54 protein-coding genes and 1 tRNA gene (2 of these 55 only partly in view) are annotated in these 56,881 nt (G+C 59.4%); 23 read left to right on the forward strand and 32 right to left on the reverse strand.

The window, feature by feature from the left end; all coding sequences use genetic code 11:
* Positions 1-22, reverse strand: partial view of a hypothetical protein gene (locus K2Q04_RS10370; RefSeq protein ID WP_291162939.1) — the 5' portion only. It extends 704 nt beyond the left edge of the window; only the first 22 of its 726 coding nucleotides appear in the window; the start codon lies at positions 20-22; the stop codon falls past the left edge of the window.
* Positions 23-358: 336 nt separating this feature from the next.
* Here K2Q04_RS10370 and K2Q04_RS10375 point away from each other — a divergent pair, with 336 nt between their 5' ends.
* Genes K2Q04_RS10375 through K2Q04_RS10390 form a run of 4 tightly spaced genes read left to right on the forward strand, consistent with a single transcriptional unit; the run spans position 359 to position 4,031 of the window.
* Entirely contained in the window at positions 359-979 is a 621-nt protein-coding gene (locus K2Q04_RS10375; protein WP_291162941.1) for a LemA family protein, read from the forward strand.
* Positions 980-1,015: 36 nt separating this feature from the next.
* On the forward strand, positions 1,016-1,858 hold the full coding sequence (locus K2Q04_RS10380) for a TPM domain-containing protein (RefSeq protein WP_291162943.1): 843 nt from the start codon (positions 1,016-1,018) through the stop codon (positions 1,856-1,858).
* A 37-nt stretch (positions 1,859-1,895) separates the two neighbouring features.
* Entirely contained in the window at positions 1,896-2,516 is a 621-nt protein-coding gene (locus K2Q04_RS10385; protein WP_291162945.1) for a TPM domain-containing protein, read from the forward strand.
* Between the two features lie 57 nt (positions 2,517-2,573).
* A complete protein-coding gene (locus K2Q04_RS10390; RefSeq protein ID WP_291162947.1) occupies positions 2,574-4,031 on the forward strand; it encodes an MFS transporter in 1,458 nt (485 codons plus the stop codon).
* Between the two features lie 5 nt (positions 4,032-4,036).
* Here K2Q04_RS10390 and purH read toward each other — a convergent pair whose 3' ends face one another.
* From purH to htpX, 4 genes are all read right to left on the reverse strand, one after another.
* Positions 4,037-5,620, reverse strand: a complete 1,584-nt coding sequence (gene purH, locus K2Q04_RS10395; protein WP_291162949.1) for a bifunctional phosphoribosylaminoimidazolecarboxamide formyltransferase/IMP cyclohydrolase — start codon at positions 5,618-5,620, stop codon at positions 4,037-4,039.
* 139 nt (positions 5,621-5,759) lie between these two features.
* Positions 5,760-7,478, reverse strand: coding sequence for a heparinase II/III family protein (locus K2Q04_RS10400; RefSeq protein WP_291162951.1), 1,719 nt, complete (start codon positions 7,476-7,478; stop codon positions 5,760-5,762).
* Positions 7,479-7,596: 118 nt separating this feature from the next.
* Positions 7,597-9,024 carry an RsmB/NOP family class I SAM-dependent RNA methyltransferase gene (locus K2Q04_RS10405; protein WP_291162953.1) on the reverse strand — a complete coding sequence of 476 codons (1,428 nt, stop codon included), beginning with the start codon at positions 9,022-9,024 and terminating at the stop codon, positions 7,597-7,599.
* A 1-nt stretch (position 9,025) separates the two neighbouring features.
* On the reverse strand, positions 9,026-9,979 hold the full coding sequence (gene htpX / locus K2Q04_RS10410) for a zinc metalloprotease HtpX (protein ID WP_291163271.1): 954 nt from the start codon (positions 9,977-9,979) through the stop codon (positions 9,026-9,028).
* Positions 9,980-10,170: 191 nt separating this feature from the next.
* On the opposite strand from htpX, the gene K2Q04_RS10415 reads away from it, so the two are divergent.
* Positions 10,171-10,374, forward strand: coding sequence for a DUF1674 domain-containing protein (locus K2Q04_RS10415; RefSeq protein WP_291163274.1), 204 nt, complete (start codon positions 10,171-10,173; stop codon positions 10,372-10,374).
* Between the two features lie 34 nt (positions 10,375-10,408).
* Here K2Q04_RS10415 and acs read toward each other — a convergent pair whose 3' ends face one another.
* The 5 genes from acs to tsaD all read right to left on the reverse strand — a co-directional run bounded on the left by acs (position 10,409) and on the right by tsaD (position 16,109).
* Positions 10,409-12,355 carry an acetate--CoA ligase gene (acs, locus tag K2Q04_RS10420; protein WP_291162954.1) on the reverse strand — a complete coding sequence of 649 codons (1,947 nt, stop codon included), beginning with the start codon at positions 12,353-12,355 and terminating at the stop codon, positions 10,409-10,411.
* Positions 12,356-12,502: 147 nt separating this feature from the next.
* Positions 12,503-13,171, reverse strand: coding sequence for a methyltransferase (locus K2Q04_RS10425; RefSeq protein WP_291162955.1), 669 nt, complete (start codon positions 13,169-13,171; stop codon positions 12,503-12,505).
* Positions 13,168-13,608 (reverse strand): EVE domain-containing protein, encoded by a 441-nt coding sequence (locus tag K2Q04_RS10430; protein ID WP_291162956.1) that lies wholly within the window; start codon positions 13,606-13,608, stop codon positions 13,168-13,170. The genes K2Q04_RS10425 and K2Q04_RS10430 overlap by 4 nt, the downstream gene beginning before the upstream one ends.
* 375 nt (positions 13,609-13,983) lie before the next feature.
* On the reverse strand, positions 13,984-14,979 hold the full coding sequence (locus K2Q04_RS10435; protein WP_291162957.1) for an NAD(P)H-dependent glycerol-3-phosphate dehydrogenase: 996 nt from the start codon (positions 14,977-14,979) through the stop codon (positions 13,984-13,986).
* 59 nt (positions 14,980-15,038) lie between these two features.
* Positions 15,039-16,109, reverse strand: a complete 1,071-nt coding sequence (gene tsaD, locus K2Q04_RS10440; protein ID WP_291163277.1) for a tRNA (adenosine(37)-N6)-threonylcarbamoyltransferase complex transferase subunit TsaD — start codon at positions 16,107-16,109, stop codon at positions 15,039-15,041.
* Between the two features lie 160 nt (positions 16,110-16,269).
* On the opposite strand from tsaD, the gene hemC reads away from it, so the two are divergent.
* The 4 genes from hemC to K2Q04_RS10460 all read left to right on the forward strand — a co-directional run bounded on the left by hemC (position 16,270) and on the right by K2Q04_RS10460 (position 21,520).
* The gene (gene hemC, locus K2Q04_RS10445) at positions 16,270-17,202 is read left to right on the forward strand and encodes a hydroxymethylbilane synthase (RefSeq protein WP_291162959.1); all 933 of its coding nucleotides are present in this window, start codon (positions 16,270-16,272) and stop codon (positions 17,200-17,202) included.
* Entirely contained in the window at positions 17,202-17,927 is a 726-nt protein-coding gene (locus tag K2Q04_RS10450) for a uroporphyrinogen-III synthase (RefSeq protein WP_291162961.1), read from the forward strand. Before hemC ends, K2Q04_RS10450 begins: the two co-directional genes overlap by 1 nt.
* Positions 17,928-18,059: 132 nt before the next feature.
* Positions 18,060-19,778, forward strand: a complete 1,719-nt coding sequence (locus tag K2Q04_RS10455) for a hypothetical protein (RefSeq protein ID WP_291162963.1) — start codon at positions 18,060-18,062, stop codon at positions 19,776-19,778.
* A 20-nt stretch (positions 19,779-19,798) separates the two neighbouring features.
* Positions 19,799-21,520, forward strand: a complete 1,722-nt coding sequence (locus K2Q04_RS10460) for a heme biosynthesis HemY N-terminal domain-containing protein (protein ID WP_291162965.1) — start codon at positions 19,799-19,801, stop codon at positions 21,518-21,520.
* A 101-nt stretch (positions 21,521-21,621) separates the two neighbouring features.
* On the opposite strand, the gene K2Q04_RS10465 is transcribed toward K2Q04_RS10460, so the two are convergent.
* The gene (locus K2Q04_RS10465) at positions 21,622-22,356 is read right to left on the reverse strand and encodes an outer membrane beta-barrel protein (RefSeq protein WP_291162967.1); all 735 of its coding nucleotides are present in this window, start codon (positions 22,354-22,356) and stop codon (positions 21,622-21,624) included.
* Positions 22,357-22,981: 625 nt separating this feature from the next.
* Between K2Q04_RS10465 and K2Q04_RS10470 the strand changes: the two genes are divergently transcribed.
* The 3 genes from K2Q04_RS10470 to K2Q04_RS10480 all read left to right on the forward strand — a co-directional run bounded on the left by K2Q04_RS10470 (position 22,982) and on the right by K2Q04_RS10480 (position 24,010).
* A tRNA-Thr gene (locus tag K2Q04_RS10470) sits at positions 22,982-23,057 on the forward strand.
* A 286-nt stretch (positions 23,058-23,343) separates the two neighbouring features.
* The gene (locus tag K2Q04_RS10475; RefSeq protein ID WP_291162969.1) at positions 23,344-23,670 is read left to right on the forward strand and encodes a hypothetical protein; all 327 of its coding nucleotides are present in this window, start codon (positions 23,344-23,346) and stop codon (positions 23,668-23,670) included.
* Positions 23,621-24,010, forward strand: a complete 390-nt coding sequence (locus tag K2Q04_RS10480; RefSeq protein WP_291162971.1) for a DUF3800 domain-containing protein — start codon at positions 23,621-23,623, stop codon at positions 24,008-24,010. Before K2Q04_RS10475 ends, K2Q04_RS10480 begins: the two co-directional genes overlap by 50 nt.
* Positions 24,011-24,220: 210 nt before the next feature.
* Here the strand turns inward: K2Q04_RS10480 and K2Q04_RS22220 are convergent, their stop codons facing one another.
* The 10 genes from K2Q04_RS22220 to K2Q04_RS10525 all read right to left on the reverse strand — a co-directional run bounded on the left by K2Q04_RS22220 (position 24,221) and on the right by K2Q04_RS10525 (position 32,974).
* Positions 24,221-24,454, reverse strand: a complete 234-nt coding sequence (locus K2Q04_RS22220; RefSeq protein WP_366935750.1) for an AlpA family phage regulatory protein — start codon at positions 24,452-24,454, stop codon at positions 24,221-24,223.
* A 260-nt stretch (positions 24,455-24,714) separates the two neighbouring features.
* Positions 24,715-25,239, reverse strand: a complete 525-nt coding sequence (locus tag K2Q04_RS10485; RefSeq protein ID WP_291162973.1) for a copper chaperone PCu(A)C — start codon at positions 25,237-25,239, stop codon at positions 24,715-24,717.
* 21 nt (positions 25,240-25,260) lie between these two features.
* Positions 25,261-26,184 (reverse strand): copper homeostasis membrane protein CopD, encoded by a 924-nt coding sequence (gene copD / locus K2Q04_RS10490; RefSeq protein WP_291162975.1) that lies wholly within the window; start codon positions 26,182-26,184, stop codon positions 25,261-25,263.
* A gap of 12 nt (positions 26,185-26,196) precedes the next feature.
* Positions 26,197-26,622: a copper resistance protein CopC gene (locus K2Q04_RS10495; RefSeq protein WP_366935749.1), complete on the reverse strand. Its 426-nt coding sequence runs from the start codon at positions 26,620-26,622 to the stop codon at positions 26,197-26,199.
* A complete protein-coding gene (locus tag K2Q04_RS10500; RefSeq protein ID WP_291162979.1) occupies positions 26,567-27,505 on the reverse strand; it encodes a hypothetical protein in 939 nt (312 codons plus the stop codon). The genes K2Q04_RS10495 and K2Q04_RS10500 overlap by 56 nt, the downstream gene beginning before the upstream one ends.
* A gap of 47 nt (positions 27,506-27,552) precedes the next feature.
* Complete coding sequence (locus K2Q04_RS10505) at positions 27,553-27,909, reverse strand: DUF2946 family protein (protein WP_291162981.1); 357 nt, start codon at positions 27,907-27,909, stop codon at positions 27,553-27,555.
* Between the two features lie 153 nt (positions 27,910-28,062).
* Positions 28,063-28,458, reverse strand: a complete 396-nt coding sequence (locus K2Q04_RS10510; RefSeq protein ID WP_291162983.1) for a hypothetical protein — start codon at positions 28,456-28,458, stop codon at positions 28,063-28,065.
* Positions 28,459-28,888: 430 nt separating this feature from the next.
* Complete coding sequence (locus tag K2Q04_RS10515; protein WP_291162985.1) at positions 28,889-31,231, reverse strand: TonB-dependent receptor plug domain-containing protein; 2,343 nt, start codon at positions 31,229-31,231, stop codon at positions 28,889-28,891.
* A 118-nt stretch (positions 31,232-31,349) separates the two neighbouring features.
* Positions 31,350-31,733 carry a DUF2946 domain-containing protein gene (locus tag K2Q04_RS10520; protein ID WP_291162986.1) on the reverse strand — a complete coding sequence of 128 codons (384 nt, stop codon included), beginning with the start codon at positions 31,731-31,733 and terminating at the stop codon, positions 31,350-31,352.
* Between the two features lie 242 nt (positions 31,734-31,975).
* Entirely contained in the window at positions 31,976-32,974 is a 999-nt protein-coding gene (locus tag K2Q04_RS10525; protein WP_291162988.1) for a site-specific integrase, read from the reverse strand.
* A 630-nt stretch (positions 32,975-33,604) separates the two neighbouring features.
* Here K2Q04_RS10525 and K2Q04_RS10530 point away from each other — a divergent pair.
* The 4 genes from K2Q04_RS10530 to K2Q04_RS10545 all read left to right on the forward strand — a co-directional run bounded on the left by K2Q04_RS10530 (position 33,605) and on the right by K2Q04_RS10545 (position 36,659).
* Positions 33,605-34,894 (forward strand): SDR family oxidoreductase, encoded by a 1,290-nt coding sequence (locus K2Q04_RS10530; protein WP_291162990.1) that lies wholly within the window; start codon positions 33,605-33,607, stop codon positions 34,892-34,894.
* The gene (locus K2Q04_RS10535; RefSeq protein WP_291162992.1) at positions 34,891-35,361 is read left to right on the forward strand and encodes a DUF2269 domain-containing protein; all 471 of its coding nucleotides are present in this window, start codon (positions 34,891-34,893) and stop codon (positions 35,359-35,361) included. Before K2Q04_RS10530 ends, K2Q04_RS10535 begins: the two co-directional genes overlap by 4 nt.
* 174 nt (positions 35,362-35,535) lie before the next feature.
* On the forward strand, positions 35,536-36,390 hold the full coding sequence (locus tag K2Q04_RS10540) for an SPFH domain-containing protein (protein WP_291162994.1): 855 nt from the start codon (positions 35,536-35,538) through the stop codon (positions 36,388-36,390).
* Between the two features lie 2 nt (positions 36,391-36,392).
* A complete protein-coding gene (locus K2Q04_RS10545) occupies positions 36,393-36,659 on the forward strand; it encodes a hypothetical protein (protein WP_291162996.1) in 267 nt (88 codons plus the stop codon).
* A gap of 116 nt (positions 36,660-36,775) precedes the next feature.
* On the opposite strand, the gene K2Q04_RS10550 is transcribed toward K2Q04_RS10545, so the two are convergent.
* Entirely contained in the window at positions 36,776-37,015 is a 240-nt protein-coding gene (locus K2Q04_RS10550; RefSeq protein ID WP_291162998.1) for a hypothetical protein, read from the reverse strand.
* Between the two features lie 438 nt (positions 37,016-37,453).
* Positions 37,454-37,639: a hypothetical protein gene (locus K2Q04_RS10555; protein WP_291163000.1), complete on the reverse strand. Its 186-nt coding sequence runs from the start codon at positions 37,637-37,639 to the stop codon at positions 37,454-37,456.
* Between the two features lie 358 nt (positions 37,640-37,997).
* Here K2Q04_RS10555 and K2Q04_RS10560 point away from each other — a divergent pair, with 358 nt between their 5' ends.
* On the forward strand, positions 37,998-38,498 hold the full coding sequence (locus K2Q04_RS10560; RefSeq protein WP_291163002.1) for a hypothetical protein: 501 nt from the start codon (positions 37,998-38,000) through the stop codon (positions 38,496-38,498).
* 148 nt (positions 38,499-38,646) lie between these two features.
* Positions 38,647-38,976, forward strand: a complete 330-nt coding sequence (locus tag K2Q04_RS10565; protein WP_291163004.1) for a hypothetical protein — start codon at positions 38,647-38,649, stop codon at positions 38,974-38,976.
* A 51-nt stretch (positions 38,977-39,027) separates the two neighbouring features.
* On the opposite strand, the gene K2Q04_RS10570 is transcribed toward K2Q04_RS10565, so the two are convergent.
* The 4 genes from K2Q04_RS10570 to K2Q04_RS10585 form a co-directional block, all read right to left on the reverse strand.
* A complete protein-coding gene (locus K2Q04_RS10570; RefSeq protein WP_291163006.1) occupies positions 39,028-39,306 on the reverse strand; it encodes a hypothetical protein in 279 nt (92 codons plus the stop codon).
* 147 nt (positions 39,307-39,453) lie between these two features.
* Entirely contained in the window at positions 39,454-39,777 is a 324-nt protein-coding gene (locus tag K2Q04_RS10575) for a hypothetical protein (protein ID WP_291163008.1), read from the reverse strand.
* An 86-nt stretch (positions 39,778-39,863) separates the two neighbouring features.
* Positions 39,864-41,126, reverse strand: coding sequence for an efflux RND transporter periplasmic adaptor subunit (locus K2Q04_RS10580; RefSeq protein WP_291163010.1), 1,263 nt, complete (start codon positions 41,124-41,126; stop codon positions 39,864-39,866).
* A complete protein-coding gene (locus K2Q04_RS10585; RefSeq protein WP_291163012.1) occupies positions 41,116-44,304 on the reverse strand; it encodes an efflux RND transporter permease subunit in 3,189 nt (1,062 codons plus the stop codon). The genes K2Q04_RS10580 and K2Q04_RS10585 overlap by 11 nt, the downstream gene beginning before the upstream one ends.
* A gap of 274 nt (positions 44,305-44,578) precedes the next feature.
* On the opposite strand from K2Q04_RS10585, the gene K2Q04_RS10590 reads away from it, so the two are divergent.
* Positions 44,579-45,502 (forward strand): LysR family transcriptional regulator, encoded by a 924-nt coding sequence (locus K2Q04_RS10590; RefSeq protein WP_291163014.1) that lies wholly within the window; start codon positions 44,579-44,581, stop codon positions 45,500-45,502.
* 21 nt (positions 45,503-45,523) lie between these two features.
* On the opposite strand, the gene K2Q04_RS10595 is transcribed toward K2Q04_RS10590, so the two are convergent.
* On the reverse strand, positions 45,524-47,803 hold the full coding sequence (locus K2Q04_RS10595; RefSeq protein ID WP_291163016.1) for an ABC transporter substrate-binding protein: 2,280 nt from the start codon (positions 47,801-47,803) through the stop codon (positions 45,524-45,526).
* Positions 47,804-48,140: 337 nt separating this feature from the next.
* Here K2Q04_RS10595 and K2Q04_RS10600 point away from each other — a divergent pair, with 337 nt between their 5' ends.
* Positions 48,141-49,025, forward strand: a complete 885-nt coding sequence (locus tag K2Q04_RS10600) for an SDR family oxidoreductase (RefSeq protein WP_291163018.1) — start codon at positions 48,141-48,143, stop codon at positions 49,023-49,025.
* A gap of 249 nt (positions 49,026-49,274) precedes the next feature.
* Here the strand turns inward: K2Q04_RS10600 and K2Q04_RS10605 are convergent, their stop codons facing one another.
* Positions 49,275-50,174 (reverse strand): alpha/beta fold hydrolase, encoded by a 900-nt coding sequence (locus tag K2Q04_RS10605; RefSeq protein ID WP_291163021.1) that lies wholly within the window; start codon positions 50,172-50,174, stop codon positions 49,275-49,277.
* Between the two features lie 356 nt (positions 50,175-50,530).
* On the opposite strand from K2Q04_RS10605, the gene K2Q04_RS10610 reads away from it, so the two are divergent.
* Positions 50,531-51,646: a beta-ketoacyl-ACP synthase III gene (locus K2Q04_RS10610; protein WP_291163024.1), complete on the forward strand. Its 1,116-nt coding sequence runs from the start codon at positions 50,531-50,533 to the stop codon at positions 51,644-51,646.
* 32 nt (positions 51,647-51,678) lie between these two features.
* Here K2Q04_RS10610 and K2Q04_RS10615 read toward each other — a convergent pair whose 3' ends face one another.
* Entirely contained in the window at positions 51,679-52,395 is a 717-nt protein-coding gene (locus K2Q04_RS10615) for a DUF1345 domain-containing protein (RefSeq protein WP_291163027.1), read from the reverse strand.
* Positions 52,396-52,642: 247 nt separating this feature from the next.
* Here K2Q04_RS10615 and K2Q04_RS10620 point away from each other — a divergent pair, with 247 nt between their 5' ends.
* On the forward strand, positions 52,643-53,074 hold the full coding sequence (locus K2Q04_RS10620; RefSeq protein WP_291163028.1) for a response regulator: 432 nt from the start codon (positions 52,643-52,645) through the stop codon (positions 53,072-53,074).
* Positions 53,075-53,092: 18 nt separating this feature from the next.
* Here K2Q04_RS10620 and K2Q04_RS10625 read toward each other — a convergent pair whose 3' ends face one another.
* Both K2Q04_RS10625 and K2Q04_RS10630 read right to left on the reverse strand, forming a co-directional pair.
* Positions 53,093-53,797: a response regulator transcription factor gene (locus K2Q04_RS10625; RefSeq protein ID WP_291163030.1), complete on the reverse strand. Its 705-nt coding sequence runs from the start codon at positions 53,795-53,797 to the stop codon at positions 53,093-53,095.
* Complete coding sequence (locus K2Q04_RS10630) at positions 53,787-56,150, reverse strand: ATP-binding protein (RefSeq protein ID WP_291163033.1); 2,364 nt, start codon at positions 56,148-56,150, stop codon at positions 53,787-53,789. The genes K2Q04_RS10625 and K2Q04_RS10630 overlap by 11 nt, the downstream gene beginning before the upstream one ends.
* A gap of 512 nt (positions 56,151-56,662) precedes the next feature.
* On the opposite strand from K2Q04_RS10630, the gene K2Q04_RS10635 reads away from it, so the two are divergent.
* Positions 56,663-56,881, forward strand: the 5' end (the start) of a protein-coding gene (locus K2Q04_RS10635; RefSeq protein ID WP_291163036.1) for a nucleoside deaminase. It continues 306 nt past the right edge of the window; the window shows 219 of its 525 coding nt (coding positions 1-219); the start codon lies at positions 56,663-56,665; its stop codon lies off the right edge, out of view.

Below are 56,881 nucleotides of genomic sequence, written 5' to 3' on the forward strand. Positions count from 1 at the left end.
CCGATACTGCAAACTTCCGCATTCCTGGCCTCACGAAGCCCATAAAACTGCCCACTCCGCAGCCGCGAATCGCCGAAAATCTCAATAGATGTCTGGTGATAAGCCGAGGCGTCAGGCTTTCGGCGGTCATTTCAAGTATTCGGGCGCGGGTTCAGATTACCGCAAAGGCTACCTGCTTCGCAGGTTTGGCCCACAACTTGGTAAAGCCGTTAGTGATCACCTGGGATGAAGTATTCGCGGTGTCGCTTGAATGCCATCGGGAAAGCCCATACCAACATGCGAGTTACAAACACCGTATCGGTGCATCCACTAGCGGCTGTCGAATGGGATTCTGTTCAATGATGGGGAACGTCAAATCATGATCGCAATGACAAGAACTTTCATTGCCCGTCCGATCGCGTTCCTCGCGATCATCGTGGCGGGCCTCTCGATGGCGGGATGCGGTATCAACACCATTCCGACTTACGAGCAGCAAGCCAAGGCTGCTTGGAGCGAAGTGCAGAACCAGTACAAACGCCGCTCCGATCTCATTCCGAATCTCGTTTCTTCCGTGAAAGGGTTCGCGGATCAGGAGAAGAGCGTTTTGACCGAGGTCACGAAAGCCCGCGAGCAGACGACGAATATCCAGTTGCCTCCCGACATTTTGACGAACCCGGAAGCGATGAAGAAATTCCAGGACGCGCAGGCGACGCTCAGCGGCGCTCTCGGACGCCTCATGGCTGTCGTCGAACGTTATCCAGACATCAAGTCGGGGCAGAATTTCCTCGCGCTGCAAAGCGAGCTTGCCGGCACGGAAAACCGCATCGCGATCGCGCGGCGCGATTACATCGATGCAGTGAGAAAATATAACACTGAGATCTCGACCTTCCCCGGCCGTTTGTGGAAGGTGGCGCTTTATCCGCAGGCGAAGGAAATGGCGACGTTCGATATCTCGCCTGAAGAACAGAAGGTTCCGAAGGTCGATTTCAGCAAGCCATAGCGCTCAAAGCCTGCAACTTTGCTAGGAACTCGTCCGATGGCTGGCGCTTTCACCGCCGCTCGGTCTTTCACGCTGCACGATGGGCGTCGCGCGTTGCTGCGCGCGATGCTGGTCTTGCTATTTGCGGCGTTGCCCGTGCTCTTCGCGCCGGCTTTTGCCGAGCCCGTCTATCCGAACCTAGCCGGCCGCGTGACCGATGAGGCTGGCCTGCTGACGCCCGAAGACAAGGCCGAGATCGAAAAGGCTCTTGCAGCTCTCGAAGATACCTCGACCGATCAGCTTGCCGTCGTCACCGTCAAATCCCTCCAGGGCTATCCGATCGAGGAATACGGCGTTGGCTTGGGGCGGAAATGGGGGATCGGTCAGAAGGGCAAAGACAACGGCGTTCTCCTCATCGTTGCGCCGAATGATCGCAAGGTTCGGATCGAGGTTGGCCGCCGGCTCGAGCCGTTCATGACGGACACGATGTCGACGCTGATTATCCAGAATGCCATTCTGCCGAAGTTCCGGCGTGGGGACTTTGCGGGCGGCATCAAGGACGGCATCCGCGATATCAAGTCGGTTCTTCTCGGCGATAGCGAGGAAGTGAAGCGTCGCGCCCAGGGCGGGCGAGCGCTGGAAGACGATCCGTGGGCGATCGTCCATCTCGCCATTTTTCTGATGATTGTCGCCTTCGTTCTCTGGGTCAATTACCGGCAGGCGCAAGCGGTGCAAGCGGGAATGCCCGGCTCGCGGCGGCGACGGGGCGGAATTGTCGTCATTCCGGGCGGCTCGGGAAGTTGGGGGGGCGGCGGCGACTGGTCCAGTGGCGGCGGTGGCGGCGGCTGGTCTGGAGGCGGCGGCGGCTTCGGTGGCGGCGGCGCTTCGGGAAGCTGGTAGGGGCAACGAATTCGATGCAAAAAGGCGGTCGCGCGCGATGAGCTTAATCAGTGCCAACGACGAAGAGCGCATTTCTGCAGCCATCACGGCGGCGGAGCGCACTACGTCGGGAGAGATCGTTGCCGTCGTTGCGGATCAGAGCAGCCGCTATCAGCATATTCCGTTCATGTGGGCGGCGCTCCTGGCCCTCATCATTCCCTGGCCGTTCATCAACTTCACGTGGATGCCGGTGCAGATAATCTTTCTCATTCAGCTTCTCGTCTTTCTCGGCCTGCTGGCTCTCGCATGGCATCCGCGCGTGCGTATGTCGCTCGTGCCGAAGTCGATTTTGAATGCGAATACGCGCCGGCGTGCGAGCGAGCAGTTTCTCGCGCAGAACCTGCACACGACCGAGGGCCGGACCGGTGTCCTTCTTTTCGTGTCGCTCGCGGAAAAGCGTGTCGAAATTATCGCCGATAGCGGCATCGATGCGCTGGTTCCGAAAGGCACCTGGCAGAAAATCGTCGATCAGCTTACGGCCGAAATCGGCGCGGGGCGGGCCGTCGATGGTTTCGAGCGAGCGATAAAGCAGATCGGCGATCAGCTTGCTGCGCACTTCCCGCCGGGCAATGCCGATCCCAACGAGCTTCCCGATCACCTTATCGTCTTACGGAGCTGACACACTTCCGGGCTAAGTGATGGGAGGCGCCGCCGGGGGAATCGAAGAGGGGGAGACATGGCGACGATCGATATCGGCGGTTCTGACGAGCAAACGTCGCCTGTCGCGGCGGGCGACGTGGTTCGCGCTCCCCTCCGGGCTCGCGTTTCGTGGATGCTTTATGATTGGGCCACGCAGCCGCATTACACGCTGGTGCAGACCTTTCTGTTCGGTCCCTACTTCGCGAATGCGGTCGTGCAGAATTCCACTTGCGGCTCGCTGATCGCTGAAGGCAGCGAAAAGGCCGCTTGCGGTCAAGCGCTGTGGGGATATGCGGCGGCTGTTGCCGGACTGCTGATCGCGATACTCAGCCCGGTATTGGGCGCCGCCGCCGATGGGCGCGGCTCGCGAAAGCCATGGATGGCCGGCCTGTCGCTCGTATTCCTCGCAGGCCTCAGCGTTCTTTGGCTCGGCGTGGCAGATGCCAATCTGACGACCATTCTCATCGTGCTCGCGGGCTTTGTCATGGCGACGCTCGCCGCTGAGCTGATGAGTGTTTTCTCGAATGCCATCATGACGGGCCTTGTGCCGCGCGACGAGCTTGGCCGATTGTCCGGCACGGGCTGGGCGGTTGGCTACTTCGGCGGCCTCGTCAGTTTGGCGCTTGTTGCAGGCCTGTTGGTGCCGATACCTGGCGAAGCGACGACGCTTCTTGGGCTCGATCCGCTGTTGAAGCTAGACGGCGGTGCGCATCAGGGCGACCGCATCACCGGGCCGTTCGCCGCGATATGGTTCGCCGTCTTCATCATTCCATTTTTTCTCTTCGTGCCGGACCGGCGGCGGGCCGTTGGCGCGCATCCGGAGCGTTCCGCGACGGCTGAGCTTTGGGACACGATCAAGTCGCTTCCCGCGATGCCGAGCGTTTTGATTTTTCTGATCGCGCGGATGCTCTACACGGACGGGCTGACGGCCATCTTCGCTTTCGGCGGAATTTACGGTGCGTCCGTCTTCGGCTGGGGACCGCTCGAGCTTGGAATTTTCGGGATCATCCTGACGTTGGTCGGGGCATTCGGCGCGCTCTTCGGCGGATGGCTTGACGATCGTCTCGGACCGAAGACCGTCATCGTCGTCGCGCTGTTGGCGTTGATCGCGGGGGCGGTCGGCATTCTGTCGGTCGATAAAAATCATATTCTTTTCACGACGGAAGTTGCCGAGAAGGTTCTCGGCTCGACGCCATTTTCGTCGCCCGGCGAGCAGGTGTTTCTCGCCTTCGCCATCCTCGTCGGCGTCGTTGCCGCGCCCGTTCAAGCTGCCAGCCGGTCGCTGCTTGCCCGCATCGCGCCGCCCGAGAAGATCACGCAGTTCTTCGGGCTCTTCGCGTTTTCAGGCAAAGTGACGGCGTTCCTGGCGCCATTCGCTGTTGCGTTCGTTACGCTTGAGACCGGCAGTCAGCGCATTGGCATGGCGGCCGTGCTGGCCTTTCTCGCCATCGGCGCCTTCATGATGCTGTTCGTGCGGACACGTCCAGCCCGGTGAGGCGCCTAGTGCCGGAAGTGGCGGACGCCGGCGAAGACCATCGCCAAGCCGCGCTCGTCGGCGGCCTTGATGACTTCATCGTCGCGCATTGAGCCACCCGGCTGGATGACGGCAGTAACGCCCGCTTCGGCCGCGGTGATCAAGCCATCGGCAAACGGAAAGAACGCGTCGGAAGCGACGACCGATCCGACGGTCAGCGGCTCGTTAACGCCCTGAGCTTTCGCGGCTTCCGTGGCCTTCCAAGCGGCGATGCGTGCGGAGTCGACGCGGCTCATCTGACCAGCGCCGACGCCAACGGCCGCGCCGTCTTTTGCGTAGACGATGGCGTTCGACTTCACGTGTTTGGCAACCTTGAAGGCGAACCGCAGATCTTTGAGTTCGGCTTCGGTCGGAGCGCGTTTGGTGACGACCTTCAATTCGAGATCATCGGCATTGCTCGCGTCCCGCGACTGAACGAGGAAGCCGCCGGCGACGGATTTGAAGTTGAGCCCGGCCGCACGTGAATCCGCGAGGCCGCTTGTCAGCAGCAGGCGGAGATTTTTCTTGGTCGCGAAAATGGCTTTCGCTTCGTCGGATGCGCCAGGGGCGATGACGACCTCGGTAAAGATCTTCGTAATGTCGTCGGCGGCTTCGGCATCGATCGGCTGATTGAGCGCGATGATGCCGCCGAATGCACTTACGGGATCGCAGGCGAGCGCTTTGCGGTAAGCCTCGGCAAGCGACGTTCCGGTCGCGACACCGCACGGATTAGCATGCTTGATAATGGCGACTGCCGGTACGTCCGACGAGAATTCGGAGACGAGTTCGAAAGCCGCGTCTGTGTCGTTGATGTTGTTGTACGAGAGTTCCTTGCCCTGAAGCTGTTCGGCCGTCGCGACACCAACGCGATTTTCTGCGGAGAGGTAAAGAGCGGCCGATTGGTGGGCGTTTTCACCATAACGGAGCGCTTGCGAGAGCTTGCCGCCGAACGCGCGATAATCGGGTGCCGGCGTGCCGATCTCGCGTGCAAACCAATTGCTGATCGCAGCATCATAGGCCGCGGTGCGGGCGAATGCCTTGGCGGCGAGGGCCTTGCGCAAGGGAAGTGTCGTTGCGCCGTCGTTGGCTGCGATTTCCGCGAGCACGCGATCGTAATCGGCCGGTTCGACGACGACGGTGACGCTCTCGTGATTCTTTGCAGCGCCGCGGATCATCGCCGGGCCGCCGACGTCTATGTTCTCGACGCAGTCATCGTAGGAGGCTTGTCTCGCGACGGTCGCCTCGAACGGATAGAGGTTCACGACAAGGAGATCGATCGGCGAAATTCCATGTTCGCGGGCGGCCGCGTCGTGAACGACGTTGCCGCGAATGGAGAGGAGGCCGCCGTGCACTTTCGGATGCAAAGTCTTGACGCGGCCGTCCATCATTTCGGGAAAGCCGGTCAGCTCCGAGACGTCCTTTACGGCCAGGCCAGCGGCCTTTAGCGCGGCGGCAGTGCCACCCGTCGAGACAAGCTCAATGCCCCGGTTCACCAGGGTCGTTGCGAAAGAAATGAGCCCAGTCTTGTCGGAGACTGAAAGGAGGGCTCGGCGTATTCGTTGATCGGCCATGTGCATCCCAGTTGTTCGCTCGTGCGCGGTTAGCACGGTGCGTCGGGCAAGGCTATCCCGCGCGTGGATCTGACGCGCGATTGGCCTCGTTTTGCTCGCGTTTGTTCCGGGCGCGCGTTCTGGTCGTGCGTTTGGGCGCTCAGATTTGCCGGTCGTTCGGCCGTTCCGCGCGGACCGACCAGCGGACGTGCGTCTCGCCGAAGGTTGTACCACGGAGGACGATCTGCAGGCTCGGCCGCGGGCCGGCGCTGTCGACAAAAAACAGGCTTTCTTCGATCGACATTTGAGCGGTGTCATCCGCGGCCGAGAAGAGCCAGCTTTCGCCGTCGCGGAGGGTAATGCGGCAAACGCCGTGTCCGGCGGAAAGGCAGGCGCAATCGGGATGAAGATGGAAATGAATGGCGTAAGGGAGATCCTGCTTCAGGCGCAGCGTTCCCTTCGGCGGCTCGAGGATGTCGATGCCCTCTAGCTTTTCGCCGGCACCGGAAAGCGCGAGGCGGCGCACATGGATCAACCCGAAGCGTTTCAGATAGCCGTCATGGCTCGCGTTCAGCAGGGTTTGGTCCGGTCCATCCGTAAATTCGAAAACAACGGAATCGGGTTCCCTGATCGGCAGGCCATCGACCATCGATTCCAGCTGCTCGTGCCGGATGAGGCGGGAGGACGACGTTTCTCCGAGGCAAAGCGTGTTGTGACTGGCGGTCGCGCGCGCAACGGAATCCCAGTTGCGATCGGCTGGGCCTGGAAATCCGCCGTTGGCGAAAATCAGATGTTGTCGCGAGGTCATTTCGAACGAGAGGGCACCAGCCTGTGCCAGTGTCGAAAGTTCGAGCGGGGGAGGGGAGCCGACATCTGCGAAGACGATTGTCCGGCCTCGTTCGAGCCGGGCATACCCCGATTGATGAGCGACCGGCATGAAGTCGAGTTCGCCACCGGAATAACCAAGAGCGGTCGCGAGCGCCGCCGGTGAGCCGGTGCTGACGCCATTGAAGCGCGCGAGCATGCCGTCGCCAAGGCGCGTGAATCGCAAAAACCGCAATGACTTCTTGACCGCCGTGTTGATCTCCTCGGGGGAGACAAGCGCGCGCGAGGAGAAGCATTGTCCCAATGGGAGCAGGTCGAGAACGAGATCGGACAGAACACTCGTGCTGCGGCTGACGTGGCCGCCATCGTCGAGAATCTGGCGCTTCAACTCAACGACCAGCGCGGCTTCAGCCTCTTTCAGTTGCCGGTCGTGGCCTGAGACGGCCAGTCCGGTCAGGACCAGTGCAATCAGGCAGACCATACGCGGCACGCCGTCCGGCGCGTTTCTCCACGTCGTCCGAAGCGCAACGATCTGCTGGCCAACGCTCGACATGATCTGCGTATAAGAGCGCGCGTCCAAGTCTTCGAGGAGCATGTTGGCTTGCGATATCCACGAGATCAGCCGCCGTGCGATGACCTCGGGCTCGTAGGCGATGCCGTGCGAGATCCGCTTCAGAGCGATCCATTCGAGCACAAGCTCTCGTGCGGCGGATGCCGCCTCTTCTTCTTCGGTCGCCGCCAAGTGGCGTAACCAGCCGAACCCATGGAGCTCGCGTTCCCAGGCTATGCTCGGAGGCGTCACTCGAAACGCGGACGCGCCCTTGAGGTCTGCGATCTCGGACGCCAGCCCAAAGTGGCCGTGCGCAATCTCTGTCCAAAAGCTCGGATCGGCGGCGCGCAGTTCTTGCGGTACGATGAGGATCTGATCGGCGCCGTTGCCAGCGTAGCGCCAGCGCATCAGCGGCGACGACAGCGTGAACGTCACGGCCCGGCGGCGGAGGCGCTCAACGGAAAGGGAGCGGATCTTCAGCCGTTCCGTGACATTGAGGCCCAAGGGGAAACGCTCCTGCGACGTTGCGCGAAAAATCGGCTCGATCAGACGTTTGAATTATCCCTGGACCCGCGCCAAAACAAGGCGCGCGGATGCAACATACTGTTAGCTCGTTGTTAGCTCAGGGTGACTTCACCAGAGATGCCGCGAAAAAGCCGTCGAGACCTCTGAGGCCTTCCGGCATGTCCTCGAAGTGCGAGGGCAGCGTCCGAAGATCGCCCGCGCTCGTTCTCCATGACAGCGGGATCGTTGCCTCATCGAGCATGATTGGGCGGCGTGCGAAATCGGAATGACGGGCGAGAAATGCATCGATTTGCTTTTCGCCTTCCTCCGGCTCCAGCGAGCATGTGCAGTAGACGAGGACGCCGCCCGGCTTCAAGAGTCCCGCGGCACGGTCGATCAGATTGGCCTGCAGGGCGGCCAGGGCGGGAACGTCCTCCGGGCGCTTCAGATACAGGATATCGGGATGGCGGCGGATCGTGCCCGTCGACGTGCAAGGGCTATCGACCAAGATCGCGTCGAATTTCGTCTCGGACGTGAATGTCAGCGCGTCTCCGACGACAGTGTTCGCAGAGAGCCCGAGGCGCGCGAGATTTTCTCCGAGGCGTGACAATCGTCCGGCGGATTTGTCGACAGCCGTGACGTTCGCGCCGAGTGCCGCGAGCTGAGCTGTTTTTCCTCCGGGCGCCGCGCACAGGTCGAGTACCGAGAGGCCAGCGACATCGCCGAACAGCTTGACGGGAAGAGCCGCGGCGGCGTCCTGCACCCACCACGCGCCCTCATCGTATCCGGGCAGCTCTTCGATGCGTCCGGCTTGTGCGCACCTTATCGAGCCGGTCGGCAGGACGACGGCGCCGATGCGCTCGGCCCACATTGCCGGATCGGATTTGACCGTTATGTCGAGGGCCGGCTCGACCAATGATGCGCGCGCGATCTGGCGAGCTTCGGCCGGGCCGTAGGCGGCGCTCCAGCGCGCGAGCAGCCAATCAGGAAATGTCAGCGCAACATTATCGAGCGACGCGAGGCGGCCAGGCCCGCTTTCGCTTACGCGGCGCAAGACGGCGTTGACGAGATTTGCAAAGCGCTTGCCGTTCGTGTCCGCGTGGCACTGATCGACTGCAAGCGAAATCGCTGCATGCGGCGGCGTTTGCAGCAGAAGAAGCTGGGCCGCGGCGGCGAGGAGAATTTCGTCCAGGCGGCCGATATGTTCGGGAAGGGGCTTGGCGATGTAGGTGCGGAGTACGGCCTGCAGCGCGCCGCGATTGCGTAGAGCGCTCGTCGCAATGAGACGCGCAAACGCACGATCGCGCGGAGCGAGGTCGCGTACGGCGCAAGCTCTCGCGAAGCTGTCGTCGAAGGGCCGGCGTTCGATCAGAACAGAAAAAAGCGCGGAGACAGCGGCGTCGCGCGTCTTCAGGCCATCGGCGGCGGGCGAGGGCGTGCGGGCCGCTGCCGTCTTCGGCTTGTGGTCGCGCTTGCCGTGTGGTCGCGCTGCGCCCGGGCGAACTCCAGCCGTGCGAGGGCCATTTCGATTTGTGTTGTTTGACACTTCAGCCCCAGGGGTTCGGTGGCTTGGTATAATTCTGACCACCGATCCAGACTTCACCCGGACGGCTGCTGCGACCAGACGTTTCCATTCCGGTGGCGCCCATATCGCGCGCCAGCGCCTCGAGCGCAGCGATGCGATTTACAACATTCGGGTGTGTCGAGAACAGATTATCGACGCCGTGGCCGTTCAGAGGATTGATGATGAACATGTGCGCGGCCGCCGGAATTGCTTCAGCCTGATCGTTCGGGATGCGGCGGGCGGAGCTATCGATTTTCCGCAGCGCCGAGGCGAGCCAAAGCGGCCTGCCGCAAATCATCGCGCCAAGTCGATCAGCCTGATATTCGCGGGAACGACTTATCGCCATTTGCACGAGGCCGGCTGCCATGGGCGCCAGAATGATGGCGGCCAGCGTGCCGATCGCGCCAAGTGCGCCACGATCGTTACCGCGGTTGCCACCGAACAGCATGCCGAACTGCATGTATTGCGCGACCATCGAAACCGCGCCGCCGATGGTTGCGGCGACTGCCATGGTCAGCGTGTCTCGGTTCTTGATGTGCGCAAGCTCGTGCGCGAGCACTCCGGCAATCTCTTCCTTGTTGAGCGCCTCGAGAAGGCCGGTCGATGCGCAGACGGCTGCATGCGAAGGGCTGCGCCCCGTCGCGAAGGCGTTGGGCTGCGGATTGTTCATGATGTAGACGCGCGGCATCGGCAGATCGGCGTTGCGCGCCAAATCGCGGACTATCGAATAAAGTTCGGGGGCTGAGGTTTCGCTGACTTCCTGGGCGTTGAACATGCGGAGCACGATGGAGTCGGACTTCCACAGGCTAACGGCGTTCATTACGAGTGCGATGAAGAATGCAATGACAAGGCCGGCCTGGCCGCCGATGAGAGCGCCGAGCGCGACGAAGATTGCTGTCATCGCCGCCAGCAAAAGCGCGGTTTTAGCATAGTTCATAGGCATTTGATCATACTCGCGACACGGGGTCCCAAAGCTAGTCTGCAACCTTACAGCCGCGTATATATGGTGTCCGAAGTATTCCATAAAGGCGAGCCGCGGAAAAAGCTCGCGGAACCGCCGGTTAAAGGACGTTTGTCATAATGACGGTCGCAGATCGCACAGGCGAAGATCAGACGGGCGAAGGCCCGATGGGCGTGGACCGGCGAGACGACGCCCAGCCTGCTCCCCGCGTGTTGACGCCGGAAGCCAAGCGGGCGCTGGAAGAGGCTGAAGCGCGGCGTAAGGCGCAGGCGGCCGAGCCCAAGCCGCCTCGTGAGGTCGGCGGCAGAGACGGGCCTGATCCCACACGTTTCGGCGACTGGGAGAAGGGCGGCATCACCTCAGACTTCTGATGCCGCCGCCTGTGGTCTTCGCGTGGTTCGAGCGCTAGATCACGCGCCTGTTCTGGCGATTGGTGATGAGATCGTCGACGACGGCCGGATCGGACAGCGTCGAGGTATCTCCCAGGCTGCCAAAATCGTCCTCCGCAATCTTTCTCAAGATGCGGCGCATGATTTTGCCCGAGCGCGTTTTCGGCAGTCCGGGTGAAAACTGGATGAGATCCGGCGAGGCGATCGGCCCGATTTCACGGCGGACGTGGGCAACGAGGTCCTTTTTCAGTGCCTCATCGCCGCTTTCGCCGATGTTGAGCGTTACATAGCAATAGATGCCCTGGCCCTTGAGATCGTGCGGATAACCGACGACCGCGGCCTCTGCAACTTTCGGGTGGGATACGAGCGCACTTTCGACTTCGGCCGTCCCCATACGGTGGCCCGAGACGTTGATGACGTCGTCGACGCGACCCGTAATCCAATAATAGCCATCGCTATCGCGGCGGCAGCCGTCGCCGGTGAAGTACATTCCCGGATACGAAGAGAAGTAGGTTTGAACGAACCGTTCGTGGTCGCGGTAGATGGTTCGCGATTGTCCGGGCCAGCTATCGAGAATCACGAGGTTGCCTTGCGCTTCACCGCCAAGGAATTGACCTTTGTCGTCTACGAGCGCCGGGCGAACACCGAAGAAGGGCTTCGTCGCAGAACCGGGTTTTAATTCTGTAGCGCCGGGAAGCGGCGTGATGAGGATGCCGCCGGTTTCGGTTTGCCACCAGGTGTCGACGATGGGGCACCGGTCGTCGCCGACGACGTGGTGATACCATTCCCAGGCTTCCGGATTGATCGGTTCACCCACCGAGCCGAGGAGGCGCAGGGACGACCGGCTGGAGCCTTTGACGAAGGAGTCGCCCGCACCCATCAAAGCGCGGATGGCAGTCGGCGCGGTATAGAAGATCGAGACCTTCCACTTGTCGACGACGTCCCAGCACCGCGATGCCGAGGGATAAGTCGGCACGCCTTCGAACATCAGCGTCGTCGCGCCGTTCGCAAGCGGTCCGTATACGATGTAGCTGTGTCCTGTGACCCAGCCGATATCGGCCGTGCACCAATAGATGTCGTCTTCCTTGTAGTCGAAGACGTATTGGTGCGTCATCGACGCGTAGACGAGGTAGCCGCCCGTCGTGTGTACGACGCCTTTCGGCTTACCCGTCGAACCCGATGTGTAAAGAATGAAAAGCGGGTCTTCGGCACGCATTTCCACCGGCTCGCATTCGGCAGGAACGGTTTGCAATTCTTCATGCAGCCAGAAATCGCGGCCGTCCGTCCACGGCACGGGATTGCCGGTGCGGCGAACGACCAGCATCTTTTCGTCGCCCTTGCAGCGGGCGAGCGCGGCATCCGCGTTTTTCTTCAGCGGAACGGGCTTGCCGCCGCGAAGAGCTTCGTCGGCCGTTATGATGAGTTTTGAATCCGCGTCCTCTACCCGGTTCTGCAGGCTGTCCGGCGAGAAGCCGCCGAAGACGATCGAATGGACGGCGCCGATACGCGTGCACGCAAGCATCGCGTAGGCTGCCTCCGGAATCATTGGCAGGTAGATCGTTACGCGGTCGCCCTTCTTGACGCCGTGCTTCTTCAACACATTGGCGAAACGTTGCACGCGCTCGTGGAGCCGGCGATATGTGATCTGCTCGCTCTCGTTGGGATTGTCGCCTTCCCAGATGATCGCGACCTTATCGCCCCGCTTTTCGAGGTGACGATCGACGCAGTTCGCCGAAACGTTAAGGGTGCCGTCCTCGTACCACCGGATGTCTACGTTGACGGGTGCGAAGCTCGTGTTTTTGGCGCGCGTATAGGGCTTGATCCAATCGAGCCGCTTTCCGGCGTCCGACCAGAAGCCCTCGGGGTCGGCAACCGACCGTTCGTACATCGCCTCATAGGAATCAGCGTTAACATAAGCCCGCTCTGCCCATTGAGGGGGCACCGCGTAAACTTTTTCCGACATTAGAAGCGCTCCTCCGGTTGACCGTCTGCGTAGCGGCCATTTCCCGTATTATGCTGTGACCAGCGCCGCTTCACAACATGCTCGATGGTGCCCGGACGAGCGACATCAGAAAAAATTCCGCGATTTGATACCGCACCGCCGCAAGACCTATCCGCCCCACACGGTCGTGCGCTTAATGTCGTAGTCCTCTAGCTCCCGGGTTACCGGGACTTGATATTCTGCGAGCGGTGTAAACCGTCCGTCCGGAAAATAGCTTCGACGTGGATCGCCGATGTACACCGAGCATCCGAGGGCCTTTGCCCGGTCGATGTATTCGACGACGCGGCCGGCCAGTTGGCGCTCATAAAAGAGGTCGCCGACGATGACAACGCTGTCGGCTGGCGGTTCTCCCTCAAGCAGATCGGCATCGGTGGTCTCGATTGAGGTAGCGTTGGCCTCGGCGTTTATGGCGCAGGCGGCGATGGCCAAGCCGTCGATATCGGCGGCGAGGACCCGGGCGGCGCCCGTCTTGGCGGCCGCAATTGCAGAAATTCCGGAGCCCGCGCCGATGTCGAGAACGGTCCGGCCGCGGCAAATCTCAGGATGATCGAGCAGGTATCGGCTGACCGCTTGGCCTCCAGCCCAGGCAAATGCCCAAAAAGGCGGGGGAACGTTAAGCTCGCCGAGTTCGTCCTCGGTCTTTTGCCAAATCGGCAACGACTCTTCCGCAAGCCGCAACGTGATCTCGGGGACCAGGGGTGGTGCGATTGGCTTCGTATTTTCGACGATGAACCGTTTGGCGCTTCGAGGATCAGCGGGATCGAGCCGGTCCGTCATGAGCCCTTGAGCGTCTTTAGATCGACACCGCCCATTTTGCAGATTTCCTTCCATTCCTCGGCGGACACAGGTTGTACCGAGAGCCGTGAATTGTTGACGAGCACCATGGCGGAAAGCTTGGGATTTGCTTTGACGGCGTCAAGGCCGACAGGCTTCGGCACCGGCTTGACCGCTGCAACGTCGACGCATTCCCACTTGCCGGTATCGTCTTTCGCTTCGGGATGCGCGGGCGATATGACGCGCAAGATGCCGACGATCTCCTTGCCCTCGTTCGAGTGATAGAAAAATCCGAGATCGCCAACTTTCATTGCCCGCATGTTGTTGCGAGCCTGATAGTTGCGAACGCCGTCCCACGCTTCGCCTTTCGGTCCGCGGGAAACGAGATCGTTCCACGAGAAGACATCGGGTTCGGATTTCAAGAGCCAGAAGGCGGTCATGGGCTTGGCCTTTGCGTAGGGGGCATCGTGCTAGCCCGAAATGACGGGCTGCTCAAGCGAATGCCTACAAAAGCAAAAACCCCATGCTCGGAAAGCATGGGGTTTTAGACGCGACACGAAACTTTGGCGGCTCTGTCGAGCGGCGGGCTTGCGACCTCTCTGGATCGCGTTGCCAATCTGTTTGATCGTTATGTCAGCAATGCCTTGATATTCGGTAAAGGCAGTCTGCGGGTGAGCACTCGCGTTCGAAATAGTCGAAATACTCATCGGCCCCGCAAGAGCGGCCAATGGCGGATCATCGGGCCCTTGCGCGGACGTATATCGTGCGCTCGTTGCAAAACGTCGCAGACGATTTGGAAGCCGGCGCGGGTCTGATCAGTCTTCCGCCTTCAACGGCCGCTGCATCAATGCCGTGATCGCTTCATCAACGAGAAGCCGGCCTTCGATGATCCCGTGCACGGCTTCGGCGATCGGCATCTCGACACCTTTCTCGTGCGCGAGGCGGACAAGTGCCGCGCAGGTGTAGACGCCTTCCGCCACGGATACCCTCGCACCGAGGAACTCGCCGAGGCTGCGGCCTTCGCCAAGAGCGCGTCCGAGAGACATGTTGCGCGACTGGGCGCTGCCGCAGGTCAGGATGAGATCACCGAGCCCGGAAAGACCGAGAAGCGTTTCCGGTCGCGCGCCCATCGCTTCGCCGAAGCGGCGAAGTTCGGCGAAGCCGCGAGTGACGATCGCTGCGTGAGCGCTCGCTCCGAGGCCGCGGCCCTCGACGATGCCCGCCGCGATCGCGAGGACGTTTTTCACCGCGCCGCCGAGTTCCGCGCCGAGCACGTCGCTCGACCAATAGAGACGCATTTGCCGCGAGGAGAGCGCGGCCGTCAGCGCGCGCCCGGTCGTTTCGTTACGGCATGCGAGTGTCAGCGCAGAGGGCAAGCCACGTGCGACGTCGGCAGCGAAGCTCGGTCCCGACAGTACCGCGCGGAGTACTTGTGGTGCGGCTTCTTCAAGGACGTCTCCCATAAAGCGGCCGGTCGTCTGTTCGATACCCTTCGCGCAAATGATGACCGGCGTGTTTTGAGCCAGTTGCTTGGCGAGCTTACCCATCACGCCACGCAGATGCTGGGCGGGGACGACGGCGAGAAGAGCGTCGGCCCTGGCTACCGCTGAAAGGTCAGTCGTCGCGCGGATCGCGGGATTGAGGCTCACGCCGGAGAGGAAGGTTCGATTGACGTGCCTCTCGTTGATGTCATCGACGACTTCGGGCTCGCGCGCCCAAAGCGTAACTTTGATGCCGCCATGCGCCAACGTCTGTGCCAGCGCCGTGCCCCACGCGCCGCCGCCGACAATGCTCACCGAATTTATTTGCAAGCGTGCCCCCGAGATCAAATCCGCTTCAGCTTAGCACGCAATTCTGACGACCGCTGCCGCTAGGCTTTTACGCCGGCTCCCGCTGCTTTCGCCGCATCGGGATCAAGCGGCCAGCGCGGCTTTACGGGCGAGTCTAGCCCGTCGACGAGCCCAAGCGCCAGGCGTTCCGCTCCGGCCCACGCAATCATCGCGCCGTTGTCGGTGCAGAGTTCGAGAGGCGGCGCGCGGAAGGCGAAGCCGAATTCGTCCGAAATCTCGACGAGCGTCGATCTCAACGCCTTGTTGGCTGCGACGCCGCCTGCGGCAACGAAGTTTCGCGGCGTTCCCTCGGGCAACAGCAGAAGGACGGAACGTATCGCCGATCTCACCCGGTCGGCGACGCTGTCACAAACGGCTGCCTGGAACGATGCGCAGAGGTCGGCAATATCCTGTTCGGACAGGGGTGAGATTTTTGCGGCGGCATGGCGGACCGCCGTCTTGAGCCCGGCGAACGAGAAATGCGGGTCTTCGCGTCCGATCATCGGGCGGGGCAGATTGAAGCGTCGCGGATCGCCGTTCAGAGCTGCTTTTTCGACGGACGGACCTCCGGGCATGGGGAGGCCCAGCAACTTAGCCGTTTTGTCGAAAGCCTCGCCGAGCGCATCGTCGATCGTCGTCGCGAGCCGACGGTAACGGCCGACGCCCTCGACCCATAGGACCTGCGTATGTCCGCCCGACACCAAAAGCATCAAGTACGGAGGGCGGATGGCGTCGGTCAGGCCGGCCGTCAGTGCATGGGCCTCGAGATGGTTGATGGCGAGAAAGGGTATACCGGTGGCGAGCGCCAGGGCTTTGCCGCTGGTCGCGCCGACGATCAGGCCGCCGATGAGGCCCGGCCCAGCCGACGCCGCGACGGCGGAAAGATCTCCGAGGGAAACGCCCGCTTCGTCCAGGGCTTTCTGAACGAGGAGATCAAGGCATTCGGTGTGCGCGCGGGCCGCTATTTCCGGTACGACGCCGCCATAGATGGCGTGGCTGTCGAATTGGGAAAGAACTACATTAGATAGGATGCGGCCAGTGCCTTCCGCATCGCGCGCGACGACCGCGGCGGCGGTCTCGTCGCAGCTCGTCTCTATGCCCAGCACGAGCAGGGCAGAGGGAGCAAATTCGGTAAGCTGGACCATATGATCTGGAACTTGCCGCCGCGAGGTTGGAATTCGCGCGCCTTTGGAGCATTAGTATCGCCCGAATACCGGCACTCATCCCAGCACCCGGGTACGAGTGCCCCGCCTAGCATCCGGAGAAACCTTTTTGCAAGCGACCCGCATACGCATCGGGACTAGAGGCTCGCCTCTAGCCCTGGCCCAGGCACACGAAGTGCAGGCGCGCCTTACCGCCGCGCATGGCCTGCCGGAAGGCGCCGTCACGATCCACGTCATCAAGACGACGGGCGACCGTGTGCTCGACCGGCCGTTGGCCGAAATCGGCGGCAAGGGGCTCTTTACCAAAGAAATCGAAGAGGCGCTTTTCTCGAACGACGTGGATGTCGGCGTCCATTCGATGAAAGACATGCAGACGGTGCTTCCCGATGGGCTGGTCATCGGCGGTGTGCTGCCGCGCGAAGATCCGCGCGACGCTTTCATTTCGTTGAGGCATGCCGATCTCAGCGCACTTCCTCTCAATGCGGTCGTCGGAACGTCGTCGTTGCGGCGGAAGGCGCAAGTTCTTAATGCCCGGCCCGACCTTCGCGTCGTCGAATTTCGCGGCAATGTGCAGACGCGGCTTCGCAAGCTCGAGGAGGGCCAAGCCGAGGCGACGTTTCTCGCGGTGGCCGGCTTGAAGAGACTTGGCATGGAGGACCGGATCACGGCGCCGGTTTCAACGGATGTGATGTTGCCTGCGGTGGCGCAGGCGGCAATCGGGCTTGAAGTTCGCGAAGGTGACGAAGCTACCGCCGCGCTCATTGCGGCGTTGAACGATCCAATGACCGCCTCGGCGGTTACCGCCGAGCGGACATTTCTTGCTCGCCTCGAAGGTTCTTGCAGGACGCCCATCGCCGGTCACGCGACGATCGCCGATGGCATCATGCTCTTCCGCGGGCAGATTCTTACGCCCGATGGCCGGCAGGTCTACGACGTTTCTAGAACCGGCGCGCCGGAAGAGGCTTCCGATCTTGGCCTTGCAGCGGCCGATGAAATCCTGTCTGAGGCGGACCCCGCGCTTCTTATCCGGTCGAAAGTCTGATGCACGTCATAGTTACGCGACCAGCGGGCGATGCCGAGCCTCTCAAATCAAGCATCGAAGCGCTGGGCTGGCGGGTCACGCTCGCGCCGCTCATCGACATCGTGCCGAACGACATACCGGCTGACGCGCTCCGCGATGCGACTTCGCTGATCGCGACGAGCCGCAGTGCGTTGACGCCCGCGTTGGGAGCGCTGATCGACTTGCCGCTCTTTGCGGTCGGGCCCGGTACGGGCGCAGTCGCGCGGAGCATAGGTTTCACGAAGGTCGTCGAAGGTCCGGGAACCGGGTCGGAGCTCGTGCCCATACTCACTTCGCGGCGGGCGGGGCTGGGTGAACGCCCAGTGTATCTTCGCGGTGACGTTGTTGCATTCGATGTCGAGGGCGCGCTGGGGGAAGCCGGCATCAAGGTCAAGGCCGTGAACGCCTATCGATCAGTTGCGGCTGAAGCGTTGGATAAGCCGGTGATCGATGCGCTCCAAAACGGCGATATCAATGCGGTAACACTGATGTCGCCGCGCACTGCCAAGACCTGGGCGAGGCTCGTCGGGGCGTTATCGCCGCCGGTACAACTTTCCGGCGTAACCCATCTCTGTCTTTCGGATCGCGTCGTCGAGGCCTTGGGTCGATCGGAAAAAGACTTTAAGGTTCGGGTGGCTTTACATCCTAATCTCGAAGAAATGATTGCGCTCGTAAAACGTCTCGCGGCAAATTCGAAAGCGGAGTAATAAGCGCGTATCGCCGGTTAGATGTCCCGGCAACTGAGCCATCTCAACCTGACAAAATTTTGGCTTGAATGCCCGACTACGAAGCGGGATCAGGTGGCGTTACGCGAGTTCCGTGTGGAGGCTAAAGCTTCAATGGCAGACGACAAATCGAGTGCAGGATCAGGTAGCAAGCGGCCTTACGCGACGCTCGACCTCAAGGCGACCGAGGTTGAGATTACCCCGGTGAAGGTTGGGGCTTCGTCGGCCGGGGCAAAGGCTTCGGCGACCGGTGTGCCCCTTCCGGCGGCGGCACGATCGTATGCAGAAAAGCCATCTGATGCTCAGAAGGCGAGTGCCGCTCAATCGCAGGCCGATGCCAAGGCCGACGCGATGCCGGAGTTCCTGAAGAAGGACAACGCGAAAGCGGAAGCCACGTCGTCGGCTTCTTCGGCTTCCAGCCGTGCTCGGGACAGCGATGACGAGATCGCCGTCCGGAAGGGTGGCGGGTTTTTCAGCCACCTTGCGGCCGGCGTTGCGGGCGGCGTTCTCGCGCTCTCAGCTTATCAATGGGCGCTTCCTCAGCTGGGGCTGCGCGGTTCCAACGATGAAACTGCCGCGCTTTCGGAGCGCTTGGCGGCCGTCGAGAAAAAACAAAGCATCGCTGCGCCCGCGCCGGATTTGAGCAGCATCGAATTCCGTCTCTCAGATCTCGAGACGGCGACGAAGAAAATCCCGGCTATCACGGAAAGCCAGAATCGCCTCGTTGCGGAAACGAAGGCGGCGCTCGCGTCGGCGGCGTCGGATGCGGGCTCGCCACAGCTCATCGAGCGTATTGGCAAAGTCGAAGATAAGTTCAAGGCGCTGGCGGATGCGGGCGTCAACGATCCCAATGCCAACCGCATCGAACAACTCGCGGGGCTGACCGGTAAAGTCTCCGATCTCGAAACCAGCCTTGCGACGCAGCTTACGGCGTTGCGCGTCAGCGTCGCCAAAGACGTCGAGGGACGCGTGCAAGCGGCAACGGAAGCCAGCGAAGCCGCGCGGGCTGGAACGCAGCGGATAGATAAGGATGTCGCCGGTTTGAAGACCGACGGCGTGCGTATCGAAGCTGAAATCGCGGCGGTGAAAACCGCGAACGATCACATCGCAGCCGATCTCAAGATTGCTCAAGACGAGACGCAGAGCCTCAAAACTGCGCTCGATGGATTGAAAACGGCTGCCGCCAAGCCGGCAGATATCACGGCTGCTGTTCAGCCTCTCACCGATCGTACGGCCGCTCTGGAGAAGAGCGTGCAGGATGTCGTGCAGGGAGATGCCGTTCGGAAGGAAAGTGCTGAGCGCGTGGTGCTCGCACTCGAGCTGCAGAATTTGCGGCGTGCGCTCGATAGCGGGCAGAACTTTGCGAGCCAGCTCGCGGACGTCAAGAAAGTCGCGGGCAATACCATCGATCTATCGGCTCTCGAGGCTTTGAAGGAAACCGGTGTTCCATCTCTCGCGGAACTCAACAAGGATTTCAGGTCTGCCGCCGATCGCGCCATCGATGCCGACGCCGAGCCTGATAATGCGGGTGTCGTCGATCGCCTCTGGGCCGGCGCAAAATCAATCGTCCGCGTCCGTCGCGTCGATCTCAAACCTGAAGACAAGAGCACAGAAGCGACTGTCGGGCGTATGCAGGTCGCGTTGAACGACGGGCGTCTGCCGGATGTGCTCGAGGCTGCCAAGGATCTTTCGCCAAAAGCGCAGGATGCGGCGCGACCCTTCCTCGATAAGGTTTCCGCGCGCGTCAGCGTGGATACCGCGCTTGCCAACCTCGAAGCTCAACTGAAGTCATCTATTGCGACCGGCTCTCAGCCGACGTCGAAGTCGCCTTAATCATTCAAGGGGTTTGCGTCATGGTGCGCCTCGTCGTCTATTTGGTCACGATCGCTCTCATCGCGTCCGGCCTTGCCTGGCTTGCCGACCGGCCCGGAACGCTGCAGATCGCCTGGCAGGGCTATGATATCGAGACGTCGGTTTTCCGCGCGGTCGTTATCCTGGCGGCGACCGTGGCGACGCTCGTGTTCTTGTGGTCCATCTTTCGCGCGCTTTGGAATAGTCCGGCTGCCATCGGCCATCGTTTGCTGCGGCAACGACAGAAGAAGGGGCTCGATGCTCTTTCCGGCGGTTTGATTGCGATCGGAGCGGGCGACAGTGCGCTGGCTTCGCGCTATGCGCTGCAGGCGCGCAAGACATTGCCGCACGAGCCGTTGACGCACCTTTTGCGTGCGCAGTCCGCCGAACTTGCTGGCGATCGCGCCGCGGCACGTCGCATCTACGAAGCAATGCTCGCATCGCCCGAAACGGAGCAGCTCGGCCTTCGTGGGCTTTTCCTCGAAGCACAGCGCGAGGGCGCAGGCGAAGCGGCCCGGCAATTTGCCGATCGGGCGCTCAAGGCCAATCCAAAGCTCGGATGGTCGTCGACGGCGCTCTTCGAACAGCAGTGCAAGCAGAAGGATTGGTCGGGCGCACTGTCAACGCTCGATCACGCCAAGAAGAGTGGCCACATCACGAAGGCCGTCGCCGATCGCAAGCGCGCCGTTCTCTTGACGGCGAAGGCTGTCGCCATCGAAGACGATGCGCCGGACAAGGCGCTCGCTTGGTCGCTCGAAGCGCACGGGCTCGCACCGGATCTCGTACCTGCGGCGGTCATTGCCGGGCGTATCCTTGCGTCGCGTGGCAATACCGCCAAGGCTGCGAAGGTGCTTCAGAAGACGTGGACCAAATCTCCGCATCCGGATCTGGCAGCGACTTACGCCTACGCCCGTATCGGCGACAGCACGCGCGATCGTCTCGACCGTGTGCGCCAGCTTGCGGCCCTCAATCCGCATTCGATCGAAAGCCCAATTGCCGTTGCCACCACGGCGACGGAAGCGCGGCTGTACGACGAAGCCCGCCGGGCTCTCGAGCCGCTTCTTGCCGATCGCCTCACGCAGCGCGTCGCTATGCTGATGGCGCGCATCGAAGCTGGCGAGAACGGCGAGAAGGGCCGCGTTCGCGAATGGCTGGCGCGGGCGATGAACGCGGCTCGCGATCCGGCCTGGATGGCAGACGGCGTCATTTCCAATCACTGGGAGCCGACATCGCCGGTCGATGGCCGTCTCGATGCCTTCCAGTGGCGCGTGCCGGTTGAGACGACCGATGGCAAGGGAAGCGAAATTCTCGCGAGCAAGATCGACGAGCTTATCGCGATCGCGCCGGTTGCGACGAAGGACGATGCCGAGCGTTCCGATACCGGACGCTCCGACAATCCGGATGATGTGGAAAGCAAACTTTCTCAGGATGATATCGTCGAGGCTGAACCCGTCACCGTTACGGTCAAGCCAAACGGAGCCGGAGGCGAGCCGAAAGCTCAGTTTCCAGAAGCGTCAGTCAATGGTGTCGCTCGGCCTCTGCCCGCTGCCGACGACACGATCAATGCAGCCCGGCGGGTGACAGCTCCGGATCGGGCTCCGGTCGCGAAGCCCGAACCGCAGGTCTATGTCGCGCCTCGAGCGCCGGACGATCCGGGAACGGATCCCATCGAGCCAGAACTCGAACAGCCCGTGGCGCGTCGAAACTTTCGTACGGTCAACTAACGACGAGGCTAGGCGGCCTATCGGCCGCCTGGTTTGGCCGAGCTCGCAGATCATTGCGAGCTACGGCCGGTATCTGCTTGCCGCGCTTTGGGCGGCGCAAGTTACTTGAGTGGGTAGGGTTCGGGTTCCCACTCGTTGCTGTACCCGCCAAACTTGTAACTGATTGCGATGCGCAGCGTGTCGATCGGGCCGAGGCTCGTCGCGATGTCCGATCCGCCGTTGAGTGCGGGAACATCGACGATGAACCTGTCCTTGTTGAAATCGAAATGCAGATACTCGGCGGTCAGGACGATGTTGTAGGCGAAGAGCAATTCGAAGCCGCCGCCGTAGACCGCTCCCATATCGTTAGAGTGGAATTTGATGCTTCCCGCGATCTCGTCGGCATCTCGAAAGGAGTAGTCGGCATTGCCCCAGCCGATGCCCGCGGTGCCGAAAACCATCATGTTGTCGAAGATTGCGTAGCCTAAGCGTCCGCGAACGGTGCCGAGACTGTCAAGCCGGGCGCTGGCGCTATCGATGCCCGGGCCGCCATCGTCCAGAATGGAGGTTTCGTTTTTGCCCGATCCCCACTGCCAATCGCCCTCGACACCAACGACGTATCGGTCGAACTGGAAATTGTACCCACCCTTCACGCCGTACGTCGGATGGTCTCTGCTGCCGGAATGAAGCGGCGGATCTCCGCCAACGTGGTCGTCAAAGAGGGTGGCACTTGGACTGTCGAAAACTGCGCTTGCAATGCCGCCGATGTAGAAACCTTCGAATTGGCCGGGTTGGGCGACTGCCGTTCCCCCGGTAAAAATCACTGCGATTGCTGCAATACCAAAGACTTTCACCATGACTAGAAATCCCTCACGCCGATAAATACCACTAAACACTGGGGCTAAGGGGTGCCTCGGGATTGATCCGTCTACAACTCAAACTGCGGTCCACGCGCAACATTTCTGTGCATTGGTTGTGGAGCCAACGTCGAGAGCGTTCAAAACGCCTGTCTGGCGGATGGACGAGTGGACGAAAGGCAACAACCGCCGACAGCGATTCGCGCGACGTCCGACGGGGGCTCAGCCCCGCGCGAAGTTCGATACGGTTGCCATGTGGTCCGGTTCGCGATCGAGGCGCTATCTTGGGACACACTCAAGCCGGATGACCAGTCGGCCAGAACCGGTCCGTTCCCGTGCCCTCCGTGCGGCGTTTTTGCCGGCATTGCCGCAATAAGCCGCTTTCAGAACAGCAGATTAGGGCTCCGCGGGCCTGTCTTTCCCGGCGACATCGTTTGCATCTTGCGATGTTGGAGTTGGTGCGCTAGGACGCTCGAACTCGATGCGCGATGCGCCGACTTCCGAGGTTCACCCGGCCTAATTTGCCGGGCACCAAGGATCACGGCGCATTCTGTGCTTAGAGCGTGCCGAAGCAATTTCGTGCACAGGATATCGACAAGCATCAAACCGGCTTTGTCGATTGTATGCCGCTTTAGCTCAGCCGGTAGAGCACGTCATTCGTAATGACGGGGTCGCGTGTTCGAGTCACGCAAGCGGCACCATTGTTTTCAATCACTTATCCCTCAAATCGATGGATTGGCGTCTCCTCTATTGGGCTTTAGGGCGCGATTAGGTCACGGTCGCCACGGTCTTGTTTTGCGCTCATACCATCTCAGCGCGCCACAGAAAAACGTTCAGAGGCAAGTGAGCCGTTATGCGGGATCGCAGTATCGAACCTCAGGCTCACTTTCGTGCCGCGCGGACGGCCCCGGAGTAATGCCGCCGGTTCTTCCCCCTACTCTGACCTTTGTTCATGGTTTGATAACGGCACGAACCGACGAGGCCGTCATGACCGCTGCCGACAATAGGGAATTTCACATCTACATCGACGAGACGAGCAAAAGCTCGACGTTCATGGGTGCAGGAGCGCTGTTCTCGCGTAAGGACTCCGCCCGCGAAATAAGCGACATGATGAGCGCCGCTGTCGTCTCACACGGTCAAAGAGCCGACAAAGAGATTCATTGGACGGAGCTTAAGAACCATCTCCTGCCACTCTATCAGGAGGTTGGCGTAAAGCTCATACGTTACACCCAGGTCAAGCCGTACAAGATGCGTTATCACGCTCATGCTCGAAAGCGCGAAGGTCAGCCGCGACATCAATCCCGGCATAGATAAGGACGAGCAGCTCGCGCGGTTCATCTTCCCGCTGATTTTTCAGTTCGCGGCCAACTTCGGGATGACCTCCGTTTTCCACGTTTTCATCGACTCGCCCGACGGCCGGGAAGGCCCCGATCCCGCATTGAGGTCCATGCTCAACAACAAGAGCTACTCCCACTTCAAGCAGCGCTCGGACCCTTTCCATACGGTGAAGTACGTCCGGTCGGAGAATAGCAGGCTCATCCAGGCCGTCGATTTGCTATCCGGTGCTGTTGCCTACGAGTCAAACTCGCTTCACTTGGCGAACAAAACCTCTGCCCATAACCGCGGGGCAGCTGACTTGGATCAAAATCCATAAGCCAGTTGCATGCCCCAATCGAACAAAGCTTCTTGAACTTGTGAAGCTCCGTCTGCGATTTTTCCGCCAACGCAACAAGACTTTCCTCGCCGGCATGCTCTGCAACGCTCGCTGCAACGACTTTGGCTAGCTGAAGGTTTGACTTGATTGCGACGGTTGACGCTGCTCTGATTTCCAACGTCCACTCATCGACGGTTTTCTTCAGTTTTTTCATGACCGTCCTCCGTTCACCGGTGAACGATCAATTGAGTTTATCCGGCCCTTGCTGCTTTTGGTTGGACGACTCGGAACTCGCGGTAGACTATCGATATCTGCTTCAACTTCTTGAAGCAGATAGCCGACGCGGCCATTTCCAATTTGCACCTTGCGTGGAAATTTATCGGCCAGTTCGAGCCGATAAATTTGACTTCGGGAGAGAGACGTTAAAAGCGCCGCTTCCGACATTGAAATAAGACGAGTCAATTGAGTTATACTCTTTCTCCATGGTGCACGGATAGATCAGCAGGTGTAGCGACCAGAGTCCATGACCTGGGTCACCTTTGTTTCAATGCAATTCATAGGGAGGTGAGCCATCGCGCGAAGCTATCTCTGATCCTTGTGCATCTGCATCGCGCCGATCGGCCACGCGCCTCGCGGATGCGCCTCGACGCTCCTAGCGGGGCTGATCGTCATGGCGTCGGTTCCCGTGAGCCGGGAGCCCCGCGCTATTGCATGTGGTCATGCATCATTTTGGAATCGTCCATCTTCATATCGCCCTTGCCGGTGTCGGCATCGGAGCTGTCCATGGCACCGATATTCTCGACCTTGTAATCGATGTCGACGCTGCCAGCCTTTTCGAAGGTCAAAGACCCTTTGATATTGGGTCCCTTGGCAATCGGCTTTTTTAGGCCCATCAACATCATGTGGTACGAGCCCGGATTGAACTTCACCGTGGCGCCCGGCTGGATTTCGACACCATCCTTGAATTGACGCATCGTCATCTTATCGCCGTCCATTTTCATCTCGTGAATCTCAACGTGGTCGGCGCCCTCGAATGCGCCGCCGGTCAGCCTGTCGGTTTCCTTGCCGTTGTTGGTGATGGTTAGATAGCCGGCGCCGACGGTCGCGCCCTCGGGCGTTGCTCGTGTCCATGGATGGACAATAAGCAAGCCGCTCTTCTCGAACTGGTGAGCAGCGACGAACACCGTGGTTGCGATGAGCGCCGTAAAAGCCACGAGCAGCTGTTTCATTCTTTCCTCCAAAATCTAAACTTATGAGTGATGCATCGCCGAGTGATCCATTAGTGCCGGCGGCATCGTCCCCAATGCCGCGACAATTGATAAAATAATCAACCCGAACGCTGTTTCGATGAGCGCGTTGCGGCGAATGGCCTGGATCGTTTGCGGCTCGGTGAGGTTCGGCGCAAGAGCGAACCGGTTGATAGCAGCCACGATCACCATCGAAAGAAAAACCGCGATCTTGATCAAGAGCAGCCTGCCGTATTCGGTAGTTTTGAGAAGTTCGACGCTTCCGACGAGGTTCCAGGTATTGACGAGCCCCGTCGCTGCGATGACCAGAACAGCAGCAACTCCGAGATTGGAAAATCGACGAGTTATTTCTCGGATGACGTCGACTGAATGTGGGGAGGCTTCTTTGGGAGGCGCTTGTAGGCAAAGCGCGAAAGGCAGCAGACCTCCAACCCAGGCGCCGACCGCAATGAGATGCAGGAGGTCGGAGGCAAGATGCACCTCTCCCTTCGGGCGTGGCGTGCTTCCGGCATGACCCGCGAATGCCAAGCCGCCGATGAATAGGATTGACTGCAAATTCCGCGCTATAAGTGCTTCGCGGCTTTCAGCTTTCCAAAGAAGCGTCACAGCCGTAAGCAATACGCCAGCCGCAAATCGAAAAAGCCATACCCGGCCGAATTGGGTATCTGCTAGCAGCGTCCCAGCCGTTCCGTCGGCGATTGCCGTCGTCCAAGGGGCGTCAGCAATCGCGCTGGTGACAGCGCAGAACCACGCTGCTCCCGAAGCCAACGCGACCGCCATGCTGATCCAGAATAACGAGCTTAGTTGTCGTAACGGGTATTGCCGTTCTAACCCTCGAAGAACGAGGGAAGCAAAAAAGACAACGCCCACGGCCTGGGCGGTCGCCGCGAAATGCAGCACGCGCCAAAAGATGAGCGTTGCGTCCACCTGGGCCTCAGATCATCTACCGACGTGGAAAGAAAAGCTACCTTGGGTTTTGTGCGTATCGACCGACAATGCATGCCAATTCACAGTGTACGATCCCGGTCCGAGACTTTTGACGCCGACATGAATAGTTGATCCCGATGCGCTGCTGCCGGTGTCTACACGGGCTCCCGAGGCGGCATGCACTGTTGCTCCGCTGAACTTCGGTTCAAGCGCCTCGGTAAAATGGAGATCGACTTGGCTCGGAGAGGAACCGACCGTGCTACCCACAGCGGGGCTCGCACTATCAAGGCGTGCGTGAGCTTCCGCTCCTGAGGAAAAGATCGCGGCCGACAAAGTGAGCACGGCGAGGACGGCGTGATTGGAGATTTTCATCGGTGACTCCTTATTGGTTCGAGGCAGCAAAGAGCGGCTGCCCGTAAGTCTTCGGGAAAATATCATCGAGATAGAAGTGGAGCTGGCCTATTCCGCCGGCGGCATCTCCGCTTGCGCGATTGACCGGAATGATTGCTTCGCCGCTGATCTGAAACTTATCACCCACGTAAATGATCCCAGGATTTAAGGTGCCCGTCGTCCGTTCTCCTTCCGCGAAACGGCCGGTTTCCGTTGACAAGTTCCACTCCACGAGGGGGATCAGACGGTTGATGAAATCCGGTAAGCCGGCGTCTTCGACGGCCGATTTCAAATAGGGCATGCTGTATTGAAGCGATCCGCCCCAGGCGATGGAGCGTGGGTTGAACGTCGTCTCGCCGTCATCGATCGTCGTTGATTCAGTCGGAATCGCGTAGCCAACTTGGCCAGTGATCGCGAGCGGCTTCAGGTATTTCAACTCCTCAGGAAGGAATCCGAAGCCTTTGCCGACAAAGAGCGCTGGCGCGAAAGTTGTGAAGGGTTCGGCGCCGATTGCGCTGCTGCCGGTGCCTCCCCAATCAACGTCGAGAGCGGCCGACATGACGAACTCATCGGTAGGATCGGTCACAAACTGAAATTTGAAGCTCGTTTCAAGATTGTCGAATCCGCTCGCCGTGGCGCCGCCGCGCTCTTTGAGATGTATCCATGTGTCACCCACGGAGATGCCGAAGTTTTCGGTTATTCTTTTCGAGATTTCAGCCGAAATGTCGACTTCGCGTGCGGACGGATCATCTCCATTGCGGAATGCGGCGACCGTCGGTAGGGACAGTTCATCGGCAACACACGGGTCGTCAACATTGAGTGTTGCTGGGAAAAATCGGTTGCCCACGAAGCAATGCGCTGATGCGTGGGATATGGGTAGACAGGCGATGACAGTCGCAACCGCGACCGCCCGCATGGATATGCGAGCCATGGAACCACTCTCCTGTTTAAACGACTGATCTAAAGCGCGGGCTACAATCAGACGAGGAGAGGGGGACCTCGGTTTAAGATTTGCTCCGGACGATGATCCGCCACGAGTTCGGTACTCGTGCTGCCGATTTGAATGTGGCCGAGCGCCACCGGCGCTACATGCAGCGACGGCTCGCTTGCAATACCGATGTCGAGGCTGGCCAAACCGGAGCAGATTGGGCAGCTTTTCTGGGGTTCCGGTTTCTCGCCCGGCGTGCCCTCGTCCGCGAGGTATTTGAGGCTGCCTTTATGGCAGATGACGATGTTGCCGCCGCTCGGTTCAAGCTGTGTCACGGCGACAGATGTAATGTGAACAGTCAGAACCCAGGCATTGAGAATCGCGCCCAAAATCGCAAGGGCGCTCACAACCTGCCTAATCCGACGGGCTCTGGCTCGCTTCATGACTGTCACTAGCGCATTTCCGCGAGGGCGGAGCAATACCCGGGAGGATACAGGATCGCAAAATTCGAAGAATAGGCAGTAGGCGTCAACAAGGTGGGTGCCCGCAAGGCCAATCGATCAGACTGCTTTCTTGGGTTTTCGGGGCCAAAATTCAACGGCGAACAGGGCCGCCACCGCCGCTAGGCAAATGGCGTAAACTAGTAGAACGAAGGGATTGAACACGACCCCGGCCCACTCAGGCATGATGATTTCGGCGGTGTTGAACGGTTCTACGCTGTGCATGCAGATTTCGAGCGCGGATTGAGCACGAAGCATGTCCGTATCAATTCGCATTGCCAATTCGCGAGCGGCCGCCGGATTATCGGATTTGCGCTGCAGCCGATCGAGTAGGGCTTTGGTCGCCGCGAGATACGCATGTGAGCAATCGTTGAAGGGGTTGCTTTCGTTCGTGAGACTTCCGGGCACTAATCCCCATAGGCAATAAGTGAACTGCAGGTTGACGAAATTCTGCAATGTTCGAGATCTTGAGATCTGGACTGATCTGCCGGCTGCCTAATTGGAGGATCGCACTCCGGTACTCTGCCATCACTCGCAACTGCCCATGCGTCAGATTGGGAATTGAAAGGCCCGAGTTGTTTTGGCTTTTCCGCTGATGATGGGCGTCCGCCGGTGCACTCAAGGCGAGCAAGCACGCGCAAAACGCCATAGCGATCCACAACAACGATGTGAGTCGCGTTGCCCCAATCTGTTCCTTCAATCGGTACAAGGGGGCTCCCCGCTCACACATTGGCCGTAGCGTCTACCGACGTCAGTTATTCCTAAATGTACACCCCCCCAACTCGCTTGCGTTTTCAACGCAGCGATTCCCTGTAGAGCTCAAGTCGCGATAGGATTGGTGCGTGGCCGACAAGAATTTCCCCTTCGGCCACGCTTCGACCGTGTTTTAAAACGTAACGGTCACGCCCGCGTTGAACGAACGTCCCTGGCCGGGAACAGGCGATATCAGTCCATCTGCTCCGGCAGCCGCATAGTCTGCCCAGTCGACACCGCCGAGCGGCGGGTAATAGAGCTTGTCGAATAGGTTCGTGATGCCGAAGTCAAAGCGCACGTTCTGCAATTGATAGCTGGATCGCAAATCGACAAGCGCGTAGCCGGGCGTGGTCGGTTCATGGCGCAATCCGTTGACGTCGTCCTTGGTACTAACCATCGTCAGCTGCACCACATTCGACCAGTTGCCAAGCCGATGATTGAGCGTCAGCTGCGCGTTGAGCGGCATCATGTGATACAGCGTGTCGCCCGTATCAAGGTTCTCGCCGTTGACATAGCCGATGATGCCGGAGAGGCCGAACTGGCCGTATACAGGGCTTTCCCAAAGATTGAGACTTCCCGAAACGTTGACACCGTAGAGCCGCGCGGCATGATTGGCAAACTGAAGGGTCACGAACTCGGATGACGGCATATCCATCGTGCCCATCCCGCCCATGTCCATGCCGCCACCCATGCTGGACTGCGACTTCAGGAAGTTCGCATCGATATAGTCCCGCACGTAGGTGTAATACGGCGTGACCTTGATCTCCCACGTACGGCGGGTACTATCATGCCAGCCAGCCGTAAAGCTCACTGTATTTCCAATCTCCGGTTTGAGATCGAGATTGCCGACGTAGCCGTTGGCATCGCCATACCAGCCGATCATATCTGCGGCCATGGCTCCCGTGCTCCAGGCATACCGTTCGTAGAGGTTTGGCGAGCGGGTTTTTCGCGCGTAGCCGATTTCGTATGTCTCGTTGGCCGATGGCTCATAGCGGGTGAGCGCCGTAACATCAAAGTTGGCGTCGGTGCGCGCATGGTTCCGTGCGTTGAATGCCGCCGCGTCATCCGCATACATCGAGCTGTATCCGGTCACGTCGCCGGTATTCATCCAGACCATGTCGTTGCGAACGCCAATTAGCGTGCTCCACGCGCGGTCCCATCGATGTTCCCACTCTGCAAAGGTTCCGAGGCGCTGGCGGGTGCCGTGATTGATGTCGACGAACGTGTCGGGCCCCATCATCGGCTCCATGCCTGCGACCGGCGGCCACCAGTCATTCAGCGTTTGGCGATGGAATTCGTTGCCGATGCGCAGAACATCCACAGTCGTCAAAGGTATTTCGGCTTTTACCGAATAACCCGCGTCCGTTCCGTCGACGCTCATCGGCATCGCGCCGGACTTATCCGCCAGCATATCCATCCGATGCTTTGTCTGATGGTAGTAGGCGCGAAAGTCGAGCGTGCCCCAATCGAAGTGCGTGAGATAGCGCGCATTAAAAAGCCACGCGTCATTGTCGACCATATCCATGCGCTGGTTGACGAACCCCTGGTAGGGAACCGAGGCATAGACGCCTTGGAACGTGAAGAGGTCGGCACCGTTCTTAATTCCCAACGACAGGGCATGATTATAGGCCTGATAGAGAGTCGATCGGACGATGGGGCCGTCGTCCCCTCGCGCATAATCGTCGGCCTTCGCCCACGCGCCCGTATAACCAAGACTGATATTTTGCGTAGCAGCTTCGGCATGCGCTGACGTCGCTATGCCGTCGCCGTTGCTGCGGTAGAAGGCAGAAATACTGCCCGACGTCCGGACGCCTTCACCAAGATCGGCAAACTGCGGGGGGCGCGACTCGACGTTGATCGTCCCGCCAAGGCTGTCGCCGCCTTTGCTTACCGGTGTAACGCCCGCAATTACATCGGCAGAGGCGACCTGAGACGGATCGATATATGACAGCGGCGGATTCATTTGATTGGTGCAGGCTGGCGAGATGACCATACCGTTGACCAACACCTTGACCCTGTCGCCGTTGAGGCCGTTGATCGCCGGCAGGCTCGAAATCCCTCCCGAGGAGTAGACGCTGACACCCGGCACTTGTGTAAGAAGTTGTGCCGTGTCGCTCGTGTTGGGCCGCTGCGATTGGATTGCCTGTCCGGAAAGACGGGTGGTCGTGAGAGGCACAGCGAGCCCCTTCGCTCCAACGCCAGCGGTCTCGGATGCCGGTGGTCCATCAAGCGGCGTGGATGAGGGAGCTACCGGCGCGGCATTTTCGAAATCCGCCTGCGAAGGTGCGGAAGACTGGATCTTTTTCTTATCTGTTTTTTTGGATGCTTGGCTTTTACGGTCCTGCTGAACGACGACCGGTGGCATCGTGGTCGTGTTTGGAACCTCCTGCGCAGCAGCTATTTTTCCGTGGCTGCTCAAGACAACAACTGTCGTCGCAGCTGCGCCAAGCAGCTGATTTCGCCGAGTACGATACATAATGCATTTCCCCACATGACCGCGATCGGCGCGCGCGAATGGGACGCCGTCTGATCAGCTCTTGGATGATTTGATTGAGGTGTGGCGGATCACTCGCAAAAGCGGACAATCCAAATCGTCATAGAGCGTGGGCGGGCGGACCGCGACTGCGCGCTTTTACGAGAAAGACGAGCGCAAGGATTGCCGCTTCGCTCTCTTCAATTTTCTGCCCGAGCGAGGCTAGCGGATTGACCGTCACCGAGGCCGCGGTAATCGCTAGTTGAAACGCGGCGAGGCCTTTGCAGAAAGGACAATTCGATGTTTTTCCACCCGGCTGTTCAGACCGGGATTTGCCGCTCTCGCAAATGACATCGGCGAAGCTGCCGAAGTCTGCGACAAAGAGAAAGTGCCTGAGTTCGGAAATAAGATGGTTCGGAAAAAGCGCAGCAAAGTTCACGACGCCCAGCAGCGCTAATGCCGCACAGGCGACACGAATGTCGCTCTTTCTCCAGGTCCCCACCATGAAAAAACGGTAAGGCGAGAGACGAGGGGCGTCAACCGGTTAGTTTGAAACGGGGTTCGCGTTTGGCGGTGTTGCAGCGGGACGGAGCAGACGCGGGTTATTCCTTGCGTCATGGGATAGAGCCAACGACTTCCGTTCAGTGGACGCGAGCCCTCGATTTCCTATTTGGATAATGCCGCCTTAAATTTCGGCGGAGACTCAGGAGGTGTTTTATCCAAGACTTTCCCGACCGCTTTTGTCTCTTATGCGGCGTTGCGCTGTGATTCGTACTTCTCGACGCAAATCCAAGCTAGCTCCTGCTCCCATTTGAACAGGGCCTCGCGGGCTTCATCCAAATAATCGTGCTGGTTATAGACCTTTCCTACTCCCGGGATCGCATCGGCGTGATTCTGGATTTTGCGAATGACATGGAGCGGTGTGCCAAGTCTCGCCAAACCAGTGGCAACAGTCCTGCGAATGTCGTGCAGTACCCAATCGCTAACACCGCTGGCTTCGTCTAGTTGGCTTTTCCATTTGGAAAAGCCAGAAACGCTTCGCCCTTCAGCACCGCGAGCTGGAAAGACCAATTCTCCGGTGTCTGGAATGGCTCGCAGCAGGTCTAGGGTGCGCGGTGTTAAGGGAACTAATTGCTCACGGGCTGATTTCGTACGCCAAGCCGGAATAGTCCATGTCGCATCCTCGAAGTCGATTTCATTCCTTCGCATGCCAGCGACCTCGTTACGACGCTGCCCAGTAAGTAAGAGCAACCTCACGATCGTCCCGAAGGGCTCTAAGAACCTTTCTGAAGCAATCCACACGGCGCGAATTTCATGGTTTTTCAGGAAACGCGAACGGCTTTGTTCTTTGGCGGGCATTTTCAACGTTAAACAGGGAGAGGCCGAGCAACGATCGTGCTCAACCGCCCACGAGAAGAATGCCCGGAGGCAGGCGAACGCTTGATTTGCAGCGCTCGGCCTTCCCTTTTGTAGGATCTCATCCAAGGCATCGCGAACGAGTTGCTTGTCTATGCTCTTTATCGAAAACTTCCGCCACTGCGGAAGAAAACAGCGCTCGAATGTCCTCTCGGTCTCTTTCCAAGACTTCTTGTGTCGCTTCGCATGTTTCTCAATGTAATCCTGCACAACAATTTCAAAGATTTGAGATCGCGGCGAACGCCGCTGCTTCATTGCCTCCGCGGCGGGGTCTATTCCCTTATCGACGTCCGCGAGGATGGCGCGACACTGGCGCCGCGCCTCGTCCAAGGTGTACTCGGGTCATGGCCAATCGTAGCTCGCCGTTGCCTACCCTCGATGCGATAGCGCGCATAATAGGTCTTGCGGCCTCCGTACGAAACTCGGATGCCAAATCCGCGCTCTGTCGCATGATGAAAATCGAGCTGTTTTCCTGCCTCGCCGGTTAGGCGATCGACGTCTCTCTGATTCCGAAATTTTCGCATGGCGTCTCACCTTTGTTCTTTAGGGTGCACTTAGGGATCAAGTGGAACCGTGACCTAAAGTAAGGTCGGGCAAGCCAAAATCCAATATTGTCTTGAAAAAACAAATAGTTGGCGTGTTGCATGATGATGCATGGAACATCATGAAACAGAAGACCCGCTTATTCGTAATGACGGGGTCGCGTGTTCGAGTCACGCAGGCGGCACCATTGTTTTCAAACACTTGCCCCCAAATCGACGGACCGTAGCTCGCGGTGCGTGACCTCTTTATATTCGACGCCGGAAGCGCCGACTGCGCCGGTCAGCAGTCTCGTCGGACAATCGATAAGGTCGATGTCACATCGAGAGGCGGGATCTTGAAGGCATGCGACTGCAGACACTCCGCAATGTTGAATTGGATTTGTTTTCAGATCGGCGCCGTGAGGCTATGCAGTAGTCCATGCGCATCTTGGTGATTGGGGCCTACGGACTGGTGGGCGGCTATGTGACTGCTCGCCTCCTCGGTGAAGGCCATGAGGTCGTCGGCCTTGGCCGTGAGACCAGAGTCGCGAGGCGTCGGTTTCCAAAGGTTCGCTGGGTGGACGCCGACCTACGTGACATGACCGCCGACCGATGGGCGGCGGCGCTCCTCGGCAGCATCGACGCGGTGGTCAACTGCGCGGGCGCACTTCAGGACAGCCCGCGCGACGACCTTCGAGCAGTTCACGTCCGGGCCGTGACCGAGTTAGCTCGCGCTTGCGAGCGGCATGGTGTGCGCCGGTTCGTACACATCTCGGCGGTTGGCGTCGAACGCGGCGAGGGACGTTTCCAGCACACGAAGCACGAGGCCGAAGCAGCGCTCCGGGCCACGAATCTCGACTGGATCATTCTCAGGCCCGGCATGGTGCTCGCGCCGGCAGCCTATGGCGGAAGCGCCCTGCTGCGGGGCCTTGCGGCGTTTCCTTTCGCCATCCCGGCCATAAGGCCCGACGCCATCGTCCAAGTCGTTTCGGTTGACGACGTCGCCCTGGCCGTGGTTCGCGCGCTCACGGTCCCAACGGCCGGATTCACGTGCGATCTGGTTTCTGCGGAAAGGACGAGCCTCGGCGACATCCTGCGCGCATTCCGATCATGGCTCGGCTTGCCGGATGCGCGAGTGATCGCGGCACCCCCATGGGTCGCCGCGCTGGCGGCGGTGCTTGCCGATGCGCTTGCGTGGCTAGGATGGCGAAGTCCGATGCGCTCGGCCGCAATGCGCCAACTCGCAGGTGGCGTGACGGGAGACAGCGACGAGGCGAACTCGCGCCTGGGCTTCTCGCCGCGCGGTCTGGTCGAAACGCTTTCGGGTTGGCCTAGCGGTGTGCAAGAGCGGTGGTTCGCGCACCTGTATTTCCTCAAGCCCACGATGCTGGCCACACTGGTGGCGTTCTGGGCGGTCTCGGGCGTCGTGGGTTTCGCGAGCCATGCCCGCGCAGTCGAGTTGCTGACCGACGCTGGAATCCCCGCAGGTATGGCCGACGCATTCGTGGTCGGCGGAAGTATCCTCGACATTAGTCTGGCCATTCTCGTCGCCTTCCGCGCCACCGCGCCCCTGGCGTTGCGCGCCATGATCCTTGTGACGGCCGGATATCTTTCGGCTGCAAGCGTGTGGGTTCCACAACTGTGGGCCGATCCCATGGGGCCCCTTGTGAAAAGCCTGCCGGCGGCAGTGCTCGCGCTGGTTGCTCTGGCGGTGATGGACGAGAGATGACGCTTTATCTGCTCCTCAAGACGCTGCACATCATCGGTGCGACCGTTCTCCTCGGCACAGGCGCGGGTATCGCCTTCTTCATGCTGATGGCCCACCGCACGGGAGATTCACGCCTGATCGCCCACACGGCGGGGGTGGTTGTCATCGCCGACGCACTGTTCACCGCGACGGCCGTCGTGCTGCAACCGATCACCGGCGGCGGGCTGGCGCTGCTCGCCGGCTATCCGCTGTTCGGCGGCTGGGTCGCCCTGAGCTTAGCGCTCTACGTCGTCGTCGGCCTGTTCTGGCTGCCGGTCGTATGGATGCAGGTGCGAATGCGCGACATCGCCCGTGACGCGGCCCAAAGAGCCGTGAGCCTGCCGCCCAGCTACTTCCGTCTGTGGCGTCTCTGGTTTGCGTTCGGATTTCCAGCCTTCGCGTCCGTGCTGGTCATCGTCTGGCTGATGATCAGCAAGCCCAGCCTGTAGGCGCCGGTTCCGCGCAGGACGATCGGCAAGCCGGATTCGAAACTTGCCCGTGGCCTCATTTCAGGGGAGCTGATCAACTGCTGTCCGAACATTCGGACTGGTGGCATACCCCCTTATTGTCACGTCCTGAACTATCAGTTTAAATTGCGCTGAGAATATCGGTGGGGGGAAATGATGACGACTGTTGTTCTTTCGATTCTAGCTGTTTGCCTTTTCGTCATCTTTCTTAGTTTGAAGATCGTTCCCCAAACGGAAAATTGGCTTGTCGAGCGCATGGGGCGGTATAGCCGAACCCTAAGCGCCGGCGTTCACATCGTTACGCCGTTTATTGATCGCATCGCGCACAAGGAAAATATTCTCGAACGCCAGTTGCCGGTTAAATCGGTGCCGAGCATCACGAAAGATAACGTCCAAATCGAAATCAAACTCGCCATTCTCTATCGCGTGACGGACGCCTCCAGAGCTTGGTACCGAATCAAAAATATCGACCAGGCAATCGAGACAATCATCACCGGCATCGTTCGAAGCACGATCGGCAATTCAGACCTCGACGATGTTCAGTCTAACCGTCGCGTTCTTTCAGATACGATCGAGGCTGAGATCCAGCACGTCACTGAGGAATGGGGTATCGTTCTTACGCGGGTCGAGATTCTAGACGTTGAAGTTGATGCCGAAACAAGAACGGCAATGCAGCTGCAGTTGAATGCTGAACGCACGCGCCGGGCTCTCGTTCGTGAAGCCGAGGGCAAGAAGCAAGCCGCCAATCTCGCTGCCGATGCGGAGCTCTATACGGCACAACAACAGGCGCAAGCCCAACGCGTTCTGGCCGATGCGCAAGCCTATACGGTCAAGACCATTGCAGAAGCCATTAACAATGGCGGGGAAGCTGCGATAAACTTCGACATCAAGAAAATCCAAGCTGAGGCTGTCAAAACGTTAGGGACACAGCCTTCGACGAAGTTGATCCTCCTTCCGTCGGACTTGCTCGAGACGCTGTCTTCAGTCGCCGGCAAATTGGTTCTGAAATAATGATGGATCTCCAACCTTACGAAGTGGCCCTAATCCTCGGCGTCGTGATCTTGGCGCTGGAGATGCTGACCGGCGTGTTTATCTGTCTCAGTCTCGCGATTGGCTTATTCAGCGTCGCGCTGACGGAATTTCTAACTCAGAATTTCCATTTGGAGCGAGACGTCCTAATTTTTGCAGTCGTCGCGATGGGAGCCTTCATCGGATTGCGTTTAACTTTTCGATCGAAGGGCGATGTGAAAACCACCCGCGAAGACGTGAACGATTATTGAGGCCGAAAAGGCAATTGGCTGTCTCGCATTTCCCTTCGAGAGGGCGGGCGGCTTCGCCCAACCGCCTCGCAGGAATGTTTAAGCCCGACGCAATTTCTTAGGATCCGGCAAGCTCCTCAGGCGGCGCGCCAGTGGTGCAATTGCACGCTCTCCATTAGCGCTTCGGGCGCAACCCAACCTCTCAGTACGGCCTGGCGTAGACGTTCTGGTTCCCTAATGCCTGTGTCGGCGGCTTCGAACAGCCGATGGATCATGTCGTAGACGGTGATCTGTAATTCGCGGTCGGCAACCTCCGTCACAAGCCGATCGAGAACGCCATAAAACGAGTGAAGCTCTTCCGTTGTATAGCCGTACATGCGCATTGAATTCCCTCACCGCGATGACCCGGCAACCCCCCGTTCCGAATCACGCCAACGAATGTGACGGAATCAGAATCGGATTCTAAGCGCTGTACTCTTTCGGACTCTCCCACAGGGAACGCACGGTTTCTTAACAGCTTTTCCTCGGCACGCGATTTAAGGGGCGCTCACGATTTAGAAAGGATTTCAGACCATTAGTTCCATCATTGTTTTGCGTACCCAAACAAGAGGCGGCCATCTTCGGGTGGCCGCCTTTTTGTTTCGGATCAGGTGGTCGTTGGCTGCGCGGAATCTGACGCTGTTGGCGAGACCAGCTCAGCGCAGTGGCTTGGCGTACCTCTCGCAAGCGTTATGCAGGGACGAGTGTGCGGCTTCGCCGGTGGACCGAGTCACGAGGCGGCGTCATCGCGGCATCGGCTCTAACCTGCGCTTCGGCTAGTACTCGTCGTCTTCTTCGACGCGGTAATTGTAGGGCATGTTCCCGCAGTATTCGGTAGCTGCCCTTTGCGCGTCGTCCCAAGTCTCAAACGCGCTGCCTATCGTCTCCGAGCCACCGCCGAAGCATCCTTCGACGTCATTCTGGCAATTCTCGCACCACACGATGACTTTGAATTTCTGCATGTTGGCTTCTCCCCGTTAGAAAAGCCCCACGGCGCTGCTCCCATTTTGCGCGCAAGTTCTGCAGTCTGAAACGCGAGTATTCTTTGTCGCCCGACGGCAACTTATAATACTGGTTTGCGCGCATTTTCCTCGCGTTACGGTCCGATGACAGACTCGGATTGAGGCTACCATTTGGCGAGGAGACTAAACGTGACCGGGCCGTAACACTTCGCGGCAAAAGCGAGGCGGTTCTTCGACAGCGTCCGCAGAGATGCGCATAAAGTCACATCAGCCGGCAGCGAACTCCGCACGCCACAATCTGTCTGCTACGATCTGTTGCTGCGCTGGCGGCAACATCTGCTTCGGGGAGCCAAACGCCGTGAATTCCAGATCGATTGCTGTTCTTCTTGCCTTGGGTGTTGTCTCCGTCCATGGCGGCGCTGAGGCTTGCACGCTCAACGAGATACAGAAGGCGGATATGCGGCTCGGCCTTTGCAGGCAGCAGGTTGGAATAGCGACCGGCTATGCGTGCACGACACTCGTCATGCGATCGCAAGTTGCCGACCAATTCCAGCAGATCGATTTGGCGCGGCGCTGCGGATTCAACGCAGAAGCCGAGAAGCTCCAAAAGTTCTACAACGAGACGACTCCGCTGGTCGCTAAATTGTATGAGTGCATCGATACTGCGATCGATCGCCCGACGGTCGAGAAGCAGGCGAAGGAAGAGGTCGACAAAGCGTTATCGAAGCTCGAGCCCGGTTGCTCGAGCGAGTTGAAAGAGAAGATGGCGAAGCGGCTGCCAACGCTCATCCAGATCGATCAGAAATCGCTTCGCGAGATGCAAACGATCGCTTCGCAAATAGGGTTGACGCCCAATTAACGGATACTGATCAGAGGATTCCGCGCTCGCTCAGACGCGGGCGCTCAAGGGTTTGTTGACCTTACTTTTGCTCGGATCGCCGCAAATTAACGGCGTCTTCTAAGCTCCTCCCTTAATGCAGGTCGTGAGTGCATCTGGGAGAGCCCCTTTGTCCTACAGAACATGTGCCGCCGCGCTGCTCGCGGCTTTGAGTTTTGCTGTCGCTACGTCGGCTGAAGCCCGCCATCGCCGATGCGATTTCGATCCTTACGGGTATCGCGCGCCGAGCCGCTGGTGCGGTCGTGAGGGCTGGGGCTTCTATCCGGCTTACGGGTTCTATCCTGCCGGTAGCTATTACGCGCTGCCGCGTTATCCCGTTTATGCCGTTCCGGTTCCGGTGCCTGTTCCGGTTCGGGTTCGCGCGTATCCGACCACCTACTGCTACTTCGACAACGGATACGATTTCCGTCCACGCCGGGTCTGCGTGCCGGCCTGGTGAGCTAGGCCGGGCACGTTTTTTTTTGATCGCTTGGCTTAATCGGCCTGGGGCTTAGCGGAAGCGCAGCCAGTCGAGAGGACGTGGCCCGCGGCAGAAGCTGCGATGGTGCAGATAGTAGCAGCGGCGGCCATCGTAATAATCGTCACGAGCGAATGGGTCGCCGGCGTAGGTATAGAATCCGAAGTGCGGGCCGTAGGGCGGTCCGTACCTGTGGTAACCGAGGCGGAAGGGCTGACATCCGTCGCACCGATGCCGGAAATGCGCATCGGCGGACGGCACAAGCGTCGCCAGACCCAATACAAAGCTTGCGACGCCTAGAAATTTCAACATGCGTTGCCTCTCATTCGTCTGCCTACCCCCTTTTTAGTCGCCGGTTTCCGATGGGGATGCAACGGCGACCGCGGGAATTGGCAAACGGCGCGACGCAAAGGTTGTCTTCATTTGATTAAACCGTGAACCTCGCGGTCATTTATAGGCTCACTGCAACCCCGGCGCCGAAGGGTCATGAGGCGGCGCCGTTCCTTCGGGGCCGCTGCCTTGTTCGCCGGAACTCGCTCCGCCGCCTGAGTCCGCAGGCAAGCTTATTTCCGGGGGCGGCTGCTTCTCGATGGGCACGTCCGGCGAAGTCGGCGAGATCTCGGCATTCTTTTCGCTACCCGGTCCAACCTTGCCGGGCTCGATGCTTTGAGCGCCGCCTGGCGCATTTGCAGGGACATTATTCGCCGACGGTTCCGCACGCAGCGGCGAATTCAGGACGATCGCGGCCACCAGCGCGGTGCCGGTAAGAAATCTGACCCTCATGAGGACATGATCCTTCCATTGCTCCATGCGCTGGAAACGCATGGCCCAACTCGCGTGTTCCCCACTATTCGAGGTCTCGTGGACCGTCACCCCTTATTCGGTGGAGTCGGCCCGTTCGACGATGACGGTGCCGTCGAGGAATTCGGCCGTTCCTTGACGTTGACGCGGTCGCCATCGACGATGCCATCGGGAATGCTTTCGATCACCCGATCTTCCGGGGCGAGGCCGGACGCGACCTCGATCGTCGCGCCCAAGTCACGGCCAATCGTGATCGGCTTGAGGAGCACCTTATTGTCGGTGCCAACCGTCGCGACACGTAAACCTTCCTTGTCGAACAGGATAGCGCTCGCCGGGATGACCAAAACGTCGTGTTTGTTGCCGACCGTCAAATGGACGCTGGCATAGGCGCCCGGCATCAGCTCGCCGGCGGTGTTGTCGACGACGAGCTGCATGCGCGTCGTGCCGGACGCGGCATCGACGGCGCCCGAGGAGGCTTCGACCTTCGCCTCATACTTCTTGCCGGGCCGCTCGGGGACAGTCAGCACGCCGATCGTGCCGTTCGGAATCATCGGCACGTAGACCTGGGGCACGTTCACATAAAGCCGCAGTTTGTGGACGTCGGCGACCACGAACATTTCCGAGCCGGTGGAGCTGCCGACGTTGATCAAATTTCCAACGTCGGTATTGCGCACGGTCACGATGCCGTCGAACGGCGCGATGATGCTTTTATATTGAGTGAGGGCCTTCAGCCGGTCGACGTTGGCCTGCGCCGACTTCACCAGCGCATTCTTCGATTCAAGGTCGGACAGCTTTTCATCGGCCTGCTGATGTGTGACGTAGCTGTTCGGCAGAAGCGCCTGGAAGCGTTGGTTGGTAACAGCGGCAAGGGCTGCGTTGGCCTTGGCGTTATTCAGGTCGTACTCTGCCTGAGACAGCTGCTGATCGAGATCGGGCGCATCGATTGTCGCGAGAACATCTCCCGTTTTTACGCGCGTGCCGATGTCGGCGTTGCGGCTCGCCACATAGCCGCTAACGCGCGCGAAAAGCGCAGCCTGATAGTAGGCATCCAAGCGGCCCGGCAGGTCGAGCAAGCCTATGCTCTGCTGAACGGCGGGCGTCGCAACGGCGACCGTCGGAATGGCGCGCGTGGCGGACTTATTCTTCAGTTGGGCGATGCTCTCTTCGCGGCTCGTGATGCCGGTAAAGGCAAGGAAGGCCGCGCCACCGATGAAAAGGAGGGCGAGCAGGGGCATCTTCCAGCGGGATCGCCGCCGAGGCTTCTCAGCCGGATTTTCGGCCGAATTTGCCGGCCGGGTCTCTGGTGGCTTCACCAAGGGCTCATGCTGCATGAAATTCTCCTGGGATTGCACCTTGCGGCGACGATGAGCTTGCGGACTTCCGCCGGTGCATCAGGCTGAAAATGATCGGTACAATGAATAACGTGGCAGCCGTCGCGAACAAGAGGCCGCCGATCACCGCGCGGCCAAGCGGGGCATTCTGTTCGCCGCCCTCTCCGAGGCCCAAAGCCATCGGCGCCATGCCGATAACCATGGCAAGAGCAGTCATCAGGACGGGACGGATGCGGACGAAGCCGGATTCAAGCGCGGCCTGGATGGGATCGCCATGCTCTGCCAGCCGTTCCCGTGCAAAGGTCACGACCAAAACGGCGTTTGCGGTCGCGACGCCCATGCACATGATAGCTCCGGTCAGTGCGGGCACCGACAGCGTGGTTCCCGTGACGAACAGCATCCAGACGATGCCGACGAGAGCCGCGGGGAGCGCCATGATGATCACGAGCGGATCGCCCCAGGATTGAAAATTCACGACAATGAGCAGGTATATGAGCACAATGGCGCCGAGGAGCCCAAACAACATTCCGGCATAGGCATTGTTCATCGTGCGCACCTGGCCCAGGAGTACCGCGGTCGCGCCTTTCGGAAGATCGGCTTTGGTGGCATCGACGATTTTCTGGATGTCGGCTGCAACGGCACCGAGATCCCGGCCTTCGGTCGTCGTGAGGATCTGCACCATGGACTGGATGTCGTATTGCGAGACGACGGCGTTGCTCGTCATGCGATCGACACTTGCGACGGCTCCGAGAATTTGAGGCGCGCGTGCGTCGCTGGCGGTGATCGGCAAGTTCTCCAGAGACGTCAGCGTGTCGAGCTTATACTGCGGTGTCTGGATGACGATCGGATAGGTTACGCCGTTCGCCTTGTTCAGCCAGTAAACGGGATTGACCTGACTCGTGCCGGCGAGGCTCGTGCTCAAGCTCGTAGTGACGTCCCGCTCGGTCACGCCGACATACTGGGCGCGCGAACGGTCTACGTTCACCTTGAAGCCCGGGTTCTCTCGCGATTGCTGAATGCGCGCGTCGGCGACCCCCGGGATCAGTTTGATTTGCCGCAAAATCTTTTCAGCATAGTCGAAATTCGGGCCAAGCTTCGGCCCTCTAATTTGGAGATCGATGGGTGTTGGCGCGCCGAAGTTCAAAATCTGACTGACGATATCGGCCGGCAGGAACGAGAAGGTCGCGCCAGGGAAACGCTTCGGCAGTTCGTCGCGCAGTTCCTTGACATATTCGGCCGTCGGCCGATGGTCCGGATTGAGCGCCACTTGGATATCGCCATCCTGCGGCCCGATCACGCCGGTGTTGTTATATGACATGTTGATGCCGCTGACCGGAATGCCGATGTTGTCGACCATGGCGCCGAGGTCTTTCGGCGAGATGATTTCACGAATGGCATCTTGGATTTGCGCAAACGTTCGCGCGCTCTCCTCGACACGCGTGCCGATATCGAGCCTTACGTGCATTAGAATCTGACCAGAATCGACCCGAGGAAAGAAGTTGCGGCCGAGATAGGGTACCAGCAAGAACGACGCGCCGATAAATCCGAACGAGAAGATCAAAACAATCGTTCGATGTGCGAGCGCGCTTTCGAGAAGGCTGTGATAGCCGCTACGCATTGCTTCGAAGTGATGTTCGAATGCGCGCTGAAAGAGAAGGAACGGATTGCGCGTGGGCCTTCCGTGTCCGTCGGGATCGTGCGTCTTCAGCAGGTACTTGGCCATCGTCGGCACGAGGGTGCGCGACAGTATGAAGGATGCGACCATGGCGAACACGACGGCTTCCGCCATCGGGACGAACAGAAACCGCGCAACGCCTTCCAGGAAGAACATGGGGACGAAAACGATACATATGCAGAGCATCGAAACAAATGCGGGCGTCGCGATCTGATCGGCGCCGTCGAGGATGGCGGTCTCGACGTCCTTTCCTTGCTCCAGATGGTAGTTGATGTTTTCGATCGTCACCGTCGCTTCGTCGACGAGAATACCGACGGCCAGCGCCAAGCCGCCGAGCGTCATGACGTTCAGAGTTTCGCCGAGCGCCGACAGCATCGCTACCGATGCCAGCACGGCTAGCGGAATCGAGGTTGCGATGATGACCGTCGAACGGACGCTACCCAAGAAAAGAAGGATCATGATGCTCGTCAACGCGGCAGCAAGAATGCCTTCGTGAATGACGTTCTGCACGGCCGCGCGGACGAAGATCGATTGATCTCCGAGTAGAGATATCGTCAGCGCATCGGGAAGCCCCGGTTTGATCTCCTGGATCTTGTCTTTGATGCCTTGGATGATGGCGAGCGTGGAAACTGCGCCGTTTTTCAAGACCGACAGCAGAACGGAGCGGTTGCCGTTGACATGGACGATATTCTGTTGCGGAGGATTTCCGTCGCGGACGTGGGCGACATCGCGGATGTAGACCATCGCGCCGTTGACGGCCTTGATCGGCAAGTCGCCCAAGGCACTGATGTCGGACGGCGCATTGTTCAGCTGCATCGTATATTCGGTGCCGCCGATTTTCTGGGTGCCGACCGGATTGATGAGGTTCTGGGCGCCGAAGGCGTTCGAGACATCCTGCGCGGAGAGGCCCTTCGCATGGAGGGCAGTGTCGTCAAGATCAATCTGGATCTGGCGCGTCTTGCCGCCGAATGGATAGGGGACGGCGGCTCCTGGCACCGTCACGAGCCGCGTGCGGATGTTGTTCAGGGCCAGGTCGGACAGGTTCTGTTCGGTCAAGCCGTCGCCGCCGAGTGCGAGCTGCACTATCGGCACGGTCGAAGCGCTATAGTTGAGAATGAGCGGCGGTGTCGCACCGGGCGGCAACTGCTTCAGGATGGTCTGCGAAACCGCGGTCACCTGTGCGTTGGCGGTGCGGATATCGGCGCCGGGCTGGAAGAAGATCTTGACGATACCGATGCCATTGTACGAGTTCGCCTCGATATGTTCGATATCGTTGACGGTCGTCGTCAGGACGCGCTCGAACGGCGAAACCACTCGGCCCGCCATCTCATCAGGAGGCAGCCCCGTATATTGCCAGACCGTCGCGATGACGGGGATCCGAATTTCGGGGAAGATGTCGATCGGCGTGCGAAAAGCCGCCAATGTGCCCGTGAGAAGAATGAGCAGCGCCAACACGACGAATGTGTAAGGCGACCGCAGCGCTATACGCACCAATGCAGCCATGCTTCAGAAAACTCCACATCGCCGGCTAGAATTCAAAACCATCTGACGCGTCAGATACAAAAACAGGATAGGGCTTCGGTTCCGTCTGTTGACACGCATTACTTATCGGCGACGAAGGTCGCGGTTCAATTACAGTCCGCTACCTTCATCTACGCTCGTTAACGGAGACACAAATCAATCGCCCGACCGGCAGAAATGGGGGTCTACAGCTCATCTGTCCAATAGTATGTTGGGATGTTATTATTCTGGTTTATAGATTAATCGGACGCGTTGGATGGATCTCAAGCAACTTGAACATTTCGTCGCTGCCGCAGAAGAGCAGCATTTCACTCGGGCTGCGCGCAAGATGAATATCGTTCAGTCCGGGCTTTCGGCCTCTATTCGGGCGCTCGAGCAGGAAATGGGCGCACCGTTGTTCGTCCGCACTACGCGGCGGGTGGAGCTGACGGTTGCGGGCCAAGTGCTCTACGAGAGGGCTCTGCAGATCATTGCCGGCGTAAGAGACGCGCGTCGCGCGGTCGCGGCTATCAGCGGCTTGGAGCGGGGCTCACTGAGCATCGGGACGTGCGCCAGCCTTAATGCCTTTTTCGATCTTCCGCTCTTGCTCGGAGAGTTCCACAAGCTGCATCCGGATGTCGAAATTCGTCTCTGCCACAGCACCGCAGCGAAGCTGATGGACAAGGTAAAGGATGGCAGCATCGATTTGGCGTTCTTGCCGCTCTACGAAAAGAGCCGGGAAATCGTGTCGATGCCGATAGCATCCGATCGTCTGGTCGTTGCCCACCCTTTGGGGCATCCCCTCGAGGGACGCGAAAGCGTTTCGCTTCACAGCCTCGCCGGCGAGACGTTTGTCGACTTTCAGCTCGATCAGGGAACGCGGCGCATCGTCGACCGGGCATTCGCCGCCATCAACGTCTCGCGCAAGACGGCGCTGGAGGTTGGCGATGTGCAGGTCCTGCTCGATCTCGTCGCGCGGGGCTTCGGCATCGCCCTCGTCCCGTACACATTCGTCATGGCGCGGGCCGCGCTATCGACGACACCCAAGATCGGAATTACGGCGCTCAGAAAGCCCGCGATCAAGTGGGAACTCGTCGCTGCATTCAGCGGCCGCGCGGGAGCGGCGCAATCGCGCAATCCGGCCGTCGCTGCCTTCACCGGGGTCTTGGACAGGGTTCGCTCGGAGAAGATACTTTTCTGAGCGTGCCCGGCGCCGGCAACTCTACGCAGAGCTCGCGAGATAGACGTAGTAGGCCATCGCCGCGACCATTACGGGAACCGCTACGATGTGAAGGAATATCAGGCCCGTTTTCAGCCAGCGGATCGGTTCGACCCTCTTGTTCTCGCGCGCAATCGTGATGGCGATGATCACGCTCAACATGAAGTAGGTGAACAGGAACATTCGATCGGAGAGCGTTTCGATGTTGGCATCGATCTTCGGCAGCGCGAGATACAACGCGACAGCCGACAGCAACGCTGTGACCTGTATCGTCACGATCGCTTCGAAGTGATGCGTCGAGATGAAGATCGACAGATAGGCGATGATCAGGATGAAGGCCAACGGCACGACGACCCTGAGAAAATAGTCCGTCGTTTCGCGTTTCATCAGCCATGCGAAGCTGGCTTTATAAAATGGAAATACGCTCGGCTCGAGTGTTTGTGCGTCGACGGTGCGAACGAAGTCCACGTCGTATCCAACATACTGGTCCCTCGCATCCCAGCCATCCACCTTCACCACATGGTCTCGCACCTGCTGCGGTGGAGGCTGAACGATGAACGGCGTGTTGCCGGGCTTCGGCCGGAGGTCGATCGAAAAGCGCTGCGTATCGAACGGATAATTTCTGAGGTCGGGCGCGTAAACGAATTTGCCCGTCACCTGATAGATTTTCATATGGTCGGGATAGGCGGCGCTTTGGCCGCCGTCGTGAATGGCGCGGACGGTGATCTGGCGTTCGTTGGAGCCGGGCTCGAGATAGGCGTTGGCGAATTCGATCTGCTCGATCGAGGCGCCGCTCCGGTCATTCATCGACAAATAGAAGTCTGCGAAGAAGGTCTTTTCGGAGTCGTCGATGCGTTCGGCATGGATGAGATCTATGTCGGCGTAAAGCGTGTCGATCCTTTGCAGGCTCTGATCGCGGAGGTGAAGGAACTGGATCGGTGCAAGCTGCGGGCGGCTGCGGCCGCGCGGCAGCATGACGATCAGCGGTGTCCGGGCTGCGGCGCGAGATCCCGGCTGGAACGACCAATTGTCGAAGCGTCCCTTGAAGATCCCGCGGCCAGATGCGTATCCGGTCTTAAGCCGGTTGACGATCAGATTGCGAACGTCGGGTATCTCCGCGGTGATTTCCGCGGAGCGCGCCGCTTCCGCGATCAGACTGACGACATCGGCATATTGTGAGCCGACCGACAACGCACGTATGTTGGGAGTATCGAGGACGTTGAGGGGAATATCCTCGTCTCTCGGCTTGCACGTTCCGTCCTTCCAGCCGGGCGCACTTGAATTTTTCGCGCCCTCGAAAATCCATTGGCTCGGATATGGCGTGCTCGAAATGAGTTCGCGCAGCCTCTCGCTATAGCCGTCGGGAAGCTCGTTCCAGGCAAGCTGATAGACATCGTTCGCGTAGGCGTCCGCGCCTTGGTTCGTGACTGAATCGACGCGGCCGGTGACGAACAGCGGCGGCGTGAAGCCTGCGTCCTGAAACTGCTTTACGACGTCCTTCATGCGGTCGCCGCCGACTGCGAGGAAGACGATCCCGACATTTTTCGACTTGAGGTCCGCGACGGCGGCGGCGAGTTCAGCCGGATCGAGCTTGTCGGCCGTGAGTTGCAGCCGATGGTCGGCGACAAGGCCTCCGGTCAGAAACTCTTTAAGGCTGTCACTGAAATTGGTGCTTCCAAGCAAGGATTGGATGCCGATGAAGGCGGGCCGTTCGAAATGCGCTAGCTTCACAAACTCGGCGATGACCGGCATGCGCTCCTCGTCCTCGGAGGCGCGAGTCGTGAAGACGTTGGGGTAATCCTTGATGAGGTCGGTTATCGATATGTCGGAGATGAACGGAATGCCGGTCGCCTTCAACTCCTTGCCGTTCGCATCGAGTGCCGCCTTGGCGCGGGTCGAGTTCGATAGGCCGATCATTGCAATTGTCTGGGGATCGGAGATGGCGGCCGCCATATTGTCAATCGTGGTCTGCGGCAGACGCTGATCGTCGAGAATGTTTAAAACGACCTTGCGGCCGGCAATTCCGCCATCCTGATTGATGCGGTGCTGGGCCATCGCAGTGAGACGTTTGATAGCCTTCATTTGTCCATTGTCGTAGCAGTCATCGTTTCGCGATGTGACGAAGATCGGCATGACGAGGGGAGGGCGCGCTGCGGCTTCCGCTTTATCCATGGCTTCCGCAATTGATGGCGCGTAGGCGCCAGTAATCAACAAGGTTCCGAAAGCGGCAACGGCCTGCACGGCCGATGCACGGCGAAGAACGTTCGCGCACAATTCAGACAAAACTGATCCCACGTTTCCCACCCGCTACTGATTTGGGCATCTGGCACTCCGGACCGTCCCAGTTCCCCGTCTGCTGCGCTTCGGTGCGTTCCCCGCGCCAAGGCGCTTATAAAGCGCTTATAATCGTTCGAGCCAGAGAGGGTAAGAATTTGGTTTGTATGGGGCGTATTCGGGGTCGGCTGCCGCAATTGCGGAAATTGTCATCGGCATGTCTTGAGGAAAAACGTCGGGGACCACCCCCGGGGGAAGCTAGGGGTTATTCGCCTTGCGGGTAGGCAGGGGTTTCCCTACGCTCGGTTCCGTACAAATTGGAAGCACTACGGGTTCGACTTAACAGATGCAGAACAATTCGGCGTCATGGCGTTCGCTGCTTTGGCCATGGCGCTCGCCCGCTGATCCAGACGACGTCAGGGAGGCGCGCAAAGCAGTCGCGCACTTAAAGCCGGGAGTCGTGATTACGGGCGGGGCGAGCGGCATCGGACTGGCTCTTGCGCAGCGTTTCATCGAGGCCGGACATGAAACAGCCATCGCCGGGCGGACCCAATCCAAGCTCGAAGCAGCTGCCGAGCAACTCAAGTCGCGCACAGGTTCATCGGTCACGACGATTGTCTGTGATGTCAGTCAGCCGGATGCGCTGGACAAGATAACCGCAGGCCTCGGAGGGGCCGGGCTTTATCTCGACGTGCTCGTCAATAACGCCGGGATGGGTCTCGCCGGACCATTTCTCAGCCATTCGCAGGCTGATCTTTCGCGCCTCATTGCGATCAATATCGAGACCGTGACGCGTCTATCACGGGCAGTGCTGCCCGATATGCTGGCCCGTCAACGTGGCGGTGTTTTGAACGTCGCGTCGCTCGGGGCAGATGTCCCCGGGCCGAACCAGGCGGCTTACTATGCAAGCAAATCATATGTCGTTTCGCTGACGGAGGCGATTGCCAGCGAATACTCCGGGCAGGGGGTCAGGATTTCCGCTCTGCTGCCGGGGCCGGTCAATACGGCCTTTCATCAAGAAATGGGGGCTGAGCAGTCGCTCTATCGTTGGGTGTTACCTTCGATGTCGGCCGATAGCGTGGCGCGGAGCGCTTATCGCGGCTTCATGTTCGGCAATCGCGTGATTGTGCCGGGCATATCCAATATTTTCTTCTACGTCGCGCTCAAGGTGCTGCCGCACACAGTCACTGTACCCTTTGTCTACTGGCTTTTGCGACGGCCGAATATTTAAGACCGCATTAAGATGAAGGCAGGGCGTCGCAATAATTGCGAACGTTTGTATTATAGCAACTAATTTCGGGCTAAGTGTATATGGGCTCTGGAATGAGGTTTCGCGTATCTGGAGTTCCCGACGCGGCTGCGCTCAGCGGGTTGAACGGGCTCCTTTGAGCTCGAGAGGACCGGCGCGTGGCCGCGCTGCATTTCGACGTGACGACGGCGCAGCGTGCAACCGCTTTTTGCTACCGTCACGCTGCCTCGATCATGCCGCCGCCATCGCTCCTGCATTTGCGGCGACTGCTCCGCCGATGCTCTCAGCAATGCGCGCGACGAAAGAGCGGGTCTTTTCGACGACCACGTGGCGCTCCTTGTCGAGCGTGACCATGTGATAGCTGTCTTCCAGTACGACGAGATCGACCGGTGCCGTTAGATTGGCCTGCACATAAGTGGCATTGTTCAGGTCGGCGTAGTCGTCCTGGCGCGAATGGACGATGAGCGTGGGCTGATCAATTCGGCCAAGAAGCTTTTTTGCGGCCGATACGAGACGGCGATGCTCGAGCAGCATAGCGCCGGGCGTGCCGACCGTTCCGAGGTCTGAGCCGTCGGACGCCGCGAGTGCGGCACGAACGAACTCACGTACGCGCGGGCATTTGATGCCGAGCGAGGCCGCGTCGGGAAACTCCATCATGTTTGCCATCCAGCGGGTGCGGACGAGCGAGAAGAACTTCGTGTACCAGGGCATTGCCCAGCCGTTGATCCAGAGCGTCGGCGAGAAGAGCGCGACGCCCTGTACCTTGTCGCGGTTGTTGGCTGCGAGATGGAGCCCGATGATGCTGCCGAGGCAAAGGCCGCCGACGATCACCGTGTCGCATTCTTTACTGATTTCATTGAGCGCCGCTTCGGCGCTCTGATACCAGTCCTGCCAAGTGGTGTTGACGATGTCCTGACGGGTGCCGCCGTGGCCCGCAAGCGTTGGGCAATGCACCGTGTATCCCGCGCGGGCGAGGCCCATTGCGACGAAGCGCATTTCAGCGGGTGTGCCGCAGAGACCGTGGATCAGCAATACGCCGACTTTGCCGCCCGCGATGCGATGGGTCGTATCCCTGGCAACCGTGGGGGTTAGCGAGGCGGCGGGCGTCAACTTGGTGATTTCAGCGGACATGGACTCGTCTCCCTGTGGTCTTCGGGACGAGCTTTAGGTTCGGGGTGGAGGGCGGTCTGTTCCGCGGGCGACAAGCCGATGGGGCCGAAAGGAAAATCCTGCGCGATGAGTTCCCGGGGGAACAAGCGCAAAGCTCGTGACTTGCCCGCGGCATCGACAAGCGGCAAATCTGATGGCAGAGGGAGCATGCGCGGGGGCGGGCGCGGCTCTTCGGGGGAAGCCGTTAACAGCCGTTTTTAAAGTTAAAGCGCTGTCATTGCGTGCGCCGGCGGAAAGCGCGGCATGCTAGTGACATCCAAACGACAAGAAAAAAGTGGGCTCTGCAACAGGCCCACCAAGGGAAACTGGAAACGTACGTGCAGCAACCTGTCATCGCCGCGACCGGGATCTACATCCCGCCACAAAGCATTTCGAACGACGAACTCGTTACGGCCTTCAACGCCTATGTCAGCGAGTTCAACTCTGTTCACGCGGCTGCCATTGCTGCCGGAGACGTCGCGCAGCTGTTACCGTCCTCGTCGGAGTTCATCGAGAAAGCATCAGGCATCAAGTCCCGGCACGTCGTGGATAGGGATGGAATTCTCGATCCTGCGATCATGCGCCCACGTATACCCGAGAGGCCGAACGAACAGCTTTCGGTTCTTGCGGAGATGGCGGTTCATGCCGCGCGCGACGCAATCGCAAATTGGGGCGGCGATATTCGCGACATCGGCGCCGTCATTTGTGCGGCGTCGAACATGCAGCGGCCGTATCCGGCGATGGCGGTCGAAGTTCAGAACGCGCTCGGGATCGGCGGCTTCGCGTTCGACATGAATGTCGCTTGCTCGTCTGCAACGTTCGGCATCAAGACCGCGACCGACTTCATTCGCGGCGGCTCTCCGAAAGCTGTCCTCGTCGTCAATCCCGAGATCTGCTCGGGCCACCTCAATTTCAGGGATCGCGATAGCCACTTCATCTTCGGTGATGTCGCGACGGCTGTGATCGTGACTGACGCCGCTTTAGCCGAAGGCGGATGGACTATCCTCGGCACGCGTCTCAAGACGCAGTTTTCAAACAACATCCGCAACAATTTCGGATTTCTGAATCGCTGTGCTCCGGAAGGAATTGGCGCGGCGGACAAACTTTTCGTGCAGGAAGGACGGAAGGTTTATCGCGAGGTCGTGCCGATGGTCATCGAGATGATCATCGAACACGCGCGCGATATTGGCATCGACCACAAAGCTCTGAAGCGGCTCTGGCTACATCAGGCGAACATCAACATGAACGAGATGATTGGCCGAAAGGTTCTGGAGCGCGAGCCGATGCCCGGAGAAAACGTCATCATTCTCGATACCTTTGCCAATACGAGCTCGGCTGGGTCGATCATCGCCTTTCACACCGCCAGCGGCGATCTCGTTCGCGGCGACACCGGGCTCATCTGCTCTTTCGGGGCGGGTTATTCCGCAGGCACGGTTTTCGTCGAGAAGCGCTAGCCGAAGCAGCGCCCGAAGCGAAGATCAGAGCATCAAGCCAAGCTCGCCGCGAGATTGATCGTGAGGGCGAGAATCATGGTGTTGAAGAAGAAAGAGACGATGGCGTGCAGGATCGTCAAACGACGGATCTCTTTGCTGTTGATGATGACATCCGATGTCTGGGACGCTGCTCCAAACGACGTGGCGAAATAGAAGAAATCCCAATAATCCGGTGTCGTATCGGCCGGAAACGTCAAGGGGTTGATGCCTTTTGCGCTTTGTTCAGAGAAATGGTTGGGGGCGTAGTACTCGTGCGCGTAGTGAAGAGTGAAACTCACCTGAGTAACTAGCCATGAAATGACGATCGTTGCGGCGGCGAGGCCAACAAGGAGTGCCTTGCCTTCGTTCGACGCCGCCTTGGCTGCGGAGATCAAACCGAAAATCGCAGCGAAACTCGAAAATATTGCGAGAAGAACAAGCACCAAAATGACGACGCCGCTATCATCCTGGCGTGCTGCTCGGGTGCGTATTTTGTCGGAATGGCATTGCAGCATGACCGTGAATGTCATCACGAGATACATCGCGCCGCTCAGACACCAGGCCATGGCCTCGCGAACGGAAGCGTGAAGCGAAGACGGTAGTAGGAAGAGCGCGAGCACGCCGACGGCTGCGGCGAGCAAAACCCTCGGCCTCAGGACCAGGGAGCGGCCGATCGATCGGGGGCTGTACCAATTCGCTCTCTTGCGAGCCGTCCTGATGGGGTCGTTCATACGGGGATCGCAAACATCTCTGGAAAGGACGCCTAGGCCGCAAGCATACGGCACGCCCCGGATATGATAGGGATTGATCCGGTTCGTTCAACGTACATTACGCTTAATTGGAGCCGATTCTGTGGGCTCCGGCTACCGCTCTCAATGCCTAGACCGACAAGCCTAGAGCCTCCCGCTGACTATGCCTTAATTCAAAAAGCGCCTCTGATTGCTTGGTGAAACCGGCGAAACGGAAGGAGGCCGCGTGATGTCCACCACTAGGCCAGCGACGGCCATTGGTTGTGCTCCGCTGGCATCGGCTGGGCTGTCCACGCGCCCGCTGATCGCAGTAATCGAAGATGACTATCGCTCGTCCATGGCGTTGAGCATGCTGATCGATGACTGGGGGTATTCCTGCATAGCCGCGCGCTCCTGCCTCGAAGCAGTCCAGACTTTGGGGCATCGGCTGAGCAATGTTTCCGCAATCATTACGGACATCGAGATTGAGGGCGAGATGCGGGGCGTCAACGATGCGCTCGCGCTTGCCGCGATGATCGGACATCCAGTGCCGACGATCATCACGACCGGTCATTCCGACATCGTTTGGGTCACATCGCCATTCCCGGTTGTCGGGAAGCCGTTCGATCCCGACATTCTGCATCGATGGCTGCTGCACAACCTCGGGCCCACACTGCAGTAAAAAGTGGGTCCGGTGAGCTTAGCTCCGCGTAGCGAGTTCGGTGCGGTTGCGGGCTCCGAAATGCGAAAAGAGAGCCGCAAGGTGGATCTTGACCGTGCCTTCGGCGATGTCGAGTTCGCGCGCGATCTCTTTATTCGAAAGGCCCCGGCGGACACAATCCAGGACGTCGCGTTGTCGCGGTGAAATGGCTTTGTTGGTGGCTCCACCGCCGGGGTCCCGCTTTGCGGAAGGCGCATCGGAGCTCGCGTGCTTTGCCGTATGTTCGGCATTGCCCGACGTCATAAATCGCGGCACGAAAACGCGGCCATCCAGAATGTCTTTCAATGCGCCGACGATCTCGTCATCCGCCAGTGATTTCGGCACGTATCCGTTGAGTCCCATCGCCACAGCTTTGACGACGTCGTTGCGTTCTTCCGATCCCGACACGATCGCAACGCGAATGCTGGGATAGGCCTCTTTCACCACGCGTAGGCCCTCGGGTCCCGAGATTCCCGGCATTGCCAGATCGAACAGAGCGAGCTCGACGTTTGGTGTTTCTGCAAGGCGATCGAGCGCAGCGTCAAAGGACGACGCTTCGATGACTGAACGAAACCCCATTCGATCGCGCAGCAAAAAGCCAAAGCCGGACCTGTAAAGTCCGTGGTCGTCGGCAACTAGAACCGTATCGCGTTGGGGCACCGGCATCGCCTTTTCTACATTGGTTTTTTCCAGATTAGCTGGCACTTGCATTTGCTCCGTACTCGGCATTGAAGCCATTCAGCGAAACTTTATGAGCGTTGAGAATTGCACTCAGCGTGGCAGCGATAAGCTCGGGATCCGCCGGCTTTGTGAGCCATGGTCTGCCTGATTTTGCCAGGACCGCCAGGGTAGCAGAATCAGTGCCGCCGGAAAGGATCACAGTGGGAATATCCGTGTTCGTTCTAGCTGCCATGCGTTTGATGAATTCCAGTCCGGTCTCCGATCCTCTCAGATCGAAATCGAGCACGGCTGCATCGATCGCGAGCCCCTTGCTGAGGCCCTTCTCGGCTTCTGCCGCCGTTTGGTAGCCGAATGCGAGATTGCCGCGATCTTCAAGGTCGCGCATCAGGGCTGCGACGATGAGGGGATCGTCGTCGAGAACGAGTATTCTCATTCCGTGGATGGCCGTCTCGGACTTGGGGGACGGTTCGGGCCGGTGCGCGACTTCGCGGATGCTGCTCTTGGGCAGTACGATCGTAAATCGGGAGCCGCGCCCGCGCCGGGAGGCTACGAGGATCTTCATGCCAAGCAGCTCAGCGTAGCGGCGCGCGATCGAGAGCCCGAGACCAAGTCCATCGTTGACGCCATAGGCGCGCTGATCGGCGCGTGAAAATTCTTCGAATATTTTCTCGCGCCGTTCGATGGGAAACCCGGGGCCGGTGTCGAAAACGTCAATCACGCGTTCTCCGTCCCGTTCGCGCGCAGCGAGTATGACGCCGCCGTACTTCGTGAATTTCAAGGCATTTGAGACGAGGTTACGGATAATGGTTTCGAGCAAAGCAGCATCCGTTTCGATGATCCAGTCGCGGGAGCGGCTGAGAAACTTCAATCCGTTCTGCTCGGCTTCGACTTTCGAGCCGACCGATATCCGCTCGATGATCTCGCTGACCGACACAGAGGTTTTAGCCGGATCGATCAGCTTGGCGTCGAGGCGTGAGATGTTGAGAAGCGCATCGAACATGCCCTTCAATCCGCGCAGACCTTCCTCCATCTGAGCAACCAGCGTCGTCGCTTCGTTGCCGCTGACACGGCGCGCAAGCGCACGCGCGAATAGTGTCAACGCGTGCAGAGGCTGACGGAGATCATGGCTGGCCGCCGCGAGAAAGCGGGACTTGGCTTCGGTCGCGAGTTCCGCTTCGGCTTTGGCGCGCTCAAGGCCGATGTTCTGTTCAGCGAGGCGCTGCGTTCGTTCCTGCACCTGAGTTTCAAGGGATTGGTTCGCGGCCGCAAGGGAAGCTCGTTGGGCGTCGAGCTCCTTGACGAGGGATCTGAGGGATTGCGACAGGACACGTGCTTCTTGGTATCCGCCAACCTGCGGAAACTCGAGCTTCTGCCCGCGCCGCAGGCCTTCCGCCGTATCAGCAAGCTGGAGCAGCGGTTGCGAGAGCTTGCCGGCGAGTATCCAAGCCAGAAGAGCGGCAAGCGCCGCGACGATGCCGCCGCAGATCAGAATCGTTGTCTGCAAACTTCGCACAGGTGCGAACGCGAGTTTCTGATCCTCCCGCACGAGGACGATCCAGTGCAAGCCGGGATAAGACCGATAGCCATCGCTTTTTGAAAATCCCGTCACGTATGATGTGTTGTCCGGCCATTGTTCGACGGCAAAGCCGGCATCGCCCGGCCGGGCGGCCCTGATGCTCGGAAGATCCAATGTTTTGCCGGTTATGTCGTCCGGACCAAAAAGGACGCGCCTTGCTTCATCGAGCACAATGACGTCGGCAGGAATTGCATCTTTCATGCTGCCGAGAAGGGTGTCGCGAACTTCTTCCGCCCAATCGGAGCTCAAGGTTGCGCCAAGGACACCGAACGTTGACTCCGTGTCCGAGATCGGGACTGCGAGATCGATAAAATCCGATGTCGTGTGCCCGTCTGTTGGGGACGGACCGCGGTCGGACCGGGCCGGGAGTTTGACGTCACCAACATATGGTTCGTGTAGTCCCTTTTTGAACCAGATCTGATTGCTGACGTTTTGTCCTTCGTATTCTCCGCGAGTCGAGCTCAGGATTTTGCCGCTTTGATCGGCAAAGCCGATCCAGGAATAATCGGAGTATGCGGTTTGAAACCTTTCAAGTGAGGCGCGCAAAGCCTCCGGCGTGTCGGTCTTTTGCAAGATCTTGCCGATGGCTGCCATGTTGTCGAGGGATTGGAGGCGCTCGAACATGGCGCGATCGAGCTTGTCTTGCATTTCGTCCGCCAGCAACGCCAGCGATTGACCGATCTGGTGCTCAAGGCGGCTCACGGCATCGCGCCCGATCACGTAGGACACGGCAATCGTCAACAAAAGTGAGACTAGGGAGATCGCCGCCGCAATCAGGACTTTCAACGAAACGCGCCGCATCGGATCTCTATCTTCTTTCCGCTAGCTGCACTTAGCCTCGAACCTAATCAAGGCGAATATCAAGCGGGATTTGCGACGCGCCCCCGGCGGGTGCGAAACACCGCAGCCCTCGCCGCAAAGCCGGTTGCTTGGCAATAGACCATCCGGCCTAGCAAATGTTCATTGACCTAGACCGCCGGGCTGAATGGTGCCGGCAATTCATCCGGAGCAAACATAATTTGCCAAGCGGATCCATAGCCCTATCGGTATTGGTCTCTCACGTTAGGCGGATCCGCTTTTTCGCAAGCGAGCGCCGTCCCTCACCCCCCACCCAAAGCGCCGCTTTCGATAGCAGGGGCCCGGCTTACCCCCCAAGCCGGGCCCCGTTGTTTGCGCCCCTTCGCCGTTTCTTAATTCGTCGTAAGCTGGCGCTGCCAGCACGAAACCGGCTTTCTGCCGAAAGCCTCGATCCGATTAATGCAAAATAAGTCTAAAAGCGGTTAGGGCCGTCATCGACAACGTGGGGAAAATAAATGCATCGGCGAACCGTGCTTCAAGGTGGAATGACGCTCATTGCGGCGGCGATGGCAGGCTCGGGCAAAGCAGACGCGCGCCAGACGGCCGTCCTGCCCGAAGATGATGTTTTCATGAAGCTCGCCATCGAGGAGGCGGCGAAAGCGGAGTTTCCTTTCGGCGCGGTCATCGTCAAAAACGGGGAAGTGATGGCGCGTGGGCACAACCGGACGCGCGCC

The sequence above is a fragment of the Hyphomicrobium sp. genome (genome assembly GCF_019753045.1).
Taxonomy (GTDB): Bacteria; Pseudomonadota; Alphaproteobacteria; order Rhizobiales; family Hyphomicrobiaceae; genus Hyphomicrobium_B.

Bases quoted from the DNA above. Each gene is read 5' to 3' on its own strand.
- K2Q04_RS10375 (WP_291162941.1), top strand. From the start codon at position 359: ATGATCGCAATGACAAGAACTTTCATTGCCCGTCCGATCGCGTTCCTC.
- K2Q04_RS10380 (WP_291162943.1), top strand. From the start codon at position 1,016: ATGGCTGGCGCTTTCACCGCCGCTCGGTCTTTCACGCTGCACGATGGG.
- K2Q04_RS10385 (WP_291162945.1), top strand. From the start codon at position 1,896: ATGAGCTTAATCAGTGCCAACGACGAAGAGCGCATTTCTGCAGCCATC.
- K2Q04_RS10390 (WP_291162947.1), top strand. From the start codon at position 2,574: ATGGCGACGATCGATATCGGCGGTTCTGACGAGCAAACGTCGCCTGTC.
- purH (WP_291162949.1), bottom strand. From the start codon at position 5,620: ATGGCCGATCAACGAATACGCCGAGCCCTCCTTTCAGTCTCCGACAAG.
- htpX (WP_291163271.1), bottom strand. From the start codon at position 9,979: ATGAACTATGCTAAAACCGCGCTTTTGCTGGCGGCGATGACAGCAATC.
- K2Q04_RS10415 (WP_291163274.1), top strand. From the start codon at position 10,171: ATGGGCGTGGACCGGCGAGACGACGCCCAGCCTGCTCCCCGCGTGTTG.
- acs (WP_291162954.1), bottom strand. From the start codon at position 12,355: ATGTCGGAAAAAGTTTACGCGGTGCCCCCTCAATGGGCAGAGCGGGCT.
- K2Q04_RS10425 (WP_291162955.1), bottom strand. From the start codon at position 13,171: ATGACGGACCGGCTCGATCCCGCTGATCCTCGAAGCGCCAAACGGTTC.
- K2Q04_RS10430 (WP_291162956.1), bottom strand. From the start codon at position 13,608: ATGACCGCCTTCTGGCTCTTGAAATCCGAACCCGATGTCTTCTCGTGG.
- K2Q04_RS10450 (WP_291162961.1), top strand. From the start codon at position 17,202: ATGCACGTCATAGTTACGCGACCAGCGGGCGATGCCGAGCCTCTCAAA.
- K2Q04_RS10455 (WP_291162963.1), top strand. From the start codon at position 18,060: ATGGCAGACGACAAATCGAGTGCAGGATCAGGTAGCAAGCGGCCTTAC.
- K2Q04_RS10460 (WP_291162965.1), top strand. From the start codon at position 19,799: ATGGTGCGCCTCGTCGTCTATTTGGTCACGATCGCTCTCATCGCGTCC.
- K2Q04_RS10465 (WP_291162967.1), bottom strand. From the start codon at position 22,356: ATGGTGAAAGTCTTTGGTATTGCAGCAATCGCAGTGATTTTTACCGGG.
- K2Q04_RS10475 (WP_291162969.1), top strand. From the start codon at position 23,344: ATGACCGCTGCCGACAATAGGGAATTTCACATCTACATCGACGAGACG.
- K2Q04_RS10480 (WP_291162971.1), top strand. From the start codon at position 23,621: ATGCTCGAAAGCGCGAAGGTCAGCCGCGACATCAATCCCGGCATAGAT.
- K2Q04_RS22220 (WP_366935750.1), bottom strand. From the start codon at position 24,454: ATGTCGGAAGCGGCGCTTTTAACGTCTCTCTCCCGAAGTCAAATTTAT.
- K2Q04_RS10485 (WP_291162973.1), bottom strand. From the start codon at position 25,239: ATGAAACAGCTGCTCGTGGCTTTTACGGCGCTCATCGCAACCACGGTG.
- K2Q04_RS10495 (WP_366935749.1), bottom strand. From the start codon at position 26,622: ATGATATTTTCCCGAAGACTTACGGGCAGCCGCTCTTTGCTGCCTCGA.
- K2Q04_RS10500 (WP_291162979.1), bottom strand. From the start codon at position 27,505: ATGGCTCGCATATCCATGCGGGCGGTCGCGGTTGCGACTGTCATCGCC.
- K2Q04_RS10515 (WP_291162985.1), bottom strand. From the start codon at position 31,231: ATGTATCGTACTCGGCGAAATCAGCTGCTTGGCGCAGCTGCGACGACA.
- K2Q04_RS10520 (WP_291162986.1), bottom strand. From the start codon at position 31,733: ATGGTGGGGACCTGGAGAAAGAGCGACATTCGTGTCGCCTGTGCGGCA.
- K2Q04_RS10530 (WP_291162990.1), top strand. From the start codon at position 33,605: ATGCGCATCTTGGTGATTGGGGCCTACGGACTGGTGGGCGGCTATGTG.
- K2Q04_RS10535 (WP_291162992.1), top strand. From the start codon at position 34,891: ATGACGCTTTATCTGCTCCTCAAGACGCTGCACATCATCGGTGCGACC.
- K2Q04_RS10540 (WP_291162994.1), top strand. From the start codon at position 35,536: ATGACGACTGTTGTTCTTTCGATTCTAGCTGTTTGCCTTTTCGTCATC.
- K2Q04_RS10545 (WP_291162996.1), top strand. From the start codon at position 36,393: ATGGATCTCCAACCTTACGAAGTGGCCCTAATCCTCGGCGTCGTGATC.
- K2Q04_RS10550 (WP_291162998.1), bottom strand. From the start codon at position 37,015: ATGTACGGCTATACAACGGAAGAGCTTCACTCGTTTTATGGCGTTCTC.
- K2Q04_RS10555 (WP_291163000.1), bottom strand. From the start codon at position 37,639: ATGCAGAAATTCAAAGTCATCGTGTGGTGCGAGAATTGCCAGAATGAC.
- K2Q04_RS10570 (WP_291163006.1), bottom strand. From the start codon at position 39,306: ATGTTGAAATTTCTAGGCGTCGCAAGCTTTGTATTGGGTCTGGCGACG.
- K2Q04_RS10575 (WP_291163008.1), bottom strand. From the start codon at position 39,777: ATGAGGGTCAGATTTCTTACCGGCACCGCGCTGGTGGCCGCGATCGTC.
- K2Q04_RS10580 (WP_291163010.1), bottom strand. From the start codon at position 41,126: ATGCAGCATGAGCCCTTGGTGAAGCCACCAGAGACCCGGCCGGCAAAT.
- K2Q04_RS10585 (WP_291163012.1), bottom strand. From the start codon at position 44,304: ATGGCTGCATTGGTGCGTATAGCGCTGCGGTCGCCTTACACATTCGTC.
- K2Q04_RS10590 (WP_291163014.1), top strand. From the start codon at position 44,579: ATGGATCTCAAGCAACTTGAACATTTCGTCGCTGCCGCAGAAGAGCAG.
- K2Q04_RS10600 (WP_291163018.1), top strand. From the start codon at position 48,141: ATGCAGAACAATTCGGCGTCATGGCGTTCGCTGCTTTGGCCATGGCGC.
- K2Q04_RS10605 (WP_291163021.1), bottom strand. From the start codon at position 50,174: ATGTCCGCTGAAATCACCAAGTTGACGCCCGCCGCCTCGCTAACCCCC.
- K2Q04_RS10615 (WP_291163027.1), bottom strand. From the start codon at position 52,395: ATGAACGACCCCATCAGGACGGCTCGCAAGAGAGCGAATTGGTACAGC.
- K2Q04_RS10620 (WP_291163028.1), top strand. From the start codon at position 52,643: ATGTCCACCACTAGGCCAGCGACGGCCATTGGTTGTGCTCCGCTGGCA.
- K2Q04_RS10630 (WP_291163033.1), bottom strand. From the start codon at position 56,150: ATGCGGCGCGTTTCGTTGAAAGTCCTGATTGCGGCGGCGATCTCCCTA.